The organism is Sedimentibacter sp. (genome assembly GCF_033447055.1).
Classification (GTDB): Bacteria; Bacillota; Clostridia; order Tissierellales; family Sedimentibacteraceae; genus Sedimentibacter.
Genome location: NZ_JAWQJF010000035.1, coordinates 1 through 50,512, shown reverse-complemented (window position 1 = coordinate 50,512; position 50,512 = coordinate 1). Strand labels below are relative to the sequence as shown.

General features: G+C 33.4%; 40 protein-coding genes, 1 pseudogene, 1 riboswitch and 1 other annotated feature. Of the genes and pseudogenes, 4 read left to right on the top strand and 37 right to left on the bottom strand.

Translation table 11 applies throughout. The annotated features are described in order from the left end of the window. The 3 genes from SA378_RS02340 to SA378_RS02330 form a co-directional block, all read right to left on the bottom strand. A partial coding sequence (locus SA378_RS02340) for a sigma-54 interaction domain-containing protein (protein ID WP_318524380.1) occupies positions 1–931 on the bottom strand: 931 nt, incomplete at its 3' end. A 133-nt stretch (positions 932–1,064) separates the two neighbouring features. Further along, complete coding sequence (locus SA378_RS02335) at positions 1,065–3,104, bottom strand: thioredoxin domain-containing protein (protein ID WP_318524379.1); 2,040 nt, start codon at positions 3,102–3,104, stop codon at positions 1,065–1,067. Between the two features lie 429 nt (positions 3,105–3,533). Further along, positions 3,534–4,367 carry a tRNA 2-thiocytidine biosynthesis TtcA family protein gene (locus SA378_RS02330; protein WP_318524378.1) on the bottom strand — a complete coding sequence of 278 codons (834 nt, stop codon included), beginning with the start codon at positions 4,365–4,367 and terminating at the stop codon, positions 3,534–3,536. A gap of 220 nt (positions 4,368–4,587) precedes the next feature. On the opposite strand from SA378_RS02330, the gene SA378_RS02325 reads away from it, so the two are divergent. Continuing rightward, positions 4,588–5,397, top strand: coding sequence for a TIGR00266 family protein (locus SA378_RS02325; protein ID WP_318524377.1), 810 nt, complete (start codon positions 4,588–4,590; stop codon positions 5,395–5,397). 59 nt (positions 5,398–5,456) lie between these two features. On the opposite strand, the gene SA378_RS02320 is transcribed toward SA378_RS02325, so the two are convergent. From SA378_RS02320 to SA378_RS02285, 8 genes are all read right to left on the bottom strand, one after another. Then, positions 5,457–6,350 (bottom strand): BadF/BadG/BcrA/BcrD ATPase family protein, encoded by an 894-nt coding sequence (locus SA378_RS02320; RefSeq protein ID WP_318524376.1) that lies wholly within the window; start codon positions 6,348–6,350, stop codon positions 5,457–5,459. A 132-nt stretch (positions 6,351–6,482) separates the two neighbouring features. Next, on the bottom strand, positions 6,483–6,671 hold the full coding sequence (locus SA378_RS02315; protein WP_318524375.1) for a ferredoxin: 189 nt from the start codon (positions 6,669–6,671) through the stop codon (positions 6,483–6,485). A 96-nt stretch (positions 6,672–6,767) separates the two neighbouring features. Further along, complete coding sequence (locus tag SA378_RS02310) at positions 6,768–6,953, bottom strand: hypothetical protein (protein ID WP_318524374.1); 186 nt, start codon at positions 6,951–6,953, stop codon at positions 6,768–6,770. Positions 6,954–7,086: 133 nt separating this feature from the next. After that, positions 7,087–7,569 carry a cyclic pyranopterin monophosphate synthase MoaC gene (moaC, locus tag SA378_RS02305; RefSeq protein WP_318524373.1) on the bottom strand — a complete coding sequence of 161 codons (483 nt, stop codon included), beginning with the start codon at positions 7,567–7,569 and terminating at the stop codon, positions 7,087–7,089. Position 7,570: 1 nt separating this feature from the next. Beyond that, positions 7,571–8,527, bottom strand: coding sequence for a GTP 3',8-cyclase MoaA (gene moaA / locus SA378_RS02300; protein WP_318524372.1), 957 nt, complete (start codon positions 8,525–8,527; stop codon positions 7,571–7,573). Positions 8,528–8,531: 4 nt separating this feature from the next. After that, positions 8,532–10,445 carry a molybdopterin biosynthesis protein gene (locus SA378_RS02295; protein ID WP_318524384.1) on the bottom strand — a complete coding sequence of 638 codons (1,914 nt, stop codon included), beginning with the start codon at positions 10,443–10,445 and terminating at the stop codon, positions 8,532–8,534. 9 nt (positions 10,446–10,454) lie between these two features. Next, entirely contained in the window at positions 10,455–11,681 is a 1,227-nt protein-coding gene (locus tag SA378_RS02290) for a molybdopterin molybdotransferase MoeA (protein WP_318524371.1), read from the bottom strand. A 10-nt stretch (positions 11,682–11,691) separates the two neighbouring features. Further along, the gene (locus tag SA378_RS02285; RefSeq protein ID WP_318524370.1) at positions 11,692–12,180 is read right to left on the bottom strand and encodes a MogA/MoaB family molybdenum cofactor biosynthesis protein; all 489 of its coding nucleotides are present in this window, start codon (positions 12,178–12,180) and stop codon (positions 11,692–11,694) included. 243 nt (positions 12,181–12,423) lie between these two features. After that, positions 12,424–12,540, bottom strand: a riboswitch (molybdenum cofactor riboswitch). A 324-nt stretch (positions 12,541–12,864) separates the two neighbouring features. Between SA378_RS02285 and SA378_RS02280 the strand changes: the two genes are divergently transcribed. After that, entirely contained in the window at positions 12,865–14,211 is a 1,347-nt protein-coding gene (locus SA378_RS02280; protein ID WP_318524369.1) for a Na+/H+ antiporter NhaC family protein, read from the top strand. A 113-nt stretch (positions 14,212–14,324) separates the two neighbouring features. Here the strand turns inward: SA378_RS02280 and SA378_RS02275 are convergent, their stop codons facing one another. The 23 genes and pseudogenes from SA378_RS02275 to prxU all read right to left on the bottom strand — a co-directional run bounded on the left by SA378_RS02275 (position 14,325) and on the right by prxU (position 45,554). Beyond that, positions 14,325–15,620 carry a LysM peptidoglycan-binding domain-containing protein gene (locus SA378_RS02275; RefSeq protein WP_318524368.1) on the bottom strand — a complete coding sequence of 432 codons (1,296 nt, stop codon included), beginning with the start codon at positions 15,618–15,620 and terminating at the stop codon, positions 14,325–14,327. A 97-nt stretch (positions 15,621–15,717) separates the two neighbouring features. After that, on the bottom strand, positions 15,718–16,971 hold the full coding sequence (gene purD, locus SA378_RS02270; protein ID WP_318524367.1) for a phosphoribosylamine--glycine ligase: 1,254 nt from the start codon (positions 16,969–16,971) through the stop codon (positions 15,718–15,720). 9 nt (positions 16,972–16,980) lie between these two features. Further along, the gene (gene purH / locus SA378_RS02265) at positions 16,981–18,537 is read right to left on the bottom strand and encodes a bifunctional phosphoribosylaminoimidazolecarboxamide formyltransferase/IMP cyclohydrolase (protein ID WP_318524366.1); all 1,557 of its coding nucleotides are present in this window, start codon (positions 18,535–18,537) and stop codon (positions 16,981–16,983) included. Positions 18,538–18,583: 46 nt separating this feature from the next. Continuing rightward, positions 18,584–19,207 (bottom strand): phosphoribosylglycinamide formyltransferase, encoded by a 624-nt coding sequence (gene purN, locus SA378_RS02260; protein WP_318524365.1) that lies wholly within the window; start codon positions 19,205–19,207, stop codon positions 18,584–18,586. Further along, positions 19,195–20,235 carry a phosphoribosylformylglycinamidine cyclo-ligase gene (purM, locus tag SA378_RS02255; protein ID WP_318524364.1) on the bottom strand — a complete coding sequence of 347 codons (1,041 nt, stop codon included), beginning with the start codon at positions 20,233–20,235 and terminating at the stop codon, positions 19,195–19,197. Before purM ends, purN begins: the two co-directional genes overlap by 13 nt. Before the next feature lie 12 nt (positions 20,236–20,247). Beyond that, positions 20,248–21,639 (bottom strand): amidophosphoribosyltransferase, encoded by a 1,392-nt coding sequence (purF, locus tag SA378_RS02250; protein ID WP_318524363.1) that lies wholly within the window; start codon positions 21,637–21,639, stop codon positions 20,248–20,250. Positions 21,640–21,668: 29 nt separating this feature from the next. Continuing rightward, complete coding sequence (purC, locus tag SA378_RS02245) at positions 21,669–22,379, bottom strand: phosphoribosylaminoimidazolesuccinocarboxamide synthase (RefSeq protein ID WP_318524362.1); 711 nt, start codon at positions 22,377–22,379, stop codon at positions 21,669–21,671. 11 nt (positions 22,380–22,390) lie between these two features. Next, positions 22,391–22,885, bottom strand: a complete 495-nt coding sequence (gene purE, locus SA378_RS02240) for a 5-(carboxyamino)imidazole ribonucleotide mutase (RefSeq protein WP_318524361.1) — start codon at positions 22,883–22,885, stop codon at positions 22,391–22,393. Between the two features lie 11 nt (positions 22,886–22,896). Beyond that, positions 22,897–26,649: a phosphoribosylformylglycinamidine synthase gene (locus SA378_RS02235; protein ID WP_318524360.1), complete on the bottom strand. Its 3,753-nt coding sequence runs from the start codon at positions 26,647–26,649 to the stop codon at positions 22,897–22,899. Positions 26,650–26,879: 230 nt separating this feature from the next. Next, complete coding sequence (gene buk, locus SA378_RS02230; protein WP_318524359.1) at positions 26,880–27,947, bottom strand: butyrate kinase; 1,068 nt, start codon at positions 27,945–27,947, stop codon at positions 26,880–26,882. 88 nt (positions 27,948–28,035) lie between these two features. Then, positions 28,036–28,608, bottom strand: a complete 573-nt coding sequence (locus SA378_RS02225) for an indolepyruvate oxidoreductase subunit beta (RefSeq protein ID WP_318524358.1) — start codon at positions 28,606–28,608, stop codon at positions 28,036–28,038. 1 nt (position 28,609) lies between these two features. Next, positions 28,610–30,385 (bottom strand): indolepyruvate ferredoxin oxidoreductase subunit alpha, encoded by a 1,776-nt coding sequence (gene iorA / locus SA378_RS02220; RefSeq protein WP_318524357.1) that lies wholly within the window; start codon positions 30,383–30,385, stop codon positions 28,610–28,612. 255 nt (positions 30,386–30,640) lie between these two features. Next, positions 30,641–32,312 (bottom strand): annotated as a pseudogene (locus tag SA378_RS02210) (MBL fold metallo-hydrolase RNA specificity domain-containing protein). 262 nt (positions 32,313–32,574) lie between these two features. After that, entirely contained in the window at positions 32,575–33,126 is a 552-nt protein-coding gene (spoVT, locus tag SA378_RS02205; RefSeq protein WP_318524355.1) for a stage V sporulation protein T, read from the bottom strand. Between the two features lie 180 nt (positions 33,127–33,306). Next, positions 33,307–34,260 carry a peptidylprolyl isomerase gene (locus SA378_RS02200; protein WP_318524354.1) on the bottom strand — a complete coding sequence of 318 codons (954 nt, stop codon included), beginning with the start codon at positions 34,258–34,260 and terminating at the stop codon, positions 33,307–33,309. After that, positions 34,253–37,798 carry a transcription-repair coupling factor gene (gene mfd / locus SA378_RS02195; RefSeq protein ID WP_318524353.1) on the bottom strand — a complete coding sequence of 1,182 codons (3,546 nt, stop codon included), beginning with the start codon at positions 37,796–37,798 and terminating at the stop codon, positions 34,253–34,255. Before mfd ends, SA378_RS02200 begins: the two co-directional genes overlap by 8 nt. A 34-nt stretch (positions 37,799–37,832) precedes the next feature. Further along, positions 37,833–38,402, bottom strand: a complete 570-nt coding sequence (gene pth, locus SA378_RS02190) for an aminoacyl-tRNA hydrolase (protein ID WP_318524352.1) — start codon at positions 38,400–38,402, stop codon at positions 37,833–37,835. A 9-nt stretch (positions 38,403–38,411) separates the two neighbouring features. Continuing rightward, entirely contained in the window at positions 38,412–39,782 is a 1,371-nt protein-coding gene (gene glmU, locus SA378_RS02185) for a bifunctional UDP-N-acetylglucosamine diphosphorylase/glucosamine-1-phosphate N-acetyltransferase GlmU (protein WP_318524351.1), read from the bottom strand. A gap of 133 nt (positions 39,783–39,915) precedes the next feature. Beyond that, positions 39,916–40,209, bottom strand: a complete 294-nt coding sequence (gene spoVG, locus SA378_RS02180; protein ID WP_318524350.1) for a septation regulator SpoVG — start codon at positions 40,207–40,209, stop codon at positions 39,916–39,918. A gap of 108 nt (positions 40,210–40,317) precedes the next feature. Continuing rightward, positions 40,318–41,139 (bottom strand): pur operon repressor, encoded by an 822-nt coding sequence (gene purR / locus SA378_RS02175; RefSeq protein WP_318524349.1) that lies wholly within the window; start codon positions 41,137–41,139, stop codon positions 40,318–40,320. 130 nt (positions 41,140–41,269) lie between these two features. Then, the gene (locus tag SA378_RS02170) at positions 41,270–41,713 is read right to left on the bottom strand and encodes a GAF domain-containing protein (protein WP_318524382.1); all 444 of its coding nucleotides are present in this window, start codon (positions 41,711–41,713) and stop codon (positions 41,270–41,272) included. Between the two features lie 159 nt (positions 41,714–41,872). Beyond that, the gene (gene leuS, locus SA378_RS02165; RefSeq protein WP_318524348.1) at positions 41,873–44,284 is read right to left on the bottom strand and encodes a leucine--tRNA ligase; all 2,412 of its coding nucleotides are present in this window, start codon (positions 44,282–44,284) and stop codon (positions 41,873–41,875) included. A gap of 181 nt (positions 44,285–44,465) precedes the next feature. Further along, positions 44,466–44,665, bottom strand: a binding site (T-box leader). Between the two features lie 163 nt (positions 44,666–44,828). Further along, complete coding sequence (prxU, locus tag SA378_RS02160) at positions 44,829–45,554, bottom strand: thioredoxin-dependent peroxiredoxin (RefSeq protein ID WP_412178663.1); 726 nt, start codon at positions 45,552–45,554, stop codon at positions 44,829–44,831. Positions 45,555–45,983: 429 nt separating this feature from the next. On the opposite strand from prxU, the gene SA378_RS02155 reads away from it, so the two are divergent. Continuing rightward, a complete protein-coding gene (locus tag SA378_RS02155) occupies positions 45,984–46,556 on the top strand; it encodes a manganese efflux pump MntP family protein (protein ID WP_318524347.1) in 573 nt (190 codons plus the stop codon). Positions 46,557–46,635: 79 nt separating this feature from the next. Here the strand turns inward: SA378_RS02155 and SA378_RS02150 are convergent, their stop codons facing one another. After that, positions 46,636–47,043 (bottom strand): hypothetical protein, encoded by a 408-nt coding sequence (locus SA378_RS02150; RefSeq protein WP_318524346.1) that lies wholly within the window; start codon positions 47,041–47,043, stop codon positions 46,636–46,638. A gap of 183 nt (positions 47,044–47,226) precedes the next feature. Further along, positions 47,227–48,012: a hypothetical protein gene (locus tag SA378_RS02145; protein ID WP_318524345.1), complete on the bottom strand. Its 786-nt coding sequence runs from the start codon at positions 48,010–48,012 to the stop codon at positions 47,227–47,229. Between the two features lie 294 nt (positions 48,013–48,306). On the opposite strand from SA378_RS02145, the gene ftsZ reads away from it, so the two are divergent. Then, positions 48,307–49,371 carry a cell division protein FtsZ gene (gene ftsZ / locus SA378_RS02140; RefSeq protein ID WP_318524344.1) on the top strand — a complete coding sequence of 355 codons (1,065 nt, stop codon included), beginning with the start codon at positions 48,307–48,309 and terminating at the stop codon, positions 49,369–49,371. Positions 49,372–49,430: 59 nt separating this feature from the next. Here the strand turns inward: ftsZ and SA378_RS02135 are convergent, their stop codons facing one another. Next, positions 49,431–50,327, bottom strand: a complete 897-nt coding sequence (locus tag SA378_RS02135; RefSeq protein WP_318524343.1) for a radical SAM protein — start codon at positions 50,325–50,327, stop codon at positions 49,431–49,433. Positions 50,328–50,512 lie beyond the last annotated feature (185 nt).

Sequence of the window (50,512 nt, the reverse complement as noted above, 5' to 3'; positions counted from 1 at the left end):
CGACCAATTTTTTTAGATTTTCATTTGTACAGGCTATTACTCTGATATCTATTTTTATTCCTGCATGACCTCCAATCCTTTCAAATTCTCTTTCTTCAAGAACTCTTAACAATTTCGCCTGCATGCTTATTGGCATAGAACTTATTTCATCAAGAAGGACAGTGCCTCCATTTGCAAGTTCTAATTTGCCTATTTTTCCTTCTTTTTTAGCACCTGTAAAAGCACCTGATTCATATCCAAATAATTCGGATTCTAATAATTCATAAGGTATCGCTGCACAATTAATTCTTATAAATGGGTAATTTCTTCTATTGCTAGCATCATGTATCGCATGAGCAAAGTATTCTTTTCCTGTTCCGCTTTCTCCTTCAATTAGTATTGTTGATGACGAATTTGCCGCCTTTTTCGCAATCTCCTTAAGTTCAATCATTTTTTTGTTTTGCGTTATAATATCATCAAAAGTATAATTTGCGCAATACATTTTTCCTAATTCGTTTTTATAAATATTAACTGTGTTTTCAAGAACTTTAAGCCTCAATGCCAAATCTTTGACTTCCTTAACGTCTTTAAACAATACAGTTCCCACTGCACCAATTATATGTCCATCTTTTATTATTGGCGTTCTGCTTGCTATCATATCATGTCCTTGAATTCTTTGTATATCATACAATTCTTTATTACCTGTTTTAATTACAATATGAAGTCGTGTATTTTCAATAACATCTTCTACAGATTTTCCTAATACATCTTCTTCTTTTATGCCAAAAAGTTTTTCATAATTCCATTTCATAATTTTACCTTTTTCATTAACCAATACCATTCCCTGATAAGCATTATCTAAAATATCTTTCATAAAACTAAGACTTTGTTTAAGTTCTTCAATTTCTGATTTTGTTTCATCATTATCAACAACTTTATTATAATAAGTCAAAATTTTTAGCCCCCATTTCGTTTTAATAGATTTACTATATATAATATTTATCATAATTATTATACTACATAAAGGAAAACATTGTCACATAAAATTTGCAATATGGAACTTACATATAAAAGCATAAAAACTTTTATAAATTATTCATTAGCTCAGTCAATTGAGTTATTGGAAGTGAGCAATTTTTATTTTGACAAATATAATAAGTTGTACTGTCATTTTTCATCGTGTAATTTTTTATATAAGGGATTATCTTCCCAACTTTTTCTAGCTCTGAATACTTTACAGCAACTACTGAAGTATTAACTAATGAAAAATGGCTTAAATTTTTTCTTAACTCATTTATGTCATTTTCATCTTTCGCTATACACACTATTTCTTTGGATGTATACATTTCATACAATACAGATAACAATGCAAAAGTATATCCGGCAGGATATTGTGATATTTTGCTTGCAAGAAATCTCATCTGCTTTTCTGCCAAACTTTCCAGTTCTATATTACCTGTTAATCTTGCAAGCCTCATAATATTGTATGCTGCAACTGAATTCCCGGATGGCATTGCTCCATCATATACTTCCTTAGGATTGTAAATTAAACTTTCACCGCTTTTACTGGTTATATAAAAGCCTCCTTTTTCATCATCCCAGAATAAACTAATCATTTTATTATTTAACTCTACGGCCCTTTCTAAATATATAATTTCAAAAGTTGCCTCATACATTTCTACTAGAGCCCATATGAACATAACATAATCATCTAATGTGCCGTTGCCTAATATTGAACCATCCCTATATCTGACACCTACATTGTTATTTTCATCAATCAAATAATTTTCAATAAAATCGATAGCTTTTTCTGCTGCTTGTAAATATTTTTCAGTTCCAAAAACTTTATATGCAAAAGCAAGAGCTGCTATCAGCATACCATTCCATGAAGTAAGAATTTTATCATCCTTATAAAGTAGCATTCTATTTAATCTGAACTTATAAATTTTTTTATTTAAAATTTCGATTCTTTCATTTTTTTCAAAATAATCTTCATTATAAATAAGGTTAGGTATATTTTTTCCTTCAAAATTACCTTTCATTGTTATATTGTAATATTCATTAAAATACTGACCGTCTTCTTTACCTAATACCTTTATAATTTCATTAGGAGCAAATACATAATATTTACCTTCTTCGCCCTCACTGTCAGCATCTTGTGCAGAATAAAATCCACCCTTTTCATCAGTCATCTCTCTTAAAATATATTCAAATATTTTTTCAACTATATTCTTATACACATCAACTTTGGTAATCTGATATACAAAAGCATAAGTATAAGCAAGCTGTGCATTGTCATAGAGCATTTTTTCAAAATGAGGAACCAGCCATTTATTATCTGTTGAATAGCGGGAAAACCCATAACCAACATGGTCAAAAATTCCTCCTCTGTACATGCTATCCAAAGTTTTTTCAACTAAATAAAGTGCATCTTCATCTTTTTCCAGAACATAATAACTTAATAAAAACACTAAATAACTTGGCTGAGGAAATTTAGGCTTTTCCGAAAATCCTCCATATTCTTCATCAAAATTATCCTCTAATAAATTTCTGGCTTCAAGAATAAACTTCTTTGATAACTTTGCTTCATTTTGATGATTACTTTCAAGGTTTCGAATTATTTTAACTATTTTATTTCCGGAATTGACCAGTTCTTCTTTATTGTTTTTCCACTTTGTCGAAACTATTTGCAATAATTCCATTAATCCGGTCATTCCGTATCTGGACTTCTTAGGCAAATATGTGCCTGCAAAAAAAGGATTTTGTTCCGGAGTCATTATAATGGTCAAAGGCCACCCTCCGCTACCGTTAATTCTTTGAGCTACATTCATATAAACAGCGTCAATATCAGGTCTTTCTTCCCTGTCAACCTTTATTGACACAAAATGTTTGTTTAAAACTTCTGCCAATTCATCATCCTCAAAAGATTCATGCTCCATCACATGACACCAATGACAGCTGGAATAGCCTATACTTAGAAATACTGGTTTGTCTTCTCTCTTTGCTTTTATAAATGCTTCCTCACTCCACGAATACCAGTCAACAGGATTAAAAGCATGTTGTAAAAGATAAGGTGATTTCTCTGTAATCAATCTATTGGGTACTATTTTAGTAGAGTTAGCCATACTATCACCTTCTTTATTTATATTATAGATTATTAACCTAAATAAAGGATACTACTAAATGCAGTATCCTTTATTTTACTTGAATATCATATCAGTAGATCATAACGTCAGGCTACAACATATTAAAATACTTACTAATCTTGGTACCCCGATAATTGTTGCTGTGCAGAGTTTAGTGAATTTATTGCTTGTTGAATCTTGTTTTTGTTATCTGGTTTTTCTGCTGAGCTAAGCGCTTGCTGTAATGTGTTAACAGTAGTTCGCACTGATGACATACTTTGGTCAACGTACTGTTTAGCTATTCCTGGCACATTAAACACCTCCTCTAATAATATTCAAAAATAGTATCTGCACAAATTCAAATAAATATTCAGATACATAAAAATTAAAAAAAGGCTGCCAATAAGACAACCTTTATTTGATGTGACATTATGTCTGTACATTATAATTATCTAAAAAGCTGTGCCTTTCTTTTCCTTGTTTGTATCCTATAATAGTTTCTAAATTTATATTGTGAATACTTCTGAAAATATTTGTATCAATGCTTGGATTACCTTGTCTCAATTTTTTTATTAAATCTTTCATTTCCTGCCTTTTAGAACCACCGCCGTTATCATCTAACACACAATTTTCAGTAAAACGACAGGCACACTTGATAAATTGCAATTCATTATATCTTTTCCATGCTATAATGTCTTCTTCGCGAATTTTGTACATTGGTCTTATAAGTTCCATTCCTTCAAAATTAGTGCTGTGAAGTTTTGGCATCATAGTTTTAATTTCAGCTGCATAAAGCATGCTCATGAGCACAGTTTCAATTAAATCATCAAAATGGTGTCCTAATGCTATTTTATTGCATCCTAACTCTTTAGCATATCTATAAAGATATCCTCTTCTCATTCTTGCACATAAATAACAAGGTGTTTCATCAACTGATGCAACAATTTCAAATATTTGCGAATCAAATATCTTGATGGGAATATTCAAAAGTTTTGCATTGTCAATAATTCTCTGCCTGTTTATTGTATTATAACCAGGATCCATTACTAAATATTCTGTTTCAAATTTAATTTCACTATATTTTTGAAGCTGCTGCATGCATTTTGCCATCAACATTGAGTCTTTACCTCCGGAAATACAAACAGCAATTTTATCTCCATCTTGAATCAATTCATATTCTTTAATACCTGAAATAAATTTAGACCAAATAGACTTTCTGTATTTTTTTATAATGCTTCTTTCTATTTCTTCGTACTTTTCCATATTAATTCCTAATCCACATATTTTTTAATACCTAATTTATAATAATTTGCATACTAATTATACAATACAATTAATATAATACAAGTAAAAGTTCAATTTACCATTTAATTACATATTGCATATTATTAAAATATTTGCTATGCTTATAATAGATTTATTTACATTTTATGGATAAAATGTAATTAAATAAAGTATTAATTCATAAAACTAGGAGGGAAAAATGGAAAGAGCTCATGAAGTAGACTATCAAATCTTTGGCGACGACATCCAATTTGTAGAGATTGGATTGGATTATGGCGAAACTATTGTTGCAGAGCCAGGAGCAATGATGTACATGGATTCAAACATTGAAATGGATACTGTATTTGGAGACGGAAGCGACAAGGATAAAGGAAAAGGATTTAAAGGTTTATTAGCAACAGCAGGCAAAAAAGTGTTAACCGGGGAAAATTTATTTACTTCAACTTTTACTAATAGAGGTACTGTTAAAAAAACAATTGCATTTGCAGCACCATACCCAGGTAAAATAATTCCCGTTGAATTGATGGAATATGGCGGACAGCTTATTTGTCAGCGGGATTCATATTTATGTTCTGCAAAAGGAATTCAAATTAGTATTGCTTTCCAAAAGAAAATAGGCGCTGGCTTTTTTGGCGGCGAAGGTTTTATAATGCAAAAGTTATTAGGCGATGGACTTGCATTTTTGCATGCCGGAGGTACAATAATAAAAAAAGAATTATCTGCAGGGGAAACATTAAAACTAGACACTGGATGCTTAGTAGCTTTTACTCAGGGAGTAGAATACGATGTGCAATTTGTTGGGAATGTTAAAAGCGCTATATTTGGTGGAGAAGGATTATTCCTAGCAACTCTAAAAGGTCCTGGCACAGTTTGGCTCCAATCGCTTCCATTTAGCAGAATGGCTGACAGAATTTTTTCTGCCAGCAAGAAAGCCGGCGGCGGCAGCTCAAAAGGTGAAGGAAGCCTGCTTGGAAATATAGGCATAGGAAATATATTTGGTGAAGATTAGTTTATGATTAATACTTAAGGTGCAGCAATGCTGCACCTTAATATTGTCATTTTGATACTCTATCTATTTTTATTATACAAATTGCAAACACCTTTTGTAGCTGAAATATCTTCTCCTATAATGTCAAAATCATTTAAATTATTTTGTATTTCATTCATATAAGAGGAAACTATGCAACAACTGTTGTGGAATACTCCACCTTTTATACCTATTGTCACTCCTCCTTTAAAACCCTTTTTCCTGTATGCGACGCATGTAAGTTCTGCCAGCTTTTTACCTGCATTTTCTAATAATTTCACTGCATATGAATCACCATTTATAGAATAATCTACAATTATTGGAAACAGTGATGCAATTGTATTTTTTTCGTTGCTGTATATGAAATCCATTATATCTGAGCGGGAAATTCCGCCTATTTTGTCAAGTAATGCCTTGTTTAAATTATTAAGAGGCATGTCCCTGTCATATTTACATATTATGTTTTTGAAAACTTCAATGACTGTATGATATCCGCTGCCTTCATCACCTAAAATGTGGCTCCAACCACCAACTATTTCGCCTTTTCCATCTCTTTGTACAAAACAAGATGAACCAGTTCCGGCAATAGCAAGTATTCCGTCTTTGTCTCCAAAGTATGCTTTACAGGCCATTTCAGCATCATTTAATACAATTGTTTCGATGACGTATACACCTTCAACGTACTTTTTAATCAATTGTGCATAATTGCCTGTTTCAACAGCAGCCATCCCAATAGCTATTAACTGACATTCATCTCTTCCAAGCTCATTAGTACAATCTCCAATCAATGATATTATATTATTTATAGTTTTATCTAAATTCACTGCAGGATTTCCAAATCCTCCTGTCTTTGAGTAAATAGGATTATTGTTTAAATCGTAAGCTATAAGTTCAGATTTAGTGCCGCCTGCATCAATTCCGATTAAGTACTTCATATCTACACCACCTTAATGATATTATAACATAAATCTCCCAACTTTCTACCCTTTTTATGTTGAATTCCGATTAACTATAACAAAAAAACTTTCTGCTTTTATAGAGAAAGTTTTTTTATTTTAAATAATTAATTATTCAATGATAATAGCATTTGTAGGGCAAGTTTCTTTAGATTCTACCGCACAATCTTCAAATTCTTCAGGCACTGGATCAACAATAACTGTAGAAATATTCTCATCATCTAATTTAAATACACCTGGGCAAATTGATTCACAAAGACCACAACTGATACATGCATCCCTATCAACAATAGCTTTCATAATAACCTCCTTTAGATTTGATATGATTGTTTTATATAATTTATCACATCATATTTTTTTCTTATATTAAACAAATATTTTAATTCATTATAAGTATTATTCTAATTCCTTATGATGAATTTTATTTATTATGATTTGCTTAGCCTTTTCATGCCCAGCTTTTGCTTTACCTTGAATTTCCGGAACAGGAGACAAATCATTTTTTGGAAAATGTGTTATGTGGTTACTTTCTGTTCCATGCGGATCTTTCGGATCTGGTCTTCTCATACCTGCTTTTGCCATAATATCACCTCTTGATTAGTTTGATATTTTTCATGGCATTTATGCACAAATTTTAAAGCGAATTTATAAGAAATTTTACTTATATTTGTAGCTACAAATCTTTCTATTTTATCATTTTCTGTCAGTTAAATTTTTATTTGTTTTGATTTCTTTCAAATACACCCGATTTTCCGCCTGATTTTTTCATAAGCATCACATCAGAAATAATCATTCCTCTGTCTATTGCTTTACACATGTCATAAATCGTAAGCCCAGCAATTGTTACTGCAGTAAGAGCTTCAATTTCAACACCTGTTTGACCTGAACTTTTTACAGTTGAAGTAATTTCAACTTTATTTTCTTCAAAATTAAGCTTAAAATTAATATTACAGCCTGAAATCATAATAGGATGGCACATTGGAATAATGTCCGGTGTTTTCTTTGCTCCCATAATTCCTCCAACCTGAGCAACAGCAAGTACATCTCCTTTAACAAATGAACCTTCTTTTATTCTTTCCAAAGTTTCTCTTTTCATATATATACAGCCATAGGCTACTGCAACTCTCATTGTTTCATCTTTTGCGCTTACATCAACCATTACAGCTCTTCCTTGTTCATTTATATGAGTTAAATCCATTTTAACCTCCTATTTGGTACATCATTCTCTTTGTATCACTTTTTCTTTCCGTCTCCAGATGATGTTCTGCCGGTTTATTAAAAACGGCACTCTTAATAACATCGATTAGTTTTTGCTCATCATCCAAATATGGCATTAAATCAATTTCCTCAGATGAATGAAGGCATGGCTTTATTGTTCCTACAGATGTAAGCCTTATTCTGTTGCATTTAGAACAGAATTTACAGCTTATAGGGCTTATTAGACCAATAGAACCTTTAAACCCTGGCATCTTATATACAGAAGCGACTCTGCTTTCATCTTCTATTTGTACAAGCTCAGGGAACCTTTCTAGAATTTCTTCAACTTTCATAGCGCATTTATCAAAATATTTAATTCCTTCTCCTATTGGCATCAGCTCTATGAATCTTACCTGAATTGGCATATACTTTGTTAATTTTATAAAATCTCCAATTTCATCATCGTTTATGCCCTTCATTAAAACAATATTTATTTTTATAGGCACCATACCCAAACTCAAGCACTTATCAATTGCAGAAAAAACTTTATTAACATCTCCAAGCCTTGTTATGGCATGAAATTTATCTGCTTTTAAAGAATCAAGACTTATATTGACGCGTTTAAGTCCTGCTTTATTCAAGTCTTTTGCCATATCTGCAAGGAGAATCCCGTTTGTAGTTATAGATATGTCATTTATTAATGGAATGGATGCTGTATGTGCAATTAATTCATCCAGTCCCTTTAATATAAGTGGCTCCCCTCCCGTAAATCTTATTTTTTTTATTCCAAGAGTTGTAGAAGCTGCAATAATTTTTTCCACTTGTTCAAACCTTAATATGTCTTCGTGGCACATCTTATCAATGCCGTCTTCAGGCATGCAATAAATACAACGCAAATTACATCTGTCAGTAAGTGAAACTCTTAAATAATCAATGTTTCTTCCTTTTTTATCATACATATAATCATCCCCTTTGATATATTATCCTACCTGTGTCCGAGTAATCATAACCTCCTAGTTCATCAAGTTTTTCCTTAAACTCCTTTGATTTTAAAGTTTCAATAAATTCCTCTACTATTTCCATATCCATAAATTCTTCCGGTATTGCCAAATCATATTCTTCATTACAAACAGGTATAAATTCAAGACCCATCATTGCTGCCGCTGAATAAACGCCAAGGCCTGCATCTACATCACCTGCTTCAACTGCAGCAGCTACAGCTAAATGTGTAAATTCTTCCCTGTAATATCCGTTGATTATTTTAGGATCAATTTTTAATTTATTTAAATTGTAGTCAAGAAGAAGTCTTGTTCCCGAACCTCTTTGCCTGTTTACAAATTTTACGTCTTCTTTTGCAATATCGTCAAATGTTTTGATATTTTTTGGATTTCCTTTCTTGACCATGAAACCTTGAATACGTTTAACACATTTAACCAAGCATATTTTCTTATCTGGTAAATATTTTTTCAAATATGAAGTATTGTATTCACCTGTTTCCATATCCAGCAAATGAGTTGGTGCAACGTGAGTTTCTCCGGTTTTCAGTGCCATAAGACCGCCGGTGCTGCCAACATTAGAAGACGAAAGATAATATTTTTTATTTCTTTTATGCATTATATCTGAAGCAATATCAATAATAGGATCATGGCTTCCTATGCATATTAATGTGTTTTTGATTTTATTTTCATCGCTTAAAAGTTTTACTTTAACTGTGGTGCCTGCTTCAATACCTTCAATACTTTGATTAATTTCCAAAACACCGTCTGCATTTACCAATGACATTGTGACTCCTGCTCCTCTGGTAAGCGGAGTTGCCACATAACTTTCGCCTATATACCCAAGTTTCACTCTTACAAATTCCAAATATTTCAAAGAAGACATGCACCTTCTTGTAAGTCTTGCATCAACTTTTATTTGCTCTTCTGCTTCAATACCTTGATATCTTAAAATTAATTTTTTTGCTATCGCTTCCATTACGAAATATGCAGACACAGGAAAACCTGGTATTCCTATTATAGGTTTATTGTCTACTACACCCATCATTACAGGTTTCCCCGGCTTTATAGCTATACCGTGTATTATAAGTTCTCCAACTTCACTTATTACTGATGACGTGAAATCTTCTCTTCCTGCTGAAGACCCGGCATTTATTAATACTATATCATTTTCGTTGTTAGCTTTTAATACTGCTTTTTTTATCTTTTCATAATCATCTTTTACAATATCGTAACGCTTAGGTATTCCACCCCAATCACTTACTTGAGCAGCAAAAGTTCTTGAATTAAAATCAATTATATCTCCAACCTTTAATTTCGTTCCAGGCTCTACTATTTCTGTCCCTGTTGGTATAATACCTACTCTTGGACGTTTAAAAACTTCCAATTCATTTATTCCGCCTGCTATCAAAGCTCCAATATCCATTGGTCTTATTTTATGCTTTGATGTAACAATAAGTTGATTTTCAACTATATCCTCTCCCAATAGTCTTATATTTTGCCATGGAACAGCACTTTGATATATTTCAACCTTATTTTCATTAACCTTTATCAAATCTTCTACCATTATTACACAGTCAAATTCTCTTGGTATGGGATCTCCTGTATCAACAACTATGTAATCTTCATCTTCTGTTAGAAAAACGTGGTTTCTGTCTGATGCCAAGGATGTTTTTTCACTTTTTACCGCTATGCCATCCACTGCCGATGAATTGTAATGTGGCGATGATATAATTGCAAATTCTGCATTAACTGCAACTCTTCCATTAGCATCCCATGTTTTTATTGTTTCTGTCTGAAATTTTAAGTTACCAAGTTTTTCAAAATAAATGTTCAGTGCTTCTTCTAATTCATAATTAGATAAAAATATATTTTGCAAAATATCGCCCTCCTAAAGCTTGTACACATTTATAAATTGACCTTCTTTGATTCCTTCTTCATTTCTTTCTATTATAATATATCCCCAAGCTCTAGAAAATCCAGTTATTAGACCCGATTTTCCAAATACAGGATATGCAGTGAGCTCACCATTAATTTCTTCAATTGTCACAGGCAAATATTCTTCCCTTCCCTTCGCCTTATGGTAATTGAGTTTGAATTTGCATGTTAATGGATATACCTGTTCCTTATGTCCTGTCAGTTTGTCGATATAATATTTTACCATAACTTGAAAAACAATTGCACATGCCAATGGGTGTCCCGGCAATCCATATATAATTTTTTCTTTATATTTCCCTATGATGGTAGGTTTTCCCGGTTTAATGGATATTCCATGAACCAAAACTCCTTCACCACCTAAATCATTAATTACTTTAACCGTATTATCTTTTTTGCCAACAGAACTGCCACCAGAAATTAAGACTATATTGCATTCGGAAACAGCTTTTTCAACAGTGTCTTTTAACGAATCATATTCATCCTTGACTAGTCCATATTCTATTGCTTTACATCCGCTTTCATTTATTAAAGAATATAACAAATATGTATTTATATCTCTTACTTGGCCCAGTTTTGTTTGTTCTTTAGGATTAACTACTTCATCACCTGTAGATATTATTCCAATGCATGGCTTTTTACACACTTCTGCTTCCAAAAAACCAAGGCTTGAAAGCACTCCGATTTCGTAAGCTCTTAACTTTTTCCCTTTTTTTATCACTACTTCTTCTTTTTTTATATCTTCACCAATTTCTATTACATTTTCTCCCGGTGAAGACGGTTTTGAAGCAAGAATTGTACTTTCATCAAGTTTTTCCGTATATTCAATCATTATAACTGAATCTGCTCCTTTGGGAATCATACCACCAGTTGGCACATAATAGCACTGACCAGGAAGGCTTATTTCCCCTTGTGCTTCCTGACCCATTAAAACTTCACCCTTTAAGTCAAGTATTGACTGCATTGATTCGCTGGCACCGTAAACATCTCTTGAATAAACAGCATATCCATCCACAGCCGACCTTCTGAAATCAGGCACATTATCGGGAGCAACCACATCATTTTTAAGTATTCTGCCTGTTGCTTCATTAAGATGTACAAACTCACTACCAATTTCTACAGTAAAATTATCATCTATTACGCCTCTTGTATCCTTGACTGTCAAAACATTAAACATATCCATATTATACCCCCTATCTAGCACACTCTCCGCCACTACCACTAAGTATTTCAATTCCATGAGGTAAAGCAGCAAGTATAAACTCTAAATTTTCAACCGCTCCTTTAGGACTTCCCGGCAGATTTATAATCAGTGTATCATCTCTTATTCCTGCTATTGCTCTTGAAAGCATTGCTTTTGGTGTGATTGCTAAAGACTTCTGCCTCATAGCTTCACATATTCCAGGTGCTTGTTTTTTTATAACTTTTAATGTTGCTTCCGGAGTTACATCTCTTTTAGAAAAACCCGTTCCTCCGTTCGTAAGTATTAAATCAAGTTTAAGCTCATCACACATATATATAAGTTCTTTACTGATTAAATCTATTTCATCAGGTATCATGTTATAATACTCTACTTTATATTCTTTGTCATCAATAGCTTTTCTTATAGCAGGCCCTGTGCCATCAACCCTTTCGCCTCTTGATCCTTTATCGCTTATCGTTAAAATTCCAGTTCTTATCACTTTAAACCTCCCATTATTTTATTAATAATGCTTAAATATTTATAATTGCTTTAATGCTTATATCGAATCGTTAAGAACGTTTGCAAACAAGTCTGCAAAGACCGATTCTAATCCTGAGATTATGAAATCAATAAAGGCATTAATCTCCTGTGCTTGTAGTAATAGCTAATATAAAGTTTTTCATTTTATTCTTTATAATAAAAAACTCCTTCCATATGTTAAGACCTACGAAAAGAGAAATGCCGTAATAAAAAGCATTCTCCTTTCCAACGGGAGGCTTATTTATTTCTAAATAAACCCTAACGGCTTAAAATTCATAGCAATTGCTTTAGAATCGTATGCTCGGAGAAAATATTTAATTTACACATTTAATTTTATATGAAAATTCAACAATTGTCAATCTAATTAAATTAATCGCAAATTCAAAAATATAGTTTTTATAAATATTTTTTATTATTTATACTATTGACTCTAGTATTTATTTTTCATAAAATCTTTGAATTTGTAAACAATAGCATAAGGCAGGGCTAATTAACCTTTTACAGGATAATCTCCTAATATAATTGTAAAAAAATAAAATTATCAGTATGCTGGACTGATAGTTTTATTTTTTTATTTATATTGTATTTTCCTAATTTACTTATATAATATATATATGCAAAAATTCGGTGAATGGAGTTTTATATGGACTTTTTAATTGCTGTCATAATATTTACACTTTCTCTTATTTTCAGTATTTTCAAAAACATATCTACAATATATCCACTGCTTATTGGAATGTTTTCTTTTTCCTTTGTTGCAACGCATAGAGGATATAATACGAATAGCATTGTAAGAATGCTTTTGAGCGGAATGAAAAAAGCAATGCCTTTAATGCCTATATTTGCTCTAATAGGAATAATTACAGCCTTATGGAGAGCTAGCGGATCAATTTCATTCTTTGTGTATTATGGTACAAAGTTTATGAATCCTGATTATTTTATATTATTTGCATTTTTGCTTTCTTGTTTAGTTTCTTTTGCTCTTGGAACAAGTTTTGGGACTGCAGGCACAATTGGAATTGTTCTTATTGTTTTAGCTAAAGGAGGCAATGTAAACATAAACGCTGCAGCAGGTGCAATAATTTCGGGCGCATTTTTCGGAGACAGATGTTCTCCTACATCTTCAAGCGCAAATCTGGTTGCTGCAATAACTGAAACCAATTTATACGATAATGTAAAAAATATGTTTAAAACAGGATTAATTCCATTTGTTTTTACAGTAATTTTTTACATATTTTTATCAAAAAAATATCCAATAAATATAACAAGCAATTCGTTATTAAATGATATCTCCAATTATTTTAATTTAAACATTGTAACAGTTTTTCCTGCCCTAATAATATTTGTACTCGCATCATTTAAAAAGAATGTACAAACATCAATGCTTTTCAGCATTATATCTGCATTTTTCATTTGCATCTTTGTACAAAATATGGCTATTGAAAAAATAATCAGATCTATGTTGGTAGGGTTTAATTTAGAAGCTGATAGCTCATTGTCAAATATTATATCCGGCGGAGGTTTAATGTCTATGATATCAGTTTCATTCATAGTTTTAATTGCTTCTTCTTATACAGGCATATTTGAAGAAACAGGCATGCTTAATGATATTCAAGGATTTTTGGTAAAAATGAGCAACAAAATTGGAGTTTATCTAACGACTGCTTTCACAAGCATAATTACTGGCGCATTTTGCTGCAATCAAACACTCCCTGTTTTGCTGACACAACAGCTTATGCATAAAATTTATGAAGAAAAAGGATATACTAAGAAAGATATGGCTATTGACCTGGAAAATACAGCAATTATGATATCTGAACTTTTTCCTTGGAGTATAGCAATTGCAGTTCCACTTGCAACACTGTCTGTTGATGCCAGCAGCATTCCATTTGCAATTTATTTATACCTGGTTCCTCTGATTAACATAATAAAACTGCCGGAATTCAAATCTTTCAATTACAATCGTTCAAATAACAATATTGTTGAATAGAAAAAAGGTCAATATCTTCAGTAGATACTGTCCTTTGTTTATTGCTATAGTTAAATTAAGTCATAAATTATGTTATTAAAATTATCAATATCTATTTGTAATATCAGTTTTGATTAATTCCCTATCATTCGATTAATCAAATTTTTCTTAATATCAAAATTTTCATTCAAAAGCACCCAATTCTGCGCGAATGGATATCCCAGTCCCCAATAACTTAAGCCTCTTAAATCATATTCCTTAACAGCATCAAATTTAGCCTGGGCGCTTCTGGCATCTTCAAACCAAACTTCATGTGCATTCCCTTCTTCATCAGTATAATGAAAATATGGAGATTGACTTACAAAATCATATTTGATTTGTGCCATATTCTTATAAGCCCTGTTCATTGCTTCCTCAACACTTATTGTTTCAGCCTCCTGCCCTTGTGCATGAGGTATTTTCCAATCCCTTGCATAGATTTGAAAACCCATTAGAATTTTATTTTTGGGAATAGCTGTAACTGCATAATCAAGAACTTTCTCAATTTCATTTATAGGAGAAATAGCTCTGGGCTGTCCACCCCTCCACCCCCACTCATAAGTCATCAAAACCACAAAATCTGCAAGTTTTCCATGTGCAGCATAATCATGTGCTTCATATAGAAGACCTTTTTGATCTGCACTTATTTTAGGAGCTAATGCTGTAGAAACAAAATATCCTTCATCATGCAATTTTTTTACTGTACTCTTTAAAAAATTATTGTATGCTTCTCTGTCCTCGGGAAGGACATATTCAAAATCAATGTTTAGTCCTTGATAACCTTTGTCTCTCATGGTGTTTATTATATTTGTCTGTACCTTTTCCACAATCTGAGGATTGTTCAATATGATGTTTGCAATGTTTTGTCCTTTTACGTTACTTGTAAAGTTCACAATAGACATCATTGGCACAACACCTTTAGATATAGCTTCCCCAATAGCAGGTTCATCTTCAATTGGTACAAGACTTCCATCTTCTTGTATTAAATACCCAAACGGAGCTAAATATGTTAAAAACTCTCCTGCTTCTCTGACTACAGGCAAAGAATCTTCCCCTAATATATAGGTGTACGCATTTACTTCTATTTCTGGTTTTTGTTTTTCAGGTATTTGTAAAATCTGTCCAGGGTATATTAGATTTGGGTTAAGAATTTTATTTTTCCACAATAAGTCTTGAACAGGTATACCATAGCTTTGTGCTATACCCCACAAGGTATCTCCTCTTTTTACAGCATAAACATTATCATCTGAAGGTATTATAAGTGATTGACCGACTAATAATATCTCAGGATTTGTTATTCCGTTAGCTTCAATGATTTCTTTAATATCAACATTATAATAATTGGCAATTTTCCACAATACCTCTCCCTTTTGAACTGTATGAATGAGCATGACAACCTCCCTATTAACATTATAATATTAATATATTCAGTTAATTCTCCAAAATGATAATAAGCACAAAAAAACAAAAAGGACTTACGTCCTTTCTTTATAATTTTGCAATATCTTTTCTGTATTCCATATTTTCAAATTTAATTTTTGGAATATTTTTATATATTTTTTCTCTTGCTTCATCAAATGTGTTTCCAAGGGCAGTTACTGCTAAAACTCTGCCACCGTCAGTTAATACTTTGCCATTTGATAATTTTGTTCCTCCGTGGAATACAATTATGTCTTCATCTACTGATTCAAGGCCTGTAATTTCTTTGCCCTTTTCATATTCTTCAGGATAACCGCCGGATGCGAGTATTACTGTGACACTTTTTTCTTCTTTCCATTCTAAATCATCATCTGAAAGATTTCCATCAATGCATTTTTCCATAATTGACACTAAATCTGACTTTAATCTTGGAATTACTGATTCTGTCTCTGGATCTCCAAAACGAGTATTGTATTCCAATACTTTTGCTTCTTTGTTTTTTATCATTAGACCAATAAACAGCACTCCTCTGAAATCTATTCCTTCACCAATGAACCCTTGAAATGTTGTGTCAATAATTTTTTCTTTGATATATTTATTCAATGAATCAGTATATATAGGATTAGGTGAAAAGTTGCCCATACCTCCGGTATTCAAACCTTTGTCGCCGTCATATGCTTTTTTATAATCTCTGGCACTTTCCATTGGTATAATATTTTTACCATCAACAAAGCAAAGAAGTGAAGCTTCAATTCCATCAAGGAATTCTTCAATTACTACCAGATTGCCTGCTTCTCCAAACTGCTTGTCGTTCATTATACTGATTACAGCTTTTTGTGCTTCTTCCATTGTTTCGCAAATGAGAACGCCTTTGCCTGCGGCCAGTCCGTCTGCTTTTATTACTACAGGAACATCGAAGTCTTTCAAACCTTCCAGCGCAAGTTTTGAATCTTCATACACTTCATATTTTGCTGTAGGTATTTTGTATTTTTCCATAAAGTCTTTTGAATAAGATTTGCTTCCTTCAAGTCTGGCACCTTTTTTCATCGGTCCAAAAGCTTTTATTCCTTTTTCCATAAGCATATCTACTAAGCCGCTAACCAATGGACCTTCAGGTCCTACTACAACCATATCAATTTTATTATCCACAGAAAATTTAGTAAGTTCTTCTAAATTATCAGCTTTTATATTAACAATTTCTGCTATTTCACATATGCCTGCATTGCCTGGTGCGCAATATAATTTAGAAACTTTTTTACTTTGTTTTATTTTCCAGCATAAAGTATGTTCTCTTGCTCCGCTTCCAACTACAAGTATTTTCATCAGTACCTCCTAGTGCTTAAAGTGTCTCATGCCTGTAAATAACATTGAAATATTGTATTTATCGCATGCTTCTATAGAATCATTGTCTTTGATGGAACCACCTGGTTGAATAATAGATGTAATTCCTGCTTTTGCTGCTGCTTCAACACTATCTGAGAACGGAAAATATGCATCAGAAGCAAGAGCTGCTCCTTTTAAGCTGTCTTCTCCAAGAAATTCAACAGCATGTTCTATAGCTTGCTTGCATGCCCAAATACGATTTACCTGGCCAGGTCCTATACCTATGGACTGACCATTTTTAACTATTGTAATAGCATTGGATTTTGTATGTTTTACAATTTTCCAAGCCATCATTAAATCTTTCATTTCTTGTTCAGAAGGTGATTTTTGTGTAGCTGTTTTTAATTCCTCTTCATCGGATAAAAGTTTAGAATCAATAGTTTGAACAAGAATGCCTCCTGCAACTTTCTTAAGGTCATATGCATTTTCATCTTGTTTTTTCATTATATTTTCTATTAATAACAGTCTTATGTTTTTCTTTGATTTAAGTATTTCCAGCGCTTTTTCTGAATAAGAAGGAGCAACAACTATCTCAACAAAAATTTTGTTGATTTCCTCTGCTGTTTTTTCATCCACTTCTCTGTTCATTACTACTATTCCGCCAAAAATTGAAGTAGGATCAGCATTGAAAGCTTTAATATACGCTTCATAAACAGTATCTCCTGTTCCAACTCCGCAAGGATTTGAGTGCTTGCATGCAACGACAGTTGGTTCTGAAAATTCTTTTAAAAGCTCAAGAGCTCCATTTGTATCATTTATGTTGTTAAACGAAAGTTCTTTTCCGTGAAGCTGCACAGCAGATGCAAGAAGTCCGTCTGCTTTTCTGACTTCTTTGTAAAATGCTGCCTTTTGATGGGGATTTTCTCCATAGCGCATATCTTGAACTTTTTCAAATGTCATTGTAAATGTTTCAGGCAAATCATAATCTTTTCTTTCATTTTTCATGTAAGCAGCAATCAATGAGTCATAGTTTGCTGTATGTGCAAACACTTTTGAACATAAATAAAATTTTGTGTCAATAGACACTTCCTTATTAGTTTTAATTTCATCTATAATTTTGTCATAATCTCTTGGGTCCACCACTACTGCTACATCCTGATAGTTTTTAGCAGCAGAACGAAGCATTGTAGGTCCTCCAATATCTATATTTTCAATAGCTTCTTGTCTAGTCACGTCATCTTTAAGTATGGTTTGTTTGAATGGGTATAAATTTACCACTACTATGTCAATCGTATCAATATTTAAATCTGCTAATTGTTTCATATGCTCCGGATTAGAACGAATTGCCAAAAGTCCTGCGTGTATTTTTGGATGCAATGTTTTGACTCTGCCGTCCAAGCATTCAGGAAAACCCGTAACTTCAGAAATACCAATAACTTTTACGCCTGCATTTTCAAGTGTCTTATGCGTTCCTCCTGTTGAAATTATTTCAACTCCAAGTTCTTGAAGTTTTTTAGCAAATTCAACTATACCTGTTTTATCAGATACACTTATTAAAGCTCTCATGATTACGCTCCCTAATATTTATTTTTATCTAATAGCAATATAACTCTTAATTGATTTTTACTTTTCTTCCTACAACTTCAATTTTTCCGTCACAGTAATATTTAACTGACAGCGGAAGTATTTTATGTTCTATTTTCAATATTTTTTTCTGCAGTGTCTCTGCTGAATCATCATAATCAACTTCAACTGATTCCTGCATTATGATTGGTCCGGTATCAGCTTGTTCATCTACAAAATGGACAGTTGCACCGCTTAGTTTAACTCCGTAATTAACAGCTGCTTCATGAACTTTAAGACCATAGTATCCTTTGCCGCAAAAAGACGGTATTAAGGATGGATGAATATTAATAATTTTGTTTCTGTACTTTTCTATGAAATTGCCGGATAAAATTTTAAGATACCCCGCCAGCACTATAAGTTCAACTCCATGTTTTTCTAACTCTTCAATTACGGCATCATTGTACATTTCAAAGTTTTCATATTCCTTATGATTGACAAAGACAGCATCTATATTGTGCTGTCTTGCCCTTTCTAGTCCATAGGCATCACTTTTGTTGGAAATAACCACGGTTATTTTTCCATTTATTTCGCCTTTTTCAACATTGTCTATTATTGACTGTAAATTTGTTCCTGAGCCGGAAATCAATACACCTATTTTTAATTGTGGCATATTTTAAGTCCGCCTTCTCTCTTTACTGTCTTTCCGATCACTACCGGTTTTTCTCCAATACTTTCTAAATATCCAATTGCTTTTTTTGCTGTTTCTTTACTCATAGCAGCAACTAAACCAATTCCCATGTTGAAAGTTGAATACATTTCATCTATGTCAATATTTCCTTCTCTTTGCATAAGCTTAAATACAGGAAGCACGTTTATGTTTTTAGTTTCAATGTCAGCTGTTATTCCTTCAGGGAACATTCTTGGAATATTTTCATAAAAACCACCGCCTGTAATATTTGACATGCCTTTAACTTCAAATTTTGAAATTAAATCTAAAACAAGCTGTGGATATATTCTTGTAGGAACAATCAATGCTTCTCCTAATGTGCAACCTAACTCGTCAACATATTGATTTACATCATAATTTTTATGGTCAAAAAATACTTTTCTAACTAGAGAATATCCGTTGCTGTGTATCCCGCTTGAAGGAATTCCTATGAGAACATCACCATCAACTATTTTTGATCCGTCAATTATTTTTTTTTTGTCAACTATACCGACACAAAATCCTGCAATGTCGTATTCCCCTTCGCTGTAAAGGCCCGGCATTTCAGCAGTTTCTCCGCCAATTAAAGCAGCACCTGCTTTAATGCATCCATTTGCAACACCTTTTACTATATCTGCTGCCTTTCTAGGATCTAATTTTCCAGTTGCAATATAATCAAGAAAGAACAGTGGCTTAGCTCCTTGGCATATAACGTCATTTACACACATGGCAACTGCATCTTCGCCTATTGTGTCATGAACATCAGTTTTAAATGCAATCATAAGCTTTGTTCCAACTCCGTCTGTGCCGGAAACCAATACGGGTTCTTCATATTCATTTTTGTCTATTCCAAACATTCCGCCAAAACCGCCGATGTCAGACATTACACCTTTAGTATAAGTTTTTTTTACATAATCTTTTATTAATCTTACTGTTTCATATCCAGCATGAATATCAACACCAGAATCTTTATATGTTAATTTATCAGACATATGAATCTCCTTTTAATCAAATTTTGGAACTTCCATGGGGTAATCCCCGTTCAAGCATGCCAGGCAGAATCCTCTGTCTGAACCTGTGGATTTTATTAAGCCTTCCAAGCTTATAAAATGCAGACTATCTGCTTTTATATATGTTTTTATTTCATCTACCGTCTTATTGGCACCAATCAAATAGCTTCTGAATGGAGTATCTATTCCAAAGAAACATGAATGAGTAACCGGAGGAGAGGCGATACGAACATGGACTTCCTTAGCTCCAGCTTCTCTTACCATTTGAGCAAGCTGTCTTGTTGTAGTTCCTCTTACAATGCTGTCATCAATCATTACTACAACTTTATCTTTAACAAGCTCTTTGTTTACACTGAGCTTTGTTTTTACCCCTTCTTCTCTTAATTCCTGGCTTGGCTCAATAAATGTTCGCTTAGCATATCTGTTTTTTATAAGTCCAAGTCCGTAAGGTATACCAAGCTCATTGGCAAATCCAATCGCTGCAGGTGTTCCTGAATCAGGAACCGAAAAAACCAGATCAGCCTTAACCGGTGCTTCTTGTGCTAATATTTTTCCTGCATTGTATCTTGACTGATAAACATTTATATTATCAATATTGCTGTCTGGTCTTGCAAAATAAACATATTCAAATATGCAGGACCTTTGCTGTGCATATTTATTGCTTTTTATGCTTTCTGCACCATTTTCATCAATAATAATTATTTCTCCGGGCTCAATGTCTCTTACAAATTCTCCGCCCATTGCATATATCGCACAGCTTTCTGAAGCCAGCACATATCCGTCCGGTCTTTTTCCTAAACATAGAGGTCTTAGTCCAAAGTGGTCTCTTACTCCAATGAGCTTGTTTTCTGTCATAATAACAAAAGCAAAAGCTCCTTTAATAATTTCCATAACATTTTTTATGGACTTTAAAATATCTCCGTTTGCATTACGAGCAATCATATTTGCTACTACTTCTGTATCTATTGATGTTTGAAAAATTACCCCACTGTCTTCTAAAAGATCTCTCATGGAATCAGCATTAACTAAATTGCCGTTGTGTGCCAAAGCCAATGTTCCGCTTTTGCATTTTACAACTAATGGCTGAGCATTTTCTATTTCACTTCCACCTGAAGTAGAATATCTAACATGACCAATGGCAATGCCACCTGACAATCTTTGAATTACATCGCTTGTCATAACATCAGAAACTAGGCCCATGTTCTTGTGATATTGTATTTTTCCTCCGGTGTTAATAGCGATGCCTGCACTTTCTTGTCCTCTGTGCTGCAAAGCGAACAAACCGTAGTATATTAATTGTGATGTAATATCCGGATTACTTGAAAAAACTCCAACAACTCCGCACTCTTCATGCAGCTTGTCATCATCTAATATTATATCCTGCATTTTGTCTCCTTATAAACCTTCTTTTAATTTTACTTTTTTTTGCTGATTCTTTCTAATACTTCTTGGTATACTTCTTCTACACCGCCCATATCTCTTCTGAATCTGTCTTTATCCAGTTTTTTATTTGTTTCTGCATCCCACAAACGGCATGTATCAGGTGATATTTCATCAGCTAATATTACTTCACCATCATATAATCCAAACTCTAATTTAAAATCTATCAACTTAATATTAATTTCCAGGAAGAATTTTTTTAGTATTTCATTAACTTTTAAAGCATAGCTTTTAACTTTATCAAGTTGTTCATCTGTTGCATATTCCATTGCTTGAATGTGGTAGTCATTTACCATAGGATCTCCGAGCGCATCATTTTTGTAAGAAAATTCAAGCACTGTTTTTTTCATTGGAACACCTTCTTCAAGTCCAAGTCTTTTAGCTAAAGATCCTGCTACAACATTTCTTACTATAACTTCCAACGGAAGTATTTTCACTGCTTTAACCAGTGATTCTCTATCGTTTAAAAGTTCAATTTGATGAGTTGGTATTCCTTCTTGTTCTAACATTGCAAACAATGCTGCTGACATTTTATTGTTTACAACGCCTTTACCAACTATTGTTCCCTTTTTCTCTCCGTTAAATGCCGTTGCATCATCTTTGTATTCAACAATATATTTTTTCTCATCGTCAGTTTTAAAAACCTTCTTTGCTTTTCCTTCATAAATCATCTCTAATTTTTCCATTTTACACTCTCCTAAAAATTATTTAATTTTTCATTTAGTTTTCTATCTTTTTCTAAAACTTTTTCTGCCATTTGGTTTTTATATTCTTTAAATTTAATTCTAAGTTCTTCATATTTTACTGACAAGATTTGAACAGCTAAAAGCGCTGCATTATCAGCTCCATTTATAGCTACAGTAGCAACCGGAACTCCGGGAGGCATCTGTACTATAGCTAAAAGTGCGTCGATACCGTCAAGTTCTGATGAACAGATTGGAACGCCAATTACCGGAAGAGGTGTGCAGCCTGCCAGAACTCCAGGCAAGTGAGCAGCTTTACCTGCCGCTCCAATTATTACTTCATATCCGTATTCTTCAGCATTTTTTGCAAAATCTAATGCAACATCAGGAGTTCTGTGAGCAGAAATAACCCTAACGTCAACTTCTACTCCAAAATCTTTTAAAATATTGTATCCTTTTTCTACAATCGGGAAATCCGAATCACTTCCCATAATAATAGCTACTTTCATTGTTCCTCCTGTTATTTGAAATATTTTACTCCGGATTCAAATATTAATTGGTCTTTGTTACCAGGTATGTTTAAATATAAATCTTTATCCCGTCTTTCTGAATGTCCCATTTTTCCAAGCACTCTTCCATCAGGGCTCGTAATGCCTTCAATAGCTTCCACTGAACCATTTGGGTTATACAATCCGTCATAAGTTGGTTTATTATCTGCATCTACATACTGAGTTGCAATTTGGCCGTTATTTTTTAGTGTTTTTATCCACTTATCATTTGCAACAAATCTTCCTTCTCCGTGAGAAAGAGGCATGTAATGAACGTCTCCAACCTGACAACCATTAAGCCAAGGTGATAAATTTGATACCACTTTAGTTTTGGCAAATGTTGATACATGTCGAGCAATTTTATTGTAAGTCAGAGTTGGATAATCATCTTTCATATCTACAATTTCTCCAAAAGGTACAAGCCCAAGTTTGACTAATGCCTGAAATCCATTGCAAATACCGATTATTAAACCATCTCGATTTTTTAACAAATTCATCACTGCATCCTTTAAAAGTTCATTGCGAAATACTGCTGCAATAAACTTTCCGGAACCTTCAGGTTCATCGCCTGCGCTGAATCCTCCAGGGAAAGCAATAATTTGAGATTGTCTTATAATTTTATTCATTTGTGCAATTGATTCTTGCACGTCTTGAGTGCTTAAATTTTTAAATACGAATATTTCAGCTTCTGCACCGGCTCTTTCGAAAGCTCTCTTAGTGTCATATTCGCAGTTTGTTCCCGGAAATGCAGGTATGAACACTTTTGGCTTTGCAACACTTAAAGATGATTTAATTTTTGCTTTGCCCTTTTGTGCGTTATTTGTGTAGCTTTCTATTGTTCCTTCAGCGTCTTTTTTTATCGGGTAAATGCTGTTTAAAGGCTTTACCCATGCTAATTTCATTTCATCTATTGAAATGATTGTATTGTTAATTGAAATTTCTTTTTCACTTGTTGTATTTCCTAATTCAATCGAGTTTATTATTCCCAATTTTTCATTTTCTTTAACTTCAAGAATAATATCTCCGTAATTTGCTGTAAACAACTCGTTTAACTCAATTGCAACATTTTCATTAGCTGCAAATCCGATTTCATTTCCAAATGTCATTTTGCTTATGGCTGCAGCAATTCCTCCGAATGCAACCGTATGTGCGCTGAGCACTTTGCCGGCTTTGACGGCTTCGTGTATTTGAGAATATTTTGTTTTAATATCTTCAAAATCCGGAATATTGTTTTCGTTTTTATTTATTTTTACCAGCAAAACTTTGCTGTTATTTTCTTTAAATTCTGGAGAAATTGTATTTCTCACATCTGAAACTGCAACTGCAAAACTTACCAGTGTTGGGGGTACGTTCATATCCTTGAATGTTCCGGACATGCTGTCCTTTCCTCCAATTGCCGGAATATTTAATTCATGCTGCACTTTGTAAGCTCCAAGAATTGCGCTCAGAGGTTTTCCCCATCTTTCAGGAACATTGCCAAGTTTTTCAAAGTATTCCTGCAGCGTCAACCTGACATTTTTATAATCTCCACCCATTGCAACAATTTTTGCAACGGAATGAATTACAGCATACATTGCGCCGTGATAAGGGCTTTGTTTTGATAAATATGGATCAAATCCATGTGCCATAAGTGAGCATGTATTTGTAACTCCGTTTAAAACCGGAATTTTAGCTGCCATTCCTTCTGCGGGAGTTAATTGATTTTTGCCTCCATAAGGCATGAGCACTGTTCCTGCTCCCACTGTTGAATCGAATCTTTCAACAAGTCCTTTTTGACAGGCAACATTTAAATTTTTTAAATTTTCTATCCATTCATCTTTTAAATTGTTAATGGATTTTTCAGTACTTTTAATAATTTCAGGTTCTTTTATAAATGCTTTGACATTTTGCTTAACTCCGTTAGTGTCAAGAAAATCTCTGCTTATATTTAAAATTAATTTGCCTCTCCAAGTCATTTGAAGTCTTCTGTCATCTGTTACACAAGCGACAACTGTTGACTCAAGATTTTCCTGGTGAGCCAGTTCGTTAAATTTATCTTCATGCTCTTTTCTTACAACAACTGCCATTCTTTCCTGTGATTCAGATATTGCAAGTTCAGTCCCATCAAGTCCTTCATATTTTTTAGGCACAGCATCAAGGTTTATTAATAGTCCTTCAGCAAGTTCTCCTATGGCAACCGATACTCCGCCTGCACCAAAGTCATTGCATCTTTTTATAAGTTTGCTTGTTTCAGGATTTCTAAAAAGTCTTTGAATTTTTCTTTCAGTAGGTGCATTTCCCTTTTGAACTTCTGAACCACAAACTAAAATTGATTCCTCTGTATGTTCTTTTGAAGACCCTGTTGCTCCACCGCATCCGTCTCTTCCTGTCTTCCCGCCAAGTAATATTATAACATCACCATTTTCAGGAACTTCTCTTATTACGTTTTTTCTTGGTGCTGCTGCTATTACTGCACCAATTTCCATTCTTTTTGCAACATAATCAGGATGATATATTTCAACAACATGGCCTGTCGAGAGTCCAATTTGATTTCCATAAGAACTGTAGCCTGCCGCAGCTTCTGTAGAAATTTTTCTTTGAGGAAGCTTTCCCGGTAAAGTGTCTTCAATTTTTTGTCTTGGGTCACCGCTTCCGGTAACGCGCATTGCCTGGTAAACATAAGCTCTTCCTGAAAGGGGATCTCTTATTGCTCCTCCAAGGCAAGTTGCAGCACCTCCAAAAGGCTCTATTTCTGTAGGATGGTTGTGAGTTTCATTTTTGAACATCAAAAGCCATTCTTCATTTTTACCATCAATTTCAACATTCATAACAATGCTGCACGCATTTATTTCATCTGATTCTTCTAAATCATCAAGCATTCCTTTTTTCTTTAATTCCTTGGCTCCTATTGTTGCCAAATCCATCAAGCAAATATCTTTATGTTTGTTTTCATATACAAATTTTCTGCTTTCAATATACTCATCATAAGTACTTTTAATTTCATCAGCAACTTTTCCGTCTTCAAATTCAACATTATCAATTACTGTAGAAAATGTAGTATGTCTGCAGTGATCAGACCAGTATGTGTCTATAACTTTAATTTCAGTAACTGTCGGGTTTCTTTTTTCTATTGATTTAAAATATTCCTGACAAAAAAGCAAATCCTCGGTACTCATAGCAAGCCCCATATTAATACGATACGCTTCTACTTCTTCCTTAGATTTGTTTATAAAATTTTCTACAACCTCAACGTCCCCTGGTTCCGGGTACTCTTCATCTAGAGTGTCTGGTTTAATTAAATCCGCCACCCTGGAATCTACGGGGTTGATGTAGTATTCTTTAATTTTTTCAAAATCCTCATCTGACAAATTACCTTCGAGGATTATAACTTTAGCATATTTCACAGGAGGTTTTTCTTTTCCCGTAACAATTTGAATGCATTGTGCTGCTGAATCTGCTCTTTGATCATATTGACCAGGCAAATATTCAACTGCAAAAATTTTGTTGTCTTGTTCATCAATTTTTTCTAAATAAACAAAGTCTTGGTTTGGTTCTGAAAACACCGCAGTTACAGCCTTATCAAAATCTTCGTCATCTATGTGGGACACCTCATATCTGTTTAATATTCTCACATTGTTTAATTTGTCCAGCTTTAGATTTTCTTTGAAGTTATTCATTAAATTCATAGCTTCAGTGTTAAATCCTTGTTTTTTTTCTACAAATACTCTTTTAACATCAAAGTTCATATATAACCATCCTTTTTTGTTATACAATATTCAACATTTAAATTCAAATATATGATAACAAATATAAAAATGATTGTCAATAATTTTTCTAGACAAATTTTAATTATTGTTCAATATTAATTCGTATCATTACGAACTATGTTAATGTTAATCATCTTATATTTCGTAATAGCATGAACCAGTATAATTATTCCAACCATCATAAAAAAACCCGCATTACGCGGGTTTAGTTATTCTGTATATTCTCTTGCTTTTTCTTCTCCTTTAAGCACTCTTAATGCACCGTATGCCAATGCTTCCATTTCATTCTCTCCAGGCATAATTTCAACTTTGCCTATGAAAGAAACCCTTCTTTCTATCCAAGAAGTAAGCATTTTAGAATGAGCTATACCTCCTGTTAAAACAATTACATCCACGTTTCCTTCTACAACTGTGGCTAGTTCTCCAATCCCCTTGGCTATTTGATATGCCATTGCTTCATATATTAATTTTGCTTGTTCATTTCCTTCTGCAATCATGCTTTCCACATCTCTTGCATCAATAGTATTTAAATAAGCTTTTAAGCCACCCTTTCCTCTTAGTTTTCTATGCATAGTCTTTTTATCATATTTTCCGGAGTAACACAGATTAATCAATTCTCTGCAAGGAACTCTCCCTGCCCTTTCAGGGGAAAATGGTCCTTCATCATCAGAAACCAAATCCACAATCTGCCCACCGTGATGAAGATTTATTGAAATTCCTCCGCCTAAATGAGCAACTATTATATTTAAATCTTCATATTTTTTCCCAAGTTTCTTAGCTGCTTTTATTGCCATTGCTCTAGTATTAAGCACATGACTTGAACTTGTTCTTGGAATATCAGGCATACCAGATATTCTTGCAATATCCGGAAATTCGTCAGTCATTACCGAGTCATAAATATAAGCTGTTACACCTGCATCGTGTGCAATTTCATATGCAATAGGCGCAGCAAGATTTGAAGCATGTTCCATGACAGGACGTTTTTCCACCCTGTCAAGCATAAGATTATTGATTATATAAGCGCCTGATTTAACCGGAGGAAGCATTCCTCCTCTTGCAACTACAGCTGACAATTCTTTAATATCAAATCCTTTTTCTTTTAAATATGACATAACTAATTGCTCTCTCATGTGTAATTGATCTTCAACATTTTCAAATTTATCAATTACTTCAACCGGATGGTCAATAGCATAAGTAAAAATTTCTTTCTCGTCTTCATACAGTGCTATTTTTGTAGAAGTAGAACCTGGATTAATTGCTAATATTTTATAAGTCATCTTATTTGCATTTCACCTCTTTCATTAGTATAACTATAACTATTGATAAAAATTGTTCAGCAATAAGCTGAACAATTTTTTTATAACATCACACAGCGTCAATTCCTGCGTGAAACGCCTTTACATTTAAATCTGCGAACTTTTCTTTGACTAAACTTTTAATGACTTTTTCCCAATCAATATCAGTCAAATTCATTGATTTAACCAAAGCACCAAACAATACCACATTCATAACTTTCATATTTCCTAATTTTTCAGAAATTTCTGCAGCATTTATTACTTTCGTATTGACTTTCTCTGTAATCTTTTCAATTATACCTTGAGGATAATCTACTTTTCCTTCAAGTATTGGAGCCGATGGCATTTCATAATCATTCAACACTACTACTCCATCTGGTTTTAAATATTCAAGCCATCTTAATGTTTCCATTGTTTCAAAAGAAACCAGTATATCAGCTTCTCCTATTCCTATAATAGGAGAATATATTTTATCTCCATATCTAACCTGAGTTGAAACACTACCTCCTCTCTGTGCCATACCATGTATTTCTGACATTTTTACATCATAGCCAGCTTCTACAAGCCCTGTTGATAAAATTTTACTTACAAGTATCGTTCCTTGACCGCCTACACCAACTAATAAAATGTTTTTTGCGTTCATTTTACTCACCCACCTTACTAATAGCATTTACAGGACATACCTGCATGCACAATTCGCATCCTACACATTGAGCTTTGTTAATTGAAGCTTTTTTAATATCTTTATCAAAATAAATTGCAGGGCATCCTGTGCTTATACACATTTTACAACCGATACATTTTTCATGATCAACTTCACAAACCCCACTAATTTTTCCAAACTCTTCAATATCACCCTTTGAATATTTTTTAAGTGCACATGGATATCTTGTAATGATAACCGAAGGTTCATTTAAAGCAAATGCCCAGTCTAAAGTAGCTTTCATATCTGCCTGATCTAATGGATTTACTGTTCTAATATGTTCAATTCCCAATGCTTCAACTATTTTTGCAATGTCTGCAATTTTTGTTTCTGCACCCTGAAGTGTGTATCCTGTTCCGGGATTTTCTTGATGACCTGTCATAGCAGTTATTCTATTATCAAGTATGCAAGTAATTGTATTTCCTTTATTGTATACTACATCCAACAAACTTGTCATGCCTGAATGGAAGAATGTTGAATCCCCTATGGTTGCTACAAGTCTTTTCCCATCATTATTTTTTTCAAACACCTTTTTAGCGCCATGAGCCATGCTGACACTTGCACCCATGCAAATTACTGTATCCATTGCATTTAACGGTGCAGCTCCTCCCAATGTATAACAGCCTATATCACCGGTTATCATTACGTTCTTTCTCTTTGAAAGTTCATAGTAAAATGCTCTGTGAGGACATCCTGCACATAAAGTCGGAGGCCTTCCAACTGTTACCGTTTTGTCATAATCAATTGTTTGTTTTTCTGTCCCAAGCAATGATTTTCCAACAATATCAGGATTAAGCTCCCAAGTGTTTGGTATTTTTGATTTTCCGATACAATTAATTCCTGCAGCTTTAATTTGCTCTTCCATAAATGGCTCTAATTCTTCTACCACATAAAGAGTATCAACTTCTTCTGCAAATTTTTTTATTTTTTCCATCGGAAGAGGGAACGTAAAACCTATTTTTAAGTAAGAAGCAGTATCTCCAAAAACTTCCCTTGCATATTGATATGCAACACCTGCAGAAATTACCCCTACTTTTTTATCATTCCATTCAATGTAGTTTAATTCTGTTTCATCTGAAAATTTAGCTAATTCCACAAGCTTCTTTTCAACTTTAACATGCAATTGTTTTGCTATAGCAGGAGCTATATAATTTTTTTGCAAATCTTTTTTATAACTTTTAATAGGAACTTCAATTCTTTCGCCTGTTTCAACTATTGACTTGCTGTGGCACAATCTGGTAGTCATTCTAATCATGACCATTGTATCATACTTTTCACTGATTTCCAAGGCTTCTTTAACCATATCTTTAGCTTCTTGGCTGTCGCTAGGTTCTACCATGGCTACTTTAGCCATTTTTGCAAAATATCTGTTATCTTGTTCATTTTGAGAAGAATGTAATCCCGGATCATCTGCGCTTATTAATACCATACCGCCATTAACACCTGTGTATCCTATCGAAAAAAAAGGATCTGCAGCAACATTGAGTCCAACATGTTTCATAGCTGTCAATGTTCTTGCACCTGCAAAACAAGCACCTACAGCTGATTCTACAGCAACTTTCTCATTTGGAGCCCACTCTGCTATAATTTCTTTATAAGGAGCAATATTTTCTAATATTTCAGTACTTGGTGTGCCAGGATATGCAGCAGCGTAATGAACACCTGCCTCATATGCTCCAAGAGCAATAGCCTCGTTTCCTGTCAATAACTTTTTCATTCATTGTCCTTCCTTTCTAATTTTATAATTATAAGGGGTTGTACCTAATTCTATTCTTATCATATTAAATACAACTATAATTACACGCCATTTACTAACATGCATAATTTGTGCCATAAATTTTGTTTTAACTATTTTTATTAGAACCATGAAATCACAAGCTTAATTTTTTTGCGACAGAAAAACGTTTCTTAGTAGCGCTTTTAAAAGGGTTAAAAGGTTTTAGATTTTGTTCCTTTTAACCCTATGCTCACCTTATTTACCGCTCAGTATGGATAAATTTACTATCTCATTTTCCAAGCTCAAAATATTGTTGTTTATTTTTTTGTATTTTTCAATATTTACATTATCTTTTTTCAAATATCCTTCTGTGTTGTTCAATGCTTTTTCAAAAGTATTCCTTAGTTTTTCAATTTCACTTAGTAATTCAGTAATTTGATTTTCTTTTGCCTTCTGTCTGATTATCGCTACATCTGAATCTTCCAAAACTGCTTCCTTAACTTCAGCTTGCTTTTTAATATCATATACCATATTGTATTCAGGAATAATACAGTCTATATTCAGCGTACCTTTAACTTCCTTTGCAAATGCAATCTTCGCCTCAGCTTCTCCATGAACAATAAAAACTTTCTTAGGTTTTTCTTTAAATCCCTTTAACCAATTCATAAGACCTATTTTATCTGCATGACCAGAAAATCCTTCAACATTGTATATTTCAGCATTTATATGTATTTGCTCCCCAAATATTTTAACATCTCTTTCACCGTCTACAATTCTTCTGCCTAAAGATCCTTCTGCTTGATAACCTACAAAAACAATACTTGATTCCTTTTTTCCAAAGATTATGCTTTAAATGATGTTTTATTCTTCCTGCATCACACATACCACTAGCCGAAATAATTATTTTTGGTTCGTTTGAAAAATTAAGCATCTTAGATTCTTCCGCACTTTGTGTAAAATGAAGATTTTCAAATTCAAGAGGATTATCACCTTTCATAATATAATCTCTTGCTTCGTCATCAAATACATTGGCATTTTGTTTGAATATTTCCGTTGCTTTTGTTGCTAATGGACTATCTATGTAAACCGAAACTTTTCTAAAATCATCTTCAACAGTTCCTGCCTTATCCTGATGATTATCATAATACTTATTCAGTTCATAAATGATTTCCTGAGTTCTTCCGACTGCAAATGCCGGTATTACTACAGTACCTTTTCTTTTAATAGTTTTTAATATAATTTCAATAAGAGCTTCTGATCTTTGTTCAATATTATCATGAATTCTATTGCCATATGTAGATTCCATAATAAGATAATCTGCGCTTTCAATAATTGTAGGATCCTTTAGCAATGCTTTTTCCTGCATTCCTAAATCTCCTGAAAACACAAGCTTTACAATATCACTTTCATCCTTTATCCATATCTCAATTATGGATGAACCAAGTATATGTCCGGCGTCATTGAATTTTATAGTAATATTTTCATCTATACTGATTATTTGATTGTAAAGAACCGGCATGAAGTACTGAAAACTTTCCGAAGCATCTTTTTGAGTGTACATAGGCTCGATTAATTTTCTTCCTGAACGCTTCGCTTTGACATTTTTCCACTCTGCTTCACTTTCTTGTATATGCGCCGAATCCATAAGCATTATTTGACATAAATCATATGTTGGTTTTGAACAATAAATTTTACCTTTGAAGCCTTTTTTTACTAACATCGGAATTCTACCGCTGTGATCAATATGACTGTGACTAAGCAAGAGGTAATCGATTTCTGCAGGATTAACTTCAAATTCTTCAAAGTTCAAATCTTCATCTCTGCCTTGATACATGCCACAGTCTAATAGTATTTTTTTATTTTCAACTTGTATTAAGTGGCTTGAGCCTGTTACCCCTTGTACTGCACCTAAAAATCTAATTTTCATTTCACACCTCACTATTTAGTATTACATGATTATACCACAACATGACCATACTAAACAATAATATTGCTCTTAAGTTTTGTAAGATTTATTTTTTTAAAATTTTTTACTTCTTTACAAAGTTGGGTAATTAAAAAAGTTGCTGAGCACCCCCCTAACGGCAAGGACGTCTTGTCCTTTGCAATCCTCGTTTTTATGCATTAGGAAAGAGAACTTTCCTAGTACATAAAAAAGGAGTCCTCACGAACTCCTCCATGTTACAACATTAATTTTCCATTTGTCTTGATAAAAATATACTTGCAGTTTTAACAAGTTTTTCTTCTGCTTCAGACATTTTAGCTGTTTTATCTTTTGATAAAAGTATTACTGCACCTATAGGATCACCATGTACTAATATTGGCGATATAACTTGAGCTGTATAATTGTCAGGATTAAATTCATTTGCAGTAATTCTGATTGGTTTTGCATTGCCACTTGTAATGTATACTTCTCTGCTTTCAATGATTTTCTCAAGCTCTGGACTCAATCTTTTTTCTGTATAATCTTTTTTAGAACTTCCGGATACTGCAATTACGCCATCTCTATCAGTTATTATTGCAATATGCCTTGTAGTTTCAAATAAAGATTCAACATACTCCCCTGAAAATTCTGTCAATTCTCCAATTGGCGAATACTTTTTGAGTATTATTTCACCTTCCCTATCAGTAAATATTTCTAAAGGATCCCCTTCTCTTATTCTCAATGTTCTTCTAATTTCTTTTGGGATTACTACTCTGCCCAAATCATCAATTCTTCTGACAATTCCAGTTGCTTTCATGATATGTTCCTCCAATTGCATAATTTTATATTTAAATGACATTTCTTTTAATATTTTCTATTATTTGCACTTTAATAGATTTTATCCTTAATTGTTAACGAATAATAATGGAAATATCATTTACATTATATAGGAAGATTTTACAAATAGCAACAAATTTTTACTTAAATTAACATTTTATTATTTCTTTACTATATTTGCATTTTCTTTTAAATCTGCCAACAAATCTTCATATTTATATGACTTATAGTATTCAGTCAATGAAGCTTTTTCTGTTTCTACAGTTATAGTATCATCAACAGTCTTGTCTGTTACTTCAATTATGTGATAGCCGTATTCTGACTGCACAGGTTCACTTATTTCACCGATTTCAATTGCAAAAGCTTTTTCTGAAAATGGCTGAACCATGTCAGTATATGCAAAATAATCCAAATCTCCACCGTTAGCACCACTTCCGGTATCTATTGATAATTCCTTTGCTAGATCTTCAAATTTTTCACCGTTATTTAATCTTTCTATTGCAGCTTTTGCTTCTTCTTCAGTTGCAACTAATATATGTCTTGCTCTTACTTTTTGATTCATTTTCAAATCATTAAATATGGTTTCAAGCTCATCATCAGTAGGCTGTAAGTTTTCTATTTTAACTGCTAAATACTGATTTATTATAGATTCTTTTCTCAAAGCTTCCTTCAAATATTCTTCTGTCATTCCGTTTTTCTCTAGGAATTGTGTGTATTCATCATCATTTGTAAAATTCACTTTAAAATCTTCCAATTCTTTATCAGTATCTTCGTCAGACAATGTTATTCCGTCTTTTTCTGCAGCTTCGACCATTATAATTTCTAATATTATGTTATCCAATAAAGCATCTTCATAAAAATTACCCATAGTCTTGCCTTCTGAAATCTCAGTATCCCATGCGCCTTCGCCATATTGAGATTCTACCATTTTTTTATACACTGCCAAAGATTCATCGTATTGTGTTTGTGTTATTGCTTTATCATCTACAATTGCTATAACACCTTCTTCGGATATATCTGGAGTTGTTTGACCGCTGTTGCTAGAACATGCTGTGACAGCTAATGCGATACAAAGTGTTAATGCTAAGCCAATTGACTTTTTAAATTTATTCATTTTTTTCCTCCTTAACAGGTAACTCTAAACCTGTTTTATATTTATTTAATATTTCAAAGAATTTTTCAATTTCCTCAAGTATTTTTATTTGCTCCGAGGAATCTAATTTGTATTTTATAACAGGTTCTTTCGATACGTCAAATTTTATTTTTGAATTGTAATTATCAATTAAAAAACCTATTAAATTCTGATTAAGGTCATTTCCTGAGTTCATTTCCAAATTTACTGTATTTCCGGATTGAGTAATGGATTTCACATGTAACTTCTTGCACAGCGACTTAATGTAAGATATTTTCAAGAGGTTGTCAACTTCCTTTGGAGGATTCCCAAATCTATCTATTATTTCCTCTGTAATGTCAAAAATGTCTTCCTTACATGTTGTTGCTGCAATTTTCTTATAAATTTCAATTTTTTGTTCTTCGTTTTCAATATATGTTGATGGAATATACCCATCTACACTTAAATCCACACTTGTTTCAAAATCTTCTTCAATTGTCATAGTTCCTTGAAGTTCTTTGACTGCTCTGTCAAGGAATTTAACATATAAATCATATCCTATTGCAAGCATATGCCCATGTTGTTCTGCTCCGAGAATGTTGCCACAGCCTCTTATTTCCAAGTCTCTCATAGCTATTTTAAAACCAGATCCAAACTCAGTAAATTCTTTTATTGCCTTTAGTCTTTTGTCAGCCACTTCTGAAAGCATCTTATCTTTTTCATAAGTAAGGTATGCAAAAGAAACTTTATTTGATCTACCTATTCTTCCGCGAAGCTGATACAGCTGAGATAATCCCAGATGATCTGCATTATCAATAATTAAAGTGTTAACATTCGGTATATCCATACCCGTTTCAATAATTGTTGTACACACCAAAATGTCATATTCCTTTTTAACAAAATCCAGCATTATGTTTTCCAAATGCCTTTCTCCCATTTGCCCATGAGCTACAGCAATGCGAGCATCCGGGAGCAATTTTTGCAGTTTTGATGCTGTGTTGTCTATATCTATTACTTTGTTGTGAACGTAATAGACCTGACCTCCCCTGGATAGTTCTTTTTCAATGGCATCCTTTACAATTCCTTCATTATATTCAATTACATACGTTTGAATAGGAAGCCTATCACCAGGCGGTTCAGATATAATGCTCATATCTCTTACGCCAATCATAGACATATGCAGAGTCCTAGGTATAGGTGTTGCCGAAAGAGTTAGTACATCTATATTTGTTTTTAGCTGCTTTATTAATTCTTTGTGTTTTACACCAAAGCGTTGCTCTTCATCAATTATTAACAGTCCCAAATCTTTGAATTTCAAATCCTTAGAAAGTAACTTGTGAGTTCCAACAACTACATCTACAAGTCCTTTATTTAAATCGTTTACGATTTTTGCTTGCTGCTGATGTGTTCTGAATCTGCTTAGCATTTCAATTTTAATGGGATAGCCTCTAAATCTGTCTACAATATTTGTAAAGTGCTGCTGTGCCAAAATAGTGGTAGGAACAAGTATAGCAACCTGTTTTGATTCCATTACTGCTTTAAAAGCAGCTCTCATAGCAACTTCTGTCTTTCCAAAGCCTACGTCACCGCACAATAATCTATCCATGCTCAAAGGCTTTTCCATATCTTTTTTAATTTCTTTTATGCACTTAAGCTGATCATCTGTTTCTTGAAACGGAAATTTATATTCGAATTCTTTTTGCCATTCTGTGTCAGGAGAAAATGCATAACCTTTTACAACTTTTCTCTGTGCATATAGTTTGACTAATTCACCAGCCATATTTTCAATGGCCGCTTTTGAACGCTCCTTGACTTTTGTCCAATCAGCGCTGCCCATTTTGTTCAATTTTGGTTTTTCAGAATCAGAACCAATGTATTTTTGTATGAGAGACATTTGGTCAACAGGAACAAAAAGTTTATCTTCACCTTTATACTTAATGCACAAATAGTCTTTTTTAATATTTTGAACATCAATTTTTTCTATGCCAACATATTGTCCTATACCATGATGTTCGTGAACTACATAATCTCCGATTTTTAAATCGGTAAAAATATCAATTTTTGAACCTTTTTGTTTTTTTGCTTTGTGAACTTTTTTTCTGAATGATCCAAATATTTCATTTTCCGTAAGCACAAGGAATTTATTGTCATAATACTCAAATCCTTTTTTTAATTCTCCAGATACTATTATCACCTGTCCGCTTTCAGCAACAATATTTGTATCTTTTGATAAAACAGTGCTGCATTCATAATCATTTAATAAATTATGAAGTTTTAAACATCCATCACTGCTGCTTAAAATTATTGCAACCTTGTAGCCTTTGTACTTAAAACGATTCAAATCCTTAGATAAATCTTCAAGCTTTCCATAATAAGATGGAGCTTCCTTAAACATGAGATGTACAGTTTCGTCAGTATCAAATATTTTATTTTTGCCATTAACAGATATAAAGCATTTTTCAGAAATTTTATTTATTATTTCTTTTTCATTTAAATAAACATTGCTTTGTTTTGTGAATATTTCTCCTTTTTCAAAAAGTTCGCTGTATTTCAATTCAAAGCTTTCATTTAATGTTTTTACTTCTTCAAAAATTCTTTCTGGTTCATCTATGACAAGAATAAAATCATCATCATAATAATCTAAGACATTTACAAAACTATCTTTTATAAAAGGCACAAGAAGGTCAGCATTTTCAATGCCAATTCCACCTCTTAGTTTATCCTGATAACTGCTATAAAGGTTTTTAAGTCTTTTTTCAATTTCTTTGGAATTTTGCAGGTTTTGAATTTTACTAATCCTGTTTTGATAATCTTTATCAATTTCTGATAGGATTTTTTTTATTTCTTCTTTCTGAAACATTAAATCGCTGCAAGGGATTATTCTTACTGATTTTAAATTTTTTATTGAGCGCTGAGTTTTTAAATCTACAAGTCTTATAGAATCAACTTCGTCATCAAAAAATTCTATTCTGCAGGGATTTGTTTCAGATGGAGAAAAAACATCAATAATTCCTCCCCTGACAGAAAACTGTCCTACACCTTCTATGGCATCGACTCTTTCATACTTGAGTTTGATTAAATTGCTGCGCAATTCATTCAAATCATAGTTTTTACCATACTTCAATTCTATAATACTTTCCTTAAACCTGTCTTTAGGCATTACACGTGTAATGAATGAATTTACCGATGCTGTTATGATGGATTTTTTAGAATGCAAAATTCTATCAAGAACATTGGCTCTTTTATATTCCACATCCTTGCTCAATGCATCTACGTTGTATAAAATAAATTCCTTTGGCTGAAGTCGGTCTCCTTCGTTTATGTAAGTTCTAATGCTTTCCTCATATTTCCTGGACTTTGCTTCATTGCTTGTTAACAGTAAAATTTTATTAGCTGTAGTATCTAGTAAATTGCATAACAAATAAGCCAAACTTTCTTCATTTATGCCTTGAATAAGCTGGCGTTTACCGTTTTTATAATTTTCTGAAATTTTGGTATATTTATCTGTTTTTTGAAATTGTTCAAATAAAACTTTATTCATAATAATCCTTCTAACAATTGACTACAATTATTTATCAATCTACTGTTTTTATGTTGTATTTCTGCATTGCGCTGTCTGTTCCTTTAGAAATTATTTCAACTGCTGCTTCGGCTGCTTTTTCCATAATGAGATTTATTTTTTCCTTGTCAGCAACACTGAATTTTTGAAGCACATAGTCAGCTAAATCCATGTCAGGGTTTCTTCCTATTCCTATTCTAACCCTTGGAAAATTACCGCCTCCCACATGGGCAGTAATGGATTTCATACCGTTGTGAGTACCCGGACTTCCGTTTGGCCTTATTCTAAGTGCTCCAACAGGTATATCGATGTCATCGTAAATAACAATTAAATTTTCTAATGGAATTTTATAAAAATTAATTATTTCTTGTATGGCAATTCCGCTTCTGTTCATATATGTTACAGGCTTTACAAGCATAACTTTTTCTCCGTTTATGTTCGTTTCACCATATACGGAGTTGAATTTTAGCTTGTTCATTATTACATTGTACTTTTCTGCCAGATAATCCATCGTATCGTAGCCCACATTGTGTCTTGTGCCTGTATATTCTTTACCCGGATTGCCAAGTCCTGCAATTATATACATATTTACCTCTTAGTATCTGTTTTTTCCTAATCCCTTTTTATTAACTTGTCTAGCCCTGGCTATTGCCAAGTCTCCTTCTTCTACATCATCTGTAATAGTTGAGCCACATGCCACATAGCCGCCTTGCTCAATATTTACAGGAGCAACCAAATTTGAATTGCTGCCAACAAATGCCCCGTCGCCAACAGTTGTTTTGCTTTTTTTCTTGCCATCATAATTTACAAAAACAACACCGCATCCTATATTAACATTTTTCCCAACTTCAGCATCTCCAATGTATGATAAATGAGATGATTTGGAATTATCTCCAATAGTTGATTTCTTTACTTCTACAAAATCACCTATTTTAACATTCTTGCCCAATATGCTGCCTGGTCTTAAATATGCAAACGGACCTACTGTTGTCCCTTCATCAATTGATGCTTCAATTACTTTTGAACTTTCAACAGTTACATTGTTTTTTACAATTGAATTTATTATTCTCGTATTTGGTCCGATTGTGCAATAAGAACCTATTATAGTTCCTTCTTCTAAATAAGCACCCGGATAAATAACAGTATCATTTCCAATAACAACAGAATCATCTATGTATGTGTTTTCCGGATCAATAATAGTAACCCCTGATACCATGTGTCTATTGTTAATGCGATCCCTCATTATTTTTGCAACTTCAGCAAGCTGCACCCTGTCATTAACTGCTTTGATATCAGTTGCGTCCTCTAATATCCATCCTCCGATTTTGCACTTTTCTTCATTTAAAACCTTAATCGTATCAGTAAGGTAGTATTCATTTTGTGAATTATCAGTATCGATTTTATTAAGAGCATTTTTCAATGATTTTCCTTTAAAACAAAATATTCCTGTATTTATTTCTTTTACTCGCTTTATTTCATCTGTTGCATCTTTTTCTTCAATTATATTGCTGATTGATGAGTCAGCATTTCTTACAATTCTTCCATAACCTTTTGGTTTGTCTAGAAAAGATGTCATAACTGATGCAGCATAATTATTTTCTGTATGAAATTTTATAAAATCTGTCAATGTTTCCTGTCTTATCAACGGACCATCTCCACAAAGAATTACAACAGTATCATCGTCATTAATGAAAGCACTTGCAGCCATTACTGCGTACCCTGTACCATATGGTGCACCATCTCCTATGGGCTGTTCTACTGTTATTATTCCTAAATCTTTAATATTGTGTCCAACTTTTTCTTTTCCATGTCCAAGAACTACAATGTTTTTTTCTATTCCTGATTTTTGAGCAGCTTCAATAACATATTTAATCATTTCTTTCCCACAAACTTTATGTAAAGTTTTTGGTGTTTCTGACTTCATTCTTGTCCCTTCTCCGGCTGCTAAAATAATTGACATATTCATATTATTTCTCCTCATTTTGTAATACTGAAACATTATATCTCATAAAATGTATTAAGTCAAAAAAAGTTTCGCACAGAAAAATAGGGTCTTATAAAAGACCCCCGACTGTGATTTGCCAATCATCAGTTTTGCATTACAATAAAGCTACTTCTTCAGCATGTTCGCTTTCTTCTTTGCGCTTTTCTTCATAAGCTTTAAACACAGCTTCTGCTACAAGATTTCTTGTCTCAGAATTAATTGGATGAGCTATATCTTTAAACTCTCCATCAGGCATTTTTCTGCTCGGCATTGCAATAAACAATCCTTCTTGCCCTTCAATTATCTTAATATCATGTACCACGAAACAATCATCAAAGGTAACGGAAACGATTGCCTTCATTTTGCCCTCTGAGTTAATTTTTCTTACCCTAACGTCCGATATTTTCACGTTGTCACCACCTTCCCCCAAAAGATTATGTCCACTTCAATTCATTATACTATATTAATCAAATAATTGCAAAAAAACATTTTCTTTTTTGGATAAAAAAGTATGAAATTATTTTAACAATTTGTGATTAGGCTCAATTTCGACAATTCCGTCCTTTTCGTTAATCTTATTTAACACTAACAACGACAAATAATTGTCTACGAGTTTCTTTTCCGGCTCTTTTGTTTCTATTACAACAGCAGTACCAACCACTTCTGCATTAAACTCTCTCATCATATCAGCCATACCTTTGCAGGTTCCGCCACCCTTCATGAAATCATCAACAATCAGCACTTTTGAATTTTCTTTTAATGACCTGCGTGACAAGGACATCGTCTGAATACTGTTTGAAGATCCTGAAACATAGTTAATGCTAACTGTTGCTCCTTCAGTTACTTTGTTATTTCGCCTTATTACAGCTACAGGAACATTTAACTTTTGCCCAGTCATTACAGAAACAGGTATGCCCTTTGTTTCAACAGTAATTATATAATCAATTTTCACATCACAAAACTCAGAAGCTATAATCTTTGCGATATTTGTAACAATATTAGGATTGTTAAATATATCTGTCATATAAATAAAATTGCCTGGCAATATTCTATTTCTTTGAGAAAACAGCACACATAATTCGGACAATATATCACTTTTTTCTTTTGATCCCATCACCGGTATAAAAACAGCTCCGCCTAATGCTCCTGAAATAGTTTCAATCCTTCCATAATCCAATTCAAAAACAAGTTCTTTTACTATTGCTACATCTTCACTTATAGTTGATTTTGCTGCATTGAAAATTTCCGAAAAATAATTGTATGAGAATATATAATTTGGTTTTTCTGCGAAAATTTTCATTAATGCACCAATTCTTTGATTTCTTTTATATTTTTTCATATTGTCTCCGTACGAATATTTTTAATAATTATATAATAAACGTTCGTATAATACAAGATGTTATTTTATCAATTAAAAATTTATTCCATTTCTAATTTTATGTGAAAAGGAGTGTCAAATTTTCTGATTGTTAAATAAAGGCTTCGGGAAAATGAACATATTTGACAAGAAGTGACATAAATCTTTCCAAGTATGTTCGGTCTATTTCATCAAATCTGTTTAATCTAGGACTGTCTATATCAAGCACTCCAACTAATTTATTTCCCACTGCAATTGGTATTACTATTTCTGAATTTGATGATGAGTCACATGCTATATGACCTGGAAATTCATGAACATTATTAACAAGCTGCGTTTGCAAAGACATTGCAGCTGTTCCGCAAACTCCCTTACCTAGTTGAATATGAGTGCATGCAGGCTTTCCTTGAAAAGGTCCGAGAACAAGCTCGTTATTTTTATATAAATAAAAACCTGCCCAATTTATATCATTCATGAACATCCATAAAAGAGCCGAAGCATTGGATAAATTTGCAAGCCAGTCAGGTTCCTCAGAAATTAAACCTTCGAGTGTCATGTTCACACAATCATATAATTCTTCTTTAGATTCAAATTTTATTTCTTCAATATTATTCACATAAGCCTCCAAAACAACAAATTTAATAAGAAAGCGATAGACTTAACATTTGCTAATCAATTGCTCGTCTATCGCTATTCTATTGCTCATCAATTGTTTTTATTTTACAACAATATTAAATATTTTCCCTGGTACATAAACTTCTTTTACTATAGTTTTTCCTTCCAAATATTTATTGATATTTTCATCATCAATTGCAAGTTTCCTCGCAGTTTCCAAATCAGCATCTTTTGACACTGTGATTTTTCCTCTTACTTTTCCGCTTATTTGAACAGGAAGCTCAATAACATCATCAACCGTTTTTTCTTCATCCCAAACTGGCCAGCCAGCTTCATTAAGCATTCCTCCAAAGTTTTGTTCCTCCCAGATTTCTTCTGTAATGTGAGGAGCAACAGGGTTTAACAATGTTATGAAAGTTTTAAGTTCATCTTTTGTCACAAAACCGTCATTAAACACTTCATTTACAAAGCTCATCATTGCAGCAATTGCAGTGTTGTACTTCATTGCTTCATAATCTTCGCTTACTTTTTTGATTGTTTTATGCATTAAAGTCATATGTTTATCTGAATATCCTTCTCCTTCAGCAATCATATCTTGAAGTTTCCATGCACGGTCTAAGAATCTCTTGCAACCCTTAACGCTTGAATCATTCCATATAGCATATTTCTCATAGTCGCCTATGAACATTATATATGTTCTTAATGTGTCTGCTCCGAATTCATCAATAATATCGTTAGGGTTAACAACATTTCCTCTGGATTTTGACATTTTTTCTCCGTCAGAACCAAGTATCAAGCCTTGTGCCGTACGCTTAGCATATGGTTCTGGGAATGGAACTGCTCCAATGTCATAAAGGAATCTATGCCAGAATCTTGAGTAAATCAAATGTCTGGTAACATGTTCCATTCCGCCGTTGTACCAGTCAATTGGTCCCCAATAGTTTAAATTTTCCTGAGAAGCTAAAGCATCATGATTTCTTGGATCCATGTATCTTAAGAAATACCATGAAGAACCTGCCCATTGAGGCATGGTATCAGTTTCCCTCTTTGCATCTCCACCGCAAACAGGGCACTTAACATTAACCCATTCTTCAATGTTTGCAAGAGGAGATTCTCCTGTATCTGTTGGCTGATAATTTTCCACATCCGGAAGCAATAACGGTAATTCTTCTTCAGGAACCGGAACCATTCCGCAGTGAGGACAATGAATTATTGGAATTGGTTCTCCCCAGTATCTTTGCCTGTTAAATGCCCAGTCTTTCATTTTATAATTTGTTTTTCTTTCACCTAATTTGTTTTCCTGCAAGAAATCTATAATTTTAGCAATAGCTTCTTTAACTCTCAATCCGTTGAGCATTCCTGAATTAACCATTATGCCGTCTTCAACATCTATGAAAGCTTCTTCTTCAATGTTGCCGCCTTCTATTACTTCAATTATTGGAATATTAAATTTCTTTGCGAATTCCCAGTCTCTTGTATCATGTCCCGGAACAGCCATGATTGCTCCAGTACCATAACCCATCATTACATAATCAGCAACCCATACAGGAACTTGTTCTCCTGAAACTGGATTTACTGCAGTCAATCCTTTTATCTCAACACCTGTCTTGTCTTTGGCAAGCTGGACTCTTTCAAATTCAGTTTTCTTTCTTGACATTTCTTGATAATTATGAATTTCATCTAAATTAGTAATTCTTGAAGCATATTTCTCAAGGTATGGATGTTCCGGAGCTATAACCATGAAAGTAACTCCGTACAATGTATCCGGTCTTGTTGTAAATACTCTTAAATTATCATCAGTATCTTTTAATTTAAAATCAACTTCAGCACCATAAGAACGTCCTATCCAGTTTTCCTGTTCAAGTCGTATTCTAGGAAGAAAATTAACTTCATTAAGTCCTTCCAGCAATTTATCAGCATACTCTCTAATTTTCAAAAACCATACATCTTTTTCCATCTGTACAACTTCGCTGCCGCAACGATCGCATACACCATTCTGTGACTCTTCGTTTGCGAGTACAACTTTGCATTTATTGCAGAAGTTAACATATGTTTTATCCTTGAATGCCAAACCATGCTTGAATAATTGTACAAATATCCATTGTGTCCACTTGTAATATTCTGGGTCAGTTGTATCCACAGTTTTTGACCAGTCGAAAGAGTATCCGGCTGCTTTTAATTGAGCTGTGAACACTTTTATATTGTCATCTGTAACTTTTCTTGGGTGCTTTCCTGTCTGCATTGCATAATTTTCGGTAGGAAGTCCAAAAGCATCCCAACCAATAGGAAACAATACATTAAATCCTTCTAATCTTCTTTTTCTTGAAATAACTTCAAGCGATGTGTATGCACGAATATGGCCAACATGCAGACCTACTCCTGATGGATACGGAAATTCTACCAGACCATAAAATTTCTTTTTTTCAGAATTATCTTGTGCTTTGAAAGTTTCATTTTTCTCCCAAATTTCTTGCCATTTTTTCTCAATGGATTGTGGATTGTATGATTTCATTTTGTTCCTCCATATAATATATTTTTATTTGTTGTTAGGGCATTTCACAGTCTCGTTCTCCAATTTATTTGCTCACTATCGTTCGCATAAATCGGGAACTCGTTGCGTTTGACCTACCGCAATTTTTATCTTCGCTATCGCTCGAAAAAATTGGGTTAGGGCATAAAAAAAAGTCTCTCCCTGCTGGGACGAAGACTATCCGCGGTACCACCCAAATTAGGCATTATGCCTCACTCTTTATTTTAACGGGATTGCCGTTTGAAACTACTTATCGCTTCAAATACTCATGGACGAGTTCAATTTTTCATATTGCTGTATTTCACCAACCAACAGCTCTCTAAAAATATGTACAAATCTACTACTTCCAATCACAGTAATATATTAACTTATTTACGTATTATAACAGAACCATATTTTTAATGCAATAATTAAATGTAAACTTTTACAAAAATATAAATTTATAGTTTAAACTTTTTAAGTCATTACTGTTTACACAATAAGATTACCCCTAATTGAGAAATTCAATCGGGGGTAATTATTCTTGTTATTCATCAAATGCTTCTTTTACATTCCATTCTTTCCATACATTTCCTACGAGTTCAATACCTGGCTTCAATGTTTTTTTGCCTGGTTTCCAGCCTGAAGGTGTTACTTCAGCTCCACCTGTTCTTCTGACAAGCTGGTATGCTTTTAACTGTCTGATTCCTTCAGACACATTTCTTCCAACCGGAGGAGTAAGTACTTCAAATGCTTGAATGATACCATCAGGATCTATAATAAACCTGCCTCTTGTTTCAGTTCCTGACTCTTCATTGTATATGCCATATAATTTCCCTATTTCTCCATTTTGATCAGATAACATTGGGAAAGGAATATTACCACCTATCATTTTAGACAGCTCTTGATCATTCCAAACTTTATGAGTAAAAACTGAATCAACACTGCAAGATAATACCTGAGCACCTAACTCTTCAAACTCCTTATTCATAGCAGCAACTGCTGCTACTTCTGTAGCTCAGACAAATGTAAAGTCTCCAGGATAAAAACACAGATAAACCCATTTACCCTTAAATTCATCCAAACTTACATTAACAAATTTTCCATTCGAAAATGCCTGCGCTGAAAATTGCGGTGCTGGCTTTCCTACTTTAATCATCTCTTTTTCCTCCTTCAACATGCTTTCTGACAAAAAAACTTCTTCTTTTACTTCTGGTGATTGAGAGTTTTCTGTACCTGCAGGCATTGCACATCCTGCCTTAATTTCTTCCATATATACCTCCCCATAAATCTTAAACTCACTTCTCATTATACCCTTTATAAAAAGCATGAAACATTTTTATAATAAATTTTATCTGATTTCCTCTTGAAAATGTCATCATATGTATAAAGCCTATACAATTTGCTGTGCATACCGAACACATTCCATAATACTCAGAAACGTTTTCCGGCGTTCTCATCCTAATGCAAGTAATATTGCTTTCTAATGATGAATTGTAAGAAATAGTTCCTCCAATATTTTTAACATGTGTAGTATTCTAACCACATTATACCACTATTTTGACATATATCAATTACTATTTTAATAATAATTCTGTAAATATGCTTAATAAGCTTGAAAACAAAAAACACCCATGATATAATTAATGGATTTCATGAATAAAAATTTGATAAGTTTTTAATTTTTAACTAAGGAGAAATCATGGGTTCAATTGCATTGTTATTTACTTCAATAGGTTTATCCATGGATGCTTGTGCAGTTTCAATTACAAATGGTATGTGTTTTAGCAACATTCAAAAAAAGCAAATTTTATCAACTGCACTTGTTTTCGGATTTTTTCAGGCCTTTATGCCAATACTTGGCTACATAGTAGGTTGTACATTCAGCCAAACAATTTCATTTTTAGATCATTGGATTGCACTTATTTTACTTGGATTCATAGGCGGAAAAATGATAGTAGGAGCAATCAAAGAACTTAAAAATCCTGAGCCATGCTTAAAAATCGCGAGATTTCTTACATATAAAATGTTGTTTTTACAAGCTATTGCAACCAGTATTGATGCATTGGCTGTAGGAATGGGTTTTGCAGTAATGAAGGTTGATATAGTGAACGCGTCTTTGTCTATAGGAATCATAACATTTATAAACTCAGTTATTGGTTCGAATTTAGGCAAGAAATTTGGAGAATTATTTAAACAAAAAGCTGAAATACTTGGTGGAGCAATTTTAATCATCATAGGGCTTAAAATATTTATAGAACATACTATTATGTAACTGCTTCAAATCAAAAGCTGGTGTCATTTTTTAAACGACATCAGCTTTATTGTATTCGCAACTTCAATTCAGTAGTCTTCTATACTTCTTTTCCCTTAATATAGAATTTGTATGGTTTGTGATGATAATCACATCCTCCTTTTTCATCGCAATCGTATGCTGGGCAATCTTCTTCAGATGCATCTCCGCAGATAACAGAAGTTGGTCCACTGCTTGCTGACGCTTTAAATTCAATTGGAACCATAACGCAAAGTTTTTGTGCAATAGTAAATTTACATGTTCCGTTTTTATTCCATGTACAACAAGGAGCAGGTACTATACATGGATCTTCTATGCATTCAACTACTGCTTCACTTATATTAACATATGGTTCTATGGTTATTGGAACACAAACATCTATTTCCTGAAAAGCATTTACTTCACAACCAGTTTCTCCGCAAACTGAGCAACATATATCTTCTCTATTCTGAAAGTTTTCATTAAACATAAACATACCCCTTTTAGCAAATTTTTTTTGAATTTCTAATACTATTTTATGTTTATTAGGAAGCCTGGTTACATATTGTAAAAAAATTGATAATAAATGGGCTGTCTATAACAGACAAGCCCTTTATTCACCTACTGTATAACAAATTTAATGATACTTAGCCAACAGTCCAGTATTTAGTTATTAATCATTACCATTTCCACAGTCACATGGTTCTTCTGATGGAGTGCCGCAAATAACAGTTGCAGTGCCTGGTTCACCCGTTGCACCAATTCTAACTGGTACTTCTGCGCAAATATTACGTCTTACATAAAAAGTACAAGATGGTTCGAGATTTTCAGGACATGGTTCAGTAGAAATATTTGCATCGCCACAGCATGTTACATTTATAGGCCCTACTAAAGCAAAAGGTGTAATCGTAACCGGAACACAAACTCCTATGGTTTGGAAAACTGTAGTGTCACAAGCTTCTATTATTCCACATATAGGGCCGCAAACACTTAATCCGGTTTCTGTTTCTCCTCCGCCAAATAAACATACATTATTTGGACCGATTTGGTGTGTTTCTAATAGTTCAAAGCATACTGTCATAACATCTTCTGCTTCATCTAATCCAAAATTAAATTTTATTCCAGAACACCCTGATGATGGATCAGGATTGTCATCTGTAAAAATTTCAACATTTACATTTGGATCATCTGGATCTGTAATAACAGTTTGTGGAACGCCGTTAATAGTTACTGTTATTTCTCCAAAATCCTCAATTGTTAAGTCAGAACATATACCTAAAAGCCAATGACTTAAAGCAGTTGGTTCTTCTACTTGAGTAACTATATAACAAAACTTTTGAAGTTCTCCTGGACCTGGTATTGGAATAGAATTGGCTTCATCATACTCTACTGTTACCGGTATACTCGTATCCGTATAGTCAGCCAAGTTTTCACAATCTTGCTGTAATATTGTTGCCATATTATCATGCTCCTAAAATTATTAACCATTTAAAATAAAAGGTCATTAATATTGTATGATTATATTAGTGCTTGGTTACAAAATAATTATTTTTTTGACAAAATTTTGTAAAATAGAAGTTGTCTCGAAAGTCAATGAAGCTTAAACCCTGGATATCGTGCTTTTTAATTTATTAACATCATTATATAAAGCGTGCAAAGTTTCATAAAAAGTTGTAAAATATCATAGTAACTAATTTAGAATGCAAAATATTTATGACAAAAGAGAGATTATATCTCTCGCAGGAGGACTTATATGTTTGAATTTGAAGATACATCAGAAAAACTAGCTAATATTAAAATTATTGGCGTTGGCGGAGGTGGCAACAATGCTGTCAACAGAATGATAGAAGCAGGTGTGAAAGGTGTAACCTTTGTAAGTGTTAACACAGATAAACAAGCATTAGCTAATTCAAAAGCAGATGTAAAATTTCAAATAGGAAAGAATTTAACAAGCGGATTGGGTGCCGGAGCAAAACCTGAGATTGGAGAAAAATCAGCTCTGGAGAATGAAAAAGAAATAGCAGCAATGGTTTCCGGTGCAGATATGCTGTTCATAACCGCAGGCATGGGTGGCGGAACCGGTACAGGTGCAGCTCCTTGCATAGCAAAAATTGCTAAAGAACAAGGAATATTGACAGTTGCAGTAGTAACAAAGCCTTTTATGTTTGAAGGCAGAAAAAGAATGAAAAATGCAGAACAAGGATTAAAAAAATTAAAGGAAAACATAGATACCCTGGTAGTTATTCCAAACGACAGACTTTTGGAAAATTCAGATAAAAAGACTACTATGCTTGAAGCATTTTCTATGGCAGATGATGTTTTAAGGCAAGGTATACAAGGTATATCAGATTTAATAGCAATTCCTGCCATAGTAAACTTGGATTTTGCTGATGTTAAAACAATTATGTCTGATCAAGGATTAGCTCATATGGGTATCGGTCAGGCAAGTGGCGAGCACAAGGCTATTAGTGCTGTAAAACAAGCGATACAAAGTCCCCTTTTGGAAACATCCATAAACGGAGCAAGAGGAGTTATTTTAAATATCACAGGTGGTTTGAACATGGGAATCCACGAGATTAACGAAGCTGCAAAACTTGTTGAAGAAGCTTCAGATCCTGAAGTTAATATCATCTTTGGTGCAAATATTGATGAATCTCTGGGTGATGAGATTAAAATCACTGTTGTTGCTACAGGATTTGACATAATTGAAGAAATTTCCTCAACAAACGCATCTGTTGTTTCTGAAGACAAAAGAAAAGCTGTAAATGAACAAGAATCCCACGATTTCAAAATACCGGATTTCTTAAAAAAATTCTAAACAAATTAAACATAAAAATACCTCGCTTATAACCGTGCTTTATATAAGGAGGTATTTTTTTATACTCCTTCGCAATCAAAATCTGGGATAAAGCTTTCAATTGCCGTTTCCCCTTCTTGAATAAAACCATTTTCAACTCCTATGCTCACAGCATAATCAACAAGCTCGTCATATTCATCGTTTCTTATCTTACGATTTATTTCAGGATACTTCGTAACATTAGGAAGCGGTGTGTATTGATTCATAATGCTCATGTATATTTTATCTTCAAACGTTTCATGCAAATATCTGATTATCCTTTTGGAATCTTCAAGATATCCAGGCAAAGTCATGTGCCTTACAATTACCCCTCTAACAACCATTCCGTCATCATCAAATTTAATTTCACCTGTTTGATTCACCATTTCTTCTATAGCTTTAGATGCATGCTGGAAATAATCCTCACAATTTGAATATTTCTTTGAAATATTACCATCCATGTACTTTAAATCCGGAAGATATACAGAAACATGTCCATCAAGCATCTTTATAGTTTCAACTTTTTCATAACCGCCGGTATTGTAAACTACGGGTATTTTAAGTCCTTTACTCCTGCTCATAATAAGAGAATCAATTATCTGCGGCACGAAGTGAGTGGGCGTTACAAGATTAATGTTGTGAGAACCCTTTGACTGAAGCTCGAGAAAAATTTCAGCAAGCCTTTCTATTGTAATTTCCTTTCCTGTCATTCCTTTTGATATGGTGTAATTTTGGCAGTATACGCAGCCAAGATTGCATCCGGAAAAGAAAACAGCTCCTGAACCATTTTTTCCCGAAATACACGGCTCTTCCCACATATGAAGAGAGGCCCTTGCAACGACAAGCTTATCGGTCTCCCTGCAGTATCCTTTTTCCCCTTTTGTCCTATCAACCCCGCAGTTCCTCGGGCATATGGTACATTCTTCCATTAAATTCATTTCTAATTTCTCACCTCTGTAACTATAATATCAATATCCCAATCCTTTTGCAAGCATCCAAATTATAAGACAATATGTTTTAATCAATCAAAAATAACCGTCCCCAAAATTCAAAGAACCGTCCCCAAAATTCAAAATACCTCCATGCAATTCGCAATGGAGGTATAATTAAAATCATTTCAACT

Coding starts and splice junctions, on each gene's coding strand:
- SA378_RS02335 (WP_318524379.1), bottom strand. CDS start 3,104: ATGGCTAACTCTACTAAAATAGTACCCAATAGATTGATTACAGAGAAA.
- SA378_RS02330 (WP_318524378.1), bottom strand. CDS start 4,367: ATGGAAAAGTACGAAGAAATAGAAAGAAGCATTATAAAAAAATACAGA.
- SA378_RS02325 (WP_318524377.1), top strand. CDS start 4,588: ATGGAAAGAGCTCATGAAGTAGACTATCAAATCTTTGGCGACGACATC.
- SA378_RS02320 (WP_318524376.1), bottom strand. CDS start 6,350: ATGAAGTACTTAATCGGAATTGATGCAGGCGGCACTAAATCTGAACTT.
- SA378_RS02315 (WP_318524375.1), bottom strand. CDS start 6,671: ATGAAAGCTATTGTTGATAGGGATGCATGTATCAGTTGTGGTCTTTGT.
- SA378_RS02310 (WP_318524374.1), bottom strand. CDS start 6,953: ATGGCAAAAGCAGGTATGAGAAGACCAGATCCGAAAGATCCGCATGGA.
- moaC (WP_318524373.1), bottom strand. CDS start 7,569: ATGGATTTAACTCATATAAATGAACAAGGAAGAGCTGTAATGGTTGAT.
- moaA (WP_318524372.1), bottom strand. CDS start 8,527: ATGTATGATAAAAAAGGAAGAAACATTGATTATTTAAGAGTTTCACTT.
- SA378_RS02290 (WP_318524371.1), bottom strand. CDS start 11,681: ATGGATATGTTTAATGTTTTGACAGTCAAGGATACAAGAGGCGTAATA.
- SA378_RS02280 (WP_318524369.1), top strand. CDS start 12,865: ATGGACTTTTTAATTGCTGTCATAATATTTACACTTTCTCTTATTTTC.
- SA378_RS02275 (WP_318524368.1), bottom strand. CDS start 15,620: ATGCTCATTCATACAGTTCAAAAGGGAGAGGTATTGTGGAAAATTGCC.
- purD (WP_318524367.1), bottom strand. CDS start 16,971: ATGAAAATACTTGTAGTTGGAAGCGGAGCAAGAGAACATACTTTATGC.
- purH (WP_318524366.1), bottom strand. CDS start 18,537: ATGAGAGCTTTAATAAGTGTATCTGATAAAACAGGTATAGTTGAATTT.
- purN (WP_318524365.1), bottom strand. CDS start 19,207: ATGCCACAATTAAAAATAGGTGTATTGATTTCCGGCTCAGGAACAAAT.
- purM (WP_318524364.1), bottom strand. CDS start 20,235: ATGTCTGATAAATTAACATATAAAGATTCTGGTGTTGATATTCATGCT.
- purF (WP_318524363.1), bottom strand. CDS start 21,639: ATGCAGGATATAATATTAGATGATGACAAGCTGCATGAAGAGTGCGGA.
- purC (WP_318524362.1), bottom strand. CDS start 22,379: ATGGAAAAATTAGAGATGATTTATGAAGGAAAAGCAAAGAAGGTTTTT.
- purE (WP_318524361.1), bottom strand. CDS start 22,885: ATGAAAGTAGCTATTATTATGGGAAGTGATTCGGATTTCCCGATTGTA.
- SA378_RS02235 (WP_318524360.1), bottom strand. CDS start 26,649: ATGAACTTTGATGTTAAAAGAGTATTTGTAGAAAAAAAACAAGGATTT.
- buk (WP_318524359.1), bottom strand. CDS start 27,947: ATGACTTATAAAATATTAGCAATTAATCCAGGTTCTACTTCTACAAAA.
- SA378_RS02225 (WP_318524358.1), bottom strand. CDS start 28,608: ATGAACGCAAAAAACATTTTATTAGTTGGTGTAGGCGGTCAAGGAACG.
- iorA (WP_318524357.1), bottom strand. CDS start 30,385: ATGAAAAAGTTATTGACAGGAAACGAGGCTATTGCTCTTGGAGCATAT.
- spoVT (WP_318524355.1), bottom strand. CDS start 33,126: ATGAAAGCAACTGGAATTGTCAGAAGAATTGATGATTTGGGCAGAGTA.
- SA378_RS02200 (WP_318524354.1), bottom strand. CDS start 34,260: ATGAATAAATTTAAAAAGTCAATTGGCTTAGCATTAACACTTTGTATC.
- mfd (WP_318524353.1), bottom strand. CDS start 37,798: ATGAATAAAGTTTTATTTGAACAATTTCAAAAAACAGATAAATATACC.
- pth (WP_318524352.1), bottom strand. CDS start 38,402: ATGTATATAATTGCAGGACTTGGCAATCCGGGTAAAGAATATACAGGC.
- glmU (WP_318524351.1), bottom strand. CDS start 39,782: ATGAATATGTCAATTATTTTAGCAGCCGGAGAAGGGACAAGAATGAAG.
- purR (WP_318524349.1), bottom strand. CDS start 41,139: ATGAAAAAATATAAAAGAAATCAAAGAATTGGTGCATTAATGAAAATT.
- SA378_RS02170 (WP_318524382.1), bottom strand. CDS start 41,713: ATGACACTCGAAGGTTTAATTTCTGAGGAACCTGACTGGCTTGCAAAT.
- leuS (WP_318524348.1), bottom strand. CDS start 44,284: ATGAAATCATACAATCCACAATCCATTGAGAAAAAATGGCAAGAAATT.
- SA378_RS02155 (WP_318524347.1), top strand. CDS start 45,984: ATGGGTTCAATTGCATTGTTATTTACTTCAATAGGTTTATCCATGGAT.
- SA378_RS02150 (WP_318524346.1), bottom strand. CDS start 47,043: ATGTTTAATGAAAACTTTCAGAATAGAGAAGATATATGTTGCTCAGTT.
- SA378_RS02145 (WP_318524345.1), bottom strand. CDS start 48,012: ATGGCAACAATATTACAGCAAGATTGTGAAAACTTGGCTGACTATACG.
- ftsZ (WP_318524344.1), top strand. CDS start 48,307: ATGTTTGAATTTGAAGATACATCAGAAAAACTAGCTAATATTAAAATT.
- SA378_RS02135 (WP_318524343.1), bottom strand. CDS start 50,327: ATGAATTTAATGGAAGAATGTACCATATGCCCGAGGAACTGCGGGGTT.